A 57671-nucleotide genomic window follows, 5' to 3' on the forward strand; every position below is an offset into this window, starting at 1 on the left:
AATTCCACGTCGTAGACCCTGTCGTGGGTGGCAACACGGGCCTCTCCTGATGGGGTCACCCACCCGCGGAACATGCCGGGCGTATTATAGGGTGCGGCAATGCCACCTTCGGCATCGATGGCGACAAGACCCGCACCGATATCGTAGGGCGCCAGATCCTTGTGGACGAGGTTGCCGGCGGCGGTTTCCAGATCCTGCCCGAGATAGGCGACACGGGACGCGATCTCATGGCCGACGACGTAACGGATGAAAAATTCACCCTTGCCGGTGCCGGAAACGGCGCAGGCGCCGTCGCGTGCATAGGTGCCCGCCCCGATCACAGGGCTGTCACCCACCCGGCCGTCAGGCTTGTTGGTGTAGCCGCCGGTGGATGTCGCGGCTGCGAGATGCCCAGCCGCATCAAGTGCCACGGCACCGACGGTTCCGTGTTTTTCGTTTTCCGTCGCTTCCGTACCTGCGGTGGCATGGGCCTTCATGGCCGCCAGCGCCTCGACACGCTTTTGAGTGGTGAAATAGGATTGAGGCTCCGTGGCAAGCCCCTTCTCCTGCGCAAACCGGTCAGCCGCTTCACCGGTGAGATAGACTGCGCGTTCATCCTCCATCAGCGCCCGGGCCGCCTTCACCGGGTTGCGGATGGCGCGGGAGGCGCTGATTGCGCCTGCCGCAAGGGTCTTGCCATCCATGATCGACGCGTCGAGTTCATGAATGCCATTCTCGTTGAGTGCCGCCCCATGGCCTGCGTTGAAATGCGGGCTGTCCTCCATAACGACGACTGCCGCCTCAACCGCTTCCAGCGCAGTTCCGCCAGCCTTGAGCACACCATAACCGGCGCGCAGTGCCGCCGCCAGATCGTGGCGCGCCGCTTCCCATTCCTCCGGAGTCATGCTGTCTTCCGGCATAACCCCGCACCCACCGTGAATGGCCAGTGCGATCTTCGTCATATCCTCACTCCACTGTTGCCCCGCCGCAGGCAGGGCCTCTTACCATCAATGAAAGGCGATATCGCCGATAACACGCACGCGGACCCTGCGAGCGCCGCCAGGCAGATAGGCGATGGGAATATCCTCCACCTCAAGCGTCTTGAGGCTCGCGCGCTCCGCTCCCGAAGCGACCGCTGCGTTCTGCGCTTCGGTCTCGGCTTTCGCAAGGGCTTCGTCGCGGCTCAACCCGGAAAAGACCTGATCCACCTCACCGGACACCTGCGCCATCGCTGCGCCGAGCGCATTGGCAACGCCTGCATTTTCCACACGCAGCACCTCGGATGCGCCCGGCACCTGCTCCGGTATCAGGAATGCGCCGCCGCCGACCGCAACCAGCGGCACGTCTTCGGCTGATGTCTTCATCTGGTCGAAACTGTCGGCCACCATGTCGCGGATACGGCCGAGCGTCGCCTGCACGAATGCCGGATCGAGGCCCTTCACACGATCCCTGTCGCCCATCTCAATCAGGCCTGCCGCAACGGCGATATCCGATGCCGTCAGTGTCTCGCCGCCGAAAACGCGGGCTTCGGTCAGGATGCGATACCCAACCGAGCGCGGGCCGATCTTGCCTGTCTGCGGGTCGACAATGGTGCCGCCGCCCAGTGCTACAGGTAGAAGATCGGGCATGCGGAACAGGGTGCGGACCCCGCCAATATGGACGATATTATTTGCCTCACGCGGAAAACCACCGACAAGGCAACCAATATCGGAGGTGGTGCCGCCGACATCCACCACCATGGCATCGGAAAGCCCGGTGAGAAAAGCCGCACCACGCATGGAATTGGTCGGGCCGGAAGCGAAGCTGTGCACGGGGTTTGCGGCAGCTACGTCCGCAAGCGCCACGGTGCCGTCATTCTGTGTAAGATAAAACGGCGCCTTTACACCTGCTTCGCGCAGCGCATCCGAAAATGCCTGTACCGTGGTCCTGCCAAGGGTCTGCAAAGCGGCATTCAGAAGTGCAACGTTTTCGCGCTCCAGAAGCCCGATACGGCCCAGCGTATGGGAAAGCGTGATGCGTGCGTCGGGGATCACCGAACGGACAATCTCTGCCGCCCTCACCTCGCACTCCGTGGTCAGCGGCGAGAAGGTTGCCGAAATGGCGATCGAGGTAATGCCTGCATCGCGGATTTTCATCGCCGCTTCACGGATTTCATCCGGGATCATCGGCACCAGCGGACTGCCATCGTATTCATGGCCACCATGAACCATGAAGATCAGCGGATCGACGGCCTCGTAGAGATCCTTCGGCCAGTCGCACATGGGCGGCAGTGAAGAACCGGTCGGCAGCGCTATGCGGATGGCCGCAACTCGCTCCAGCCGGGCGCGCTCCACGACAGCATTGGTGAAATGGGTGGTGCCGATCATGACCGCACCGATCGGGCGATCTGCCGCGCCGACATGGCCAGACACGTGAGCGAGGGCCGCCTTCACGCCGGACAGGACATCCTGCGTGGTCGGAACCTTGATCGAGGCAACGATGGCGTCTCCATCGATCAGAACGGCATCCGTATTGGTGCCGCCAACGTCAATACCGATGCGTTTCATGGGAATACCGATCTGAAATCAATGTCATAACCGAAGGCACGCGGGCCAACGGCAGCAATGCCGGCAGGCGTCGTCAAGAGTTCCGGCGCCGGCAGGGCGATAACCGTGACACGCTGGCCATAGCGCACCGATTCCGTGCCGATGGCGCTGCCCGAAACAGTGTCGAGAAGGCAGATCAAATCCGGCGTCATGGCGACCGGCTGGCCGTCGCGGAAGGCGACCGCCCACTCGTTCTGGAAGGCAAGTTTCATGCGTGAGCCGCGATCGGCGTCGATGCCTTCAATGGTCGTACTGCCGCGCAGAAAGCCACCGGTGGTCTCGCGGGCGACATCCACCACCTTGCCGCGGAACAGCTGTTTGCCACCCTCATGGTTGAGAACCGCCTGAACCGGGTCATCATGGCGTGCACGCGCCTCCATCACCGCGCGCCCGAGTTCGGTCGCCTTTGTGACGGTGTAATGAATGCCCCATTCCTTCACTTCCTTGCCGGTGCGCGGCGCCTTGCAGGTGGCGGCGGTGGAACCAACTTCGGTGCAGACCTTGCGCGAGATGCGCTCCATCCATTTCCACGATGCAGCGCGCGTCACGATCACCTCATTGTCGCGTACATCGACGAGCGACAGCGGAAACATCGGCAGGTTGCCGATGGCGAATGAGGTCATCTGCGCTTCGGGATAAGCACGTCCCATGGCATCGGCATTGACGACGGGCCGGTCGAGCATGGCGGCGGCGAGGAAGGACGATAACGCATTCGAACCGCCGATTTCCACGCTCATGATCGCCCGGAAAGGCTTGCCGAGATAATCCTCCATGACCTCGACCGCGCGGGCAAGATGAACGGGGTCTCCCAGCCGTTCCTGACCAACAAGCGGTGCACCCATCTTGGAGACGACCGCAACCATGTCGTCATCAGCAAGCGCCATGGGGTCCATGACCTTCACCCGTCTGCCTTCGGCATAAAGACGGCGCAGATTGAGCGTCGAGATATAGGGATTGCCTCCACCGCCCGTTCCCAGAATCCAGGCGCCGGTGGCAAGAGGTTCGATGTCATCTTCGGAAAATTCCTGGATCATGCGTCATCCTCGGGCATGCCGCAGCCTTTCCGGCGCAAGCGATGCTCCTTCCCTTTATCGTTCCAAGTCTCATCGGCCCCGCCCTGCGGCGGGACCGCTTTTCATGGGACGGAGATCACTCCGCCTTGCAGTCCCAATGGAAGTTGGAGAAGTTCAGGTCCCAGCTCTGCATGGGAATGAACTCGTAACCCTGAAGGCACTTGTTCGCCGCATAACGGCGGTTCGGCGCAACCGCCCACACATCCGGTTGAAGACCGGCGATCTTGGTCTGCAGTTCCTTGTAGGTTGCGTTCTGTTCGCTGGTATCGGTCGTGGCACGGACCTTGTCGATCAGCCCGTCGATTTCCGCGTTCTGCAGCCATTCCATCGACATCCATGTGCCTGATGCCTTGGAGTGATACTGGTTGTAGAACATCGCATCCGGAGATGGATAGGTCGGCGAGATATTCACCTGCGTCGACGCAGGCGTCGTTTCAGGCTTGGAGGAAAGCTCGACGATACGGTTCCAAGGCTCTGGCTTGATATCGAGCGTAATACCGATTTGCTCGAGGCTGGATTGCAAAAGCAGCGCCACTTCCGCCTCGAAGGCCAGCGAAGCGACATAGCTGTTGACCAGCGTGATTTTCTGGCCGGCATATTTCGACTTCGCCAGTTCTTCCTTCGCCTTTTCCAGATCGTAGACGCCGGGCTGAATATCGCCGTTATGCGCGTCCTTGAAAGCGTCGGATAGCGGCCCCTGCATGTCGAAACCGGGATAAATCACTTCCTGGATCGTCTTGTAATCCGTCGCATAGGCAATGGCGCGACGAACGTGAACGTCGTCGGTCGGGTAAACCTTGGTGTTGAGCTTGATGACGAAACCGCCGGCGGTGCGGGTCTGGATGAGCTTGTAACCCTTCATCCGGCCGATGGATTCATAGGTGTCGTTGCCAAGGCCGTGCGAGGAAAGGCCAAGTTCGCCCTTTTCAGCCAGCGCCTTGACGGTAGCGTCGTCGCTCGTCTGGACGAAGCGTACTTCGTCGATCGGCTTGCCCTTGGTCCAGCCAAGGAAATAGTCCGCATTGCGGGCAATGACCATATCGGCAGAACGGTTGTAGCTGACGAGCTTGTATGGGCCGGAACCGGCGGAATGTTCGCCCACATAGGCCTCGCCCCACTTGTCTTCGGGCTTGGCATTGGCTTCGATCAACGTCTTGTTCAACGCCATCATCAGCGGCGTGGAGGCCATGAAGGGCGAAAACTGACGCTCGATCTTCATGACGAGCGTCGCATCATCAGGCGCGCTGACGTTTTCGGGCTTCAGCACGCCGACGATGAGGTTCGACGGCCCCTTGTTGATGCCGAGCAGGCGCTGCACCGACCAGACGAGATCGGCAGCCTTCACCGCCGTGCCATCCTGGAACTTCGCATCGTCGCGCAGATGGAAGGTATAGGTCAGGCCGTCTTCAGAAATATCCCAGGACTTTGCCAGATGCGGCACGATTTCGCCCTTGGCATTCACCGTGGTCAGGCCGTCATACATGTTCACGATGGCCATGTAGCCGGTATAGTCAGTCACTTTCGCCGGGTCGAGCGAGCTGAATATCTGCATCGTGTTGACCGCGACCGAAACCTTGTCCTCCGCAAAAGCAGCGGAAGAAACAAGCGGCAACGCGATTGCCGTGCCGAGCGCAAGCACGGCAAGGCGGGAAGGAATTCCTGGCATTTTCATTGTCGTTCTCCTCTTTATTGCGGGTCATTTGCCCCGCTTATGGTTAGGCAGCCTTGCCGACCGGGACGGGCAGCGGTGAGAAAGGAATGTCCGGGTAACCGAAAGCCGCCGGTCCAACGACTTCGAGCGCGCGGGCGCTGCGCAGCAGATCGTGGCAGGGGATCGCGACCACGGCCACGCGCTGGCCGTAACGCAGGACTTCGGTGGTGATCGGGTAACCGGTATCGACATCGAGCAAGACGATCAGATCAGGAACGGTCACTTCCACCTTGCCGTCACGGCGGAACAGCAGGAATTCGTTCTGGATCGCCACGCTCGCCATCTGGCCCGAGCAATCGTCGAAGCCGGAAAGCTCGACATCGCCCACGGCAAAACCGCCGCGCAGATGGCGTTTCAGATCGGTGATCTTGCCGTTGAAGATGCGCCGTCCGCCTTCAAGCGCGCAGACAGCCGCAATCGGGTCTTCCTGCTGCTTGCGGGCACGGATCACCGCCTCGCCGAGCGCGATCGCCTTGGTGTAGGTTTTCGGAATACCATACTGGTGCACGTAGTGCGCCTGCATCGGCGCGGTCGCCAGCATTGCGCCGCCGCCCTGAGAAACGACGCAGGCGCGGGCCATGCGCTCGTGCCAGACTTCGGAAACGGCGTGGCTGAAGATCACGGCATTGCCGTGCAGGTCGCACATCACCGATGGCGTCGAACTGTGGCCGTAGATGGAGAAGGTCGTCATCTGCATCTCTGGGAAAGCCCGGCCCATGCCGTCGCAATCGAGGATCGGCAGCCCACCAAGCGCCGCCGTCACCAGCGGGTTCATGGAGTTCGAGCCGCCGATTTCCTCGCAGACGATGGCATCTACCGGCGTGCGGATCAGCTCTTCCATGGCGCGCAGGCAACGCAGACCCTCACGGCCCTCGCGAATGCGCTCCACGCCGACAACGGGGGCGCCAATGCCGCCGATGGACATGCAAAGCGCGTCCGGCTCGATGGCGTCTGTCGCAAGGATCTTCATCTCGTAGCCGGCCTTCATGGCCTCGAGTGCAAGCAGCTTGCCCAGATAGGGATTGCCGCCGCCGCCGGTGCCGAGAATGCCCGCACCGATTTCCAGCGCGTCGAGATCTTCCCTCGTCAGCGTACGCAATGCCGCTTCGTCATATTTCAGCTTGCGCGTCTCAGCCATGATTGGCTCCCATTTCTCCAACGACTTTCACATGAATGCGGGTGGCATTGCCGGGCAGATAGGCAAGCGGCATATCCTCGCGCTCGATGACTTCCAGCGTTTCGGCCAGTGCGCCAGCCGCAATCGCCTTTTCGCGTGCCTCGGCCTCCGCCTCCGCAAGCGCGCTTTCACGCGTGCGCCCCTCGATCAACGAGAAGACGCGGTCCGTCTCGCCGCTGATCTGCGCGATCGCTGCACCCACGGCATTCGCCACCGCGAAATTCTCGGGGCGGATGACGTCCAGATCACCGATACGGTCAGGCATGAGAATGGAGCCGCCGCCAACGGCGATCACCGGCACCGGTGATGACGAGATGCGGCTGCGCTCCACACAGGACTCGAGCATGTCGTTGATCTTTTTGACTGCGGCATCCACCAGCCGCTTGTCCAGAGTGGAAACCAGAGCCTTCTCGCCCACGTCCGCCTTGCCGGAGGCGACAGCGATATCGGTTGCAGTCAGGGTCGTGCCGCCGAAGCAGAGCGCCTCACGGCGGACGCGGTAACCGACTGATTTCGGGCCAACGGTGAGGCCATGTTCGCCATTGACCACCAGCGAGCCGCCACCGAGACCGATCGAGAACACATCCGGCATGCGGAAATTGGTGCGCACGCCACCAATATCCACCGTCGTGGACGCCTGGCGCGGAAAGCCGTGCGACAGCGAGCCGACATCGGAGGTGGTGCCGCCGACATCCACGACCACGGCATCCTTGAGGCCGGTGAGGAAAGCAGCGCCGCGCATGGAATTCGTCGGGCCGGAGGCGAAGGTGAGCACAGGGAAGCCGCGCACCACATCCGCCGCCATCAGCGTGCCGTCGTTCTGGGTGATGTAGAACGGGCAGGTTATGCCCGCTGCCTTCAGCGCCTCGCCGAAAGCGGCAACGGTGCGGTCCGCAAGCGAAAGAAGGCTGGCATTCATGATCGCAGCACTTTCGCGGGCGAGCAGACCATGCCGTCCGATATCCTTGGACATAACCACCGGCAGGCCGGGGCAGCGCTCCTGCAGGATATCCTTCGCCCGCACTTCCATCGCATCATTGATGCCGCTGAAGACGCAGGTGACGGCCGCGGCCTTCAGGCCCTTTGCGCGGATATCGGCGGCAATGCGGACGATTTCGTCCTCATCGAGGGCTGAGATTTCGCGTCCGTCGAATTCATATCCGCCGCGGACCTGATAACCGTGGTTACCAACGATTTCCCGGAGGTCATCCGGCCAGTCGACCATCGGCGGCAGGCCGGCGCCGGACGGCAGGCCGATCCGGATGGCGGCGACCTCGTCCATATGCCGCCGCTCGATCACCGCATTGGTAAAATGCGTGGTGCCGATCATCACGGCACCGATGTGTGCCCTGTCGATGCCCGACGCCTCGATCACCTTTTCAAGGGCTTCGATGACACCGGACGTCACATCTTCGGTGGTGGAGGCTTTCACCCCCGCCAGAACAGTCTTTTCCTGTAACACAACGGCATCGGTATTTGTGCCGCCGACGTCAATTCCAACGCGATACACGTCAGGCTCCTCTTTTATCAATCGGTCGTTTTTACGAGGAAGCGCATACGCTCTTCCTCTGTCACGGTGGGTTTCAGGCGCTCTTCCTCGTCGGTAACGACGGGGATCGCCGCGATCAGCGCGCGGGTGTAGGGATGCTTCGGCTCGGCGAAAACCGAAGACGTCACCCCTTCCTCGACGATCTCGCCACGCAGCATGATGGCGATGCGCGAACAGAAATTGCGCATCAGCGAGAGGTCGTGCGAGATCATCAGATAGGTCAGGCCAAGCTCTTCCCGCAGCTGCAGCAGAAGGTCGATAACGGTCTTCTGCACGGAGACATCAAGCGCCGCCGTCGGCTCGTCGAGGATGAGGATCTTCGGTTCAGCCGCGAGTGCACGGGCAATGGCGACACGCTGCTTCTGTCCGCCGGAAAGTTCATGCGGATATTTACCGAGATAGGATTGCGGCAATCGCACCAGCCCCATCAGTTCCTGCATCCGGCGTTCGCGCGCCTCACCGTCCATACCGATGGATTTCAACGGTAGGGTAAGCGTCTGCCTGACCGTGCGCTTCGGATTAAGGGAAGTGCCCGGATTTTGATAGACGATCTGCGTCAGCCGCTTGCCACGCCCGGGAGATGGGGCGTCGATGACAAGATTGCCGGAGGTCGGGCGCGAAAGTCCCATGATCATCCGGGCGACCGAGGTTTTTCCAGAACCGGACTCGCCCGCAAGACCGAAAATTTCGCCGTCCTTCAGCGTCAGGTTCACGTCGCGCACGGCGTGGTAACCGTTGCGTCTGCCGTAAATCTTGTTCAGGCCCTCGATGGTAACGATCGGCGAGCGTGTGCTCTGCGCCAGATCGGCGACACGCGGACCGTAGAGCGGCGGCACCGCATCCAGTAGCGAACGCGTGTAGTCCGCAGCGGGAGCGTGCAGGATTTGCGTGCAGGGACCGGTCTCGACGATGTCGCCATGGTGCATAACCACGACCCGATCCGCCACCTTACGTACGACACCGAGATTATGGGTGATCATCAGCAGCGCCATATTTTCTTCGGCAACCAGCTGGTTGATGAGATTGAGAATTTCGTCCTGCGTGGTGACGTCGAGCGCCGTGCCGGGCTCATCCGCGATGAGGAGCTTCGGCTGATGCAGCAGCGCCAGCCCGATCAACACGCGCTGGCGCATGCCGCCCGAAAGCTCGGACGGATAGGCATTCATGACCCGCTCGGTATCGCCAAGCTGCACGCGGCGCAGAACCGCTGCGATACGGGTGCGGCGCTCTGTCTTGGACGAGTTGATGCCGTTGCGCTTGTCGGCAAAGCGCATGACATCATCGAGATGCGTGCCGATCTTGAAGACCGGATTGAAGGAAGACAGCGGGTCCTGCATGATCAGCGAAAACGCCGTTCCCTTCAGCGCCTCGCGTTCCCTTCGCGGCATGGCGAGCACATCCCGCCCGTCGATGACAATGGCGCCAGAGGCAATAGTGGCATTCTTCGGCAAAGTGCCGATGATAGCCTTGGCGGTGACCGATTTACCCGATCCGGTTTCGCCGATCAGCGCCACCCGCTCGCCGGCTGAGACTGTGAAGGCGACATCGCGCAGCACTTGGCGCGTGCGACCGTAGTTGGTGAAGGTGACGTTGAGGTTTTCGACTTTGAGAAGCGGTTCAGTCATGGCTTTAGCTTTCCACGTCGAACATGTCACGCAGGCCATCGCCCAGCAGATTGAAACCCAGCGTCACGTAAAGCACGGCCGCGCCGGGGCAGAGGACTTCCCACCAGAAATCCGGCATGAACTGGCGCCCATCGGCAACCATTGAGCCGAGATCGGGAGTTGGCGGTTTGACGCCGAAACCGAGGAAACTCAGCGTCGCGCCAAAGAGGATGACGAATGCCGCATCCAGCGTCGTCTTGACTGATATGACCGAGACGCAATTGGGCAGAATTTCGCGAAAGAGAATGTGCAGCGGACCCGCACCTGCAAGACGTGCCGCTTCGATATAGTCCTCGGATGCGATGGATTTCGACACCGAATAGATCAGCCGCGCATGCCAGGTCCACCATAGAAGCGTGATCGCGATCATGGCGTTCATCAAGGTGGGTTCCAGCAGGTTGGAGACCGCCAGCGCCATGACGAGGGGCGGCATGGCCAGCATCACATTCGTCAGGCCGCTGATGATTTTCTCGGTCCAGCCGCCGAAATAACCGGCGACCAGGCCAAGCACGGTGCCGACCGGGACCGAGATGCCGAGCACGCCGATGACGAGAAGAAGCGAGACCCTGAGCCCGAAGACAGTGCGGGAAAAGATGTCGCGTCCGGCCTTGTCGGTTCCGAACCAGTGCTCCAGATCCGGCGGCATGTGGCGGGCACGGAAATCGACGACCGCGCCGATATGTTTGGGATAGGGTGTAAGCCAGGGCGCAAAGATCGCCAGAACCAGCACCGACAACAGGATCAGCGAACCGATGACCGCTGCCGGATTGCGGCTGAAGCGGTACCACATCATGTAACCGGCGCTTAAGCCCCGATCGGTGGGTTCGACCATTTTCATATCAGCCATCAGCGAGCCTCCTTGCGGCGCAGGCGCGGGTCGATGATCGAGATCAGGACATCAACGATCAGGTTCGCAACGATGAAGAACAGGCCGGCCACCAGCACCACGGCAGTCACGGCATTGAGGTCTTTCTGAAGGATGGCGTTCAGCCCGTAGGATGCGAATCCGCCCCAGGCGAAGACCATTTCGATCACGAAGGCATTGCCGATCAGCGAGGCGAATTCGAGCCCCATGATCGTCAGCGGCGCGATGGAGGAAAGCTTCAGCAGATAACGGAAGATGATGACCCGCTCCGGCACGCCGAAGCTTTGCAGGGTGAGCACGTGATCCTTGCGCTGGTTCTCGATCATCGAGGAACGCGTTATGCGGGTGATCTGGCCGATACCGGCCATGGAGAGCGCAAAGGCCGGCAGCGCAAGGTGCTTCAGCGCATCCAGCACCACATCGAACCGTCCGGCAAGCGTACCGTCGATCAGGATGAAGCCCGTCGGGCCACCCTGCCAGCCAAGTGAATGATCGATCCTACCGATGATCGGCCACCCGGAGAGAAAGCGAGCGGCCAGCAGTTGCAGCGTGATGGCAAACAGAAAGCTCGGGATCGTCACGCCGGTGAGCGAGAGGATACGGCCGATATGGTCGAGCGGACGGTCGCGGTAATGCGCCGTGATGACGCCGAGCGGGATGGCGACGGCAAACATGAAGATGACTGAGACCAGAACCAGTTCGACGGTCGCAGGAACGGTCTGGGCCAGATCGGTGGTGACGGGGCGCTGGGAAACCAGCGAGAAGCCCAGGTCACCGTGCAGGGCGTTGCCGATATAGTCGAGGTATTGGGCGGCGAGCGGCTTATCGAGACCCATCTCGCCGCGCAGCGCATCAACTTGTTCCTGTGTTGCCGCAGGCCCGAGCGCCATGCGCGCGGGATCACCCGGCACCACACGGGCTAGAGCAAAAATCATGATGGACAGGGCGATCATGACCAGTACGAAAGCGCCGAGCCTGTTCAAAATCGCGACCAGCGGATGTTGCTGCATCGGTGGACCGTTCCTTGTGCATCAGTTTCCTGAGCACAAGTTTTCATCACATGTCCTTTTGAACAATCGCAGAAAGGTATAGTTTTTTGATAAATGAGTATAGGTTTTTGAATTCAAATCTCCTATCCCTGTCTGAATGACGCTTCTGCCGCGCACCACACTCTGCCGCCGTATCGCCAGCGAAACCGCAGGCGTGATCTTTCTGCGCGCGCCGGCGGGCGCCGGGAAAAGCGTTCTCATGGACTTGCTGGCACAAGAGCTGGGGACCGAGGTATGCCGGACGCACCAGCCCAGAAGTGATGAGGCGGCAAACGGCTGGCTGCTATGGGATGTGCCGGTCTTCGCACGCGCGGTCCGCATGCCCGCCCCTATTCTGGAAACCGTGCGTTTCGTGGTCATCGCCTGCCGTCCGGATCAACGTATCAGCGGGCTGGCGCGGCAAATATTGCATCGTGGTTCGCTGACGATCGGAGCAAATGAACTGGCCTTTGGCCAAGATGAGACTGCGGGCCTTCCAACAGAACAGAAGCGTCTGGCGCTCGATGATTATGCGGGGTGGCCGGCCTTTCTGTCTCTCGCTCGCCTCGCCGACGAAAAACTATGCGTCGACTATCTGCGGGAAAATTATCTGCCGCATCTGTCACCGGCCCAGACGGTCGCGCTTTCGCTCTGGCTCGAAAATCCCTCGGCAGAACCCGACGCTGAATGGGCAGAACTTCTGCCGCCCTTCCTGATCGCAAACCCGGAAAAACACGACACACTGATAAGGCTTCTGACCGTGGCAGCGGGAGAACGTCTCGCCACATTACAGGCTGGCAGGGCAGTGGTAGAGGTCGCTTCCGCATTCGAGAAGGAAGGGCGGGCGCTTGCGGCAATGGCCATGTTGCTTGACCGCGGTTATGAGACCCACGCCGCGCAAATCCTAGAACGCGCCCATGGGCGCGAACTGATCTACCGAAGCAGCGTCGACAGGTTTCGCGAGATCATCATGCGGTTTTCGCAGGACATGATCGCGGCGAATGAAACAGTCCTCTTCGCCGTCACCCGCGCATTGCTGAAACAGGGCGAATTGCAACGCGTGCGCCATCTGCTTGGCAAGAGCCTCGGTTCGGATTATCTCGATCCACTCAAGGTGCTTGCCCGCGGTTCGCGTTTTTCCTTTGCCGCCCGCACCTTCCGGCTGAACCTGATGATTGCCGAGGACCTGACCCCCAATGACGCTGTGATAACGCGCCTCGGGGAATTCATGGCCGATTACCCCATGGACGATCACGGCAAATGGGCGGCCTATTACAATGCGCTGCTGGAATTCGAAATCCGCCGCCGTAATTTTCGCGAGGCCGAGGCCGCCGCCGCCCGCGCGCTTATCTATCTGCGCAAGATGGGCGGGCAGCCGCTGCTCGAATTCTTCATCCATCTGCACCAGATCGTCCTGCGACTGATGAGCGGTGATGTGCTCTTGGCCCGTCGCGCGGCACAGGATGCGCGCACGAGGTTGGAACAGGTGCCACACGACGCCGCGCAGGAGTTCCGAATGCTGCGGCTGGCGGAAGCCTGCCTTGCCTATGAGGCGGGAAAACCGCGCGACCTGTTGCACTTCGTCGAGCATGAATTCGACCACTTCGCCGCCGCCGAGATATGGCCGAGCCTGATGCAGTTTGCCCTGCATTATGCCTCGCAGGTGCTGATCGATCATTTTCCGATGACCGTTCGTCCGGGCTTTCTCGACGGCCTGTGGATTCACCTTTCGGAAGGCCTGCAATTCCATGCGATGATGGAGATCAGAACGGCCATCGCCTACCAGAACGCCAACCGCTGGGCGGATGCGGCAGCGACGCTCTCGGCAATTCGCATGCCGATGGGTCGCAACTGGGTGGAGAGCGCGAATGAGGACCTTGCCCGGCTCACGCGGCGCGACGAAATCGCCTATGTGATGGCCTGGCTCCGCGACGCGGTACATCTTTTCACGCCGCGCGCCTATCTCGCCCGGCAGATGGATGCAATGATCGCCAACCCCAAGGTCACCAACCGCGAAAAGGTCGCGCTCAGAATATGGCAGAGCTATGCCGCACACCAGCGTCGTGACAGTGCCGGCGCCCGCGCCCATATCCTCAACGCACTTGAATCGGCGACGCGCCTTGGCTGCAACGGCGTCCTGTCGGAGGAGCGCATATTCCTGTCGCCGCTTCTGAACAATCGCCGTATCCGCGGTTTCATCGAAACCTCTTCCGATGTCCGGAACGCGCTGTCGATTTTCGCCGCCTCGGTCAACTCGCCGCAGGCACGCGCCCTGCATGGCGGGCTTTCACAGCGGGAAGCACAGATGCTGCAATTGCTGGCCAGCGGCATGTCTAACAAGAAGATCGCGCAGACCCTCAACATCTCGGAAGTGACGGTAAAATTCCATCTCGGAAACCTGTTCCGCAAGCTGGATTGCAAACGCCGCGCGGAAGCGATCCGCGCAGCGAAAGCGCTGGGCTGGCTTTGATCTCAAGTCGTGACTGCCGATCAGAAAAGCCCGCTCCCTGTCGCAAACCTATTCCTCCCGGAAGGCGCGGTTGATCTGGTCTGTCAGCGGCTTGGCGATATAGGACAGCGCTGTGCGCTCGCTGGTCTGGATGAACGCCTCGGCAGGCATGCCCGGCATCAGCGGCGCAGTGTTCAGCTTTTCCCGCTCGGCAACCGGTATGGAAATCCGCGCCAGATAATAGGAGAGGCCGGTCCTCTGATCGGTGGTGATATCGGCGGCGATGCGACTGACATGGCCTTCCAGTTCCGGCGTGACACGCTGGTTGAACGCGGTCATCCGCAGCATCGCTTTTTGCCCTACCTGCAACTGGTCTATATCCTTCGGCACGATCTGCACCTCGAGTGCCAGTTCGTCCCCATCAGGCACGATGAGCATGATCGGGTCGGCCGGCGTCACCACGCCGCCCACGGTATGCACCGCCATTTCATGCACCATGCCGGATTGCGGCGCGATGATATCGATGCGCTTCAGCTCGTCCTCGGCAGCGACTTTCCGCTCAACATATTCACCTGTCTGCGCCTGTATCTCGCGCAGTTCCCGGCCCACTTCGGTGCGCAGTTCCTGATCGATCTGCAGAATCTGCAGTTTCGTTTCGGTGATCCTGCCCGCCGTCTGCGCCTGATAGGCGATTTTTTCGCCACGTTCACCGCCAAATGTCGCGGCCTGGGTCTGCAGGCTGTTCAGCCGCTGCACGGACACGATGCCCTGCTCCCGCAAGGATTTCTGCGAGGTGATCTCAGCCTGCAAAACCGCAAGCCCGTTGTCGTAGGCGACTTCCTGTGCCCTCAACCCTTCGATTTCATGTTCGAACTGGGTGATACGCTCCACAAGCTGTGCTTTGCGCCCCTCGCGATAGGATTTGCGGAATTCGAACAGCCTGGTTTCGCTACGCATGGCGGAAGCGACATCGGGATCGTCCTTGCGCGCCACCAGAGTCTGTGGAAAAACGAGTTCCGGCAGATCGTCCCGTTCGGCCTCCAGCCTTGCCATGCGCGCGCTCAGCTCATCCAGCCGCTTGGTCACTATGGCGAGATTAGCGCGGGTCTGGGTGGCGTCGAGACGCATGACGACGTCGCCAGCCTTTACCCTGCCACCTTCGCTCACCAGAATTTCACCGACGACGCCACCCTTGGGGTGCTGTACCTTTTTGATATAGGAATCGACCACAAGATGACCGGACGCCACGACCGCGCCAGCAAGATTTGTCATCGCTGCCCATCCGCCGACGCCGGCCAGCAGTGCGACGCTTGCGGCAAGACCGGCAAGAAGATGTTTGCGGATGGAGCGGGACACCTGCGTGCGCTGGTCAATTTTTGACATCCGTGTCTCCTTCCTGCCTGTTCTCCTCGCCGCTCTCTTCCACCGCCACCGTCTTAGGTTGGGTATTCGCGACGACACGCAATGGTGAAACCGTGTGCGCGGATGCGGTGAAACCTTTCGCCGCTTGAGCATTCGGAGTGCGCAGCACTTTCGAGAGAACCTCGTCGCGCGGACCGAAGGCCTTCATCCGCCCCTCCTCCATCATCAGAATGAAATCGACGGCACCGATCGCGCTGGGCCGATGCGCGACGACGATGGCGATACCGTTGCGCGCCTTGACCGACGCGATCGCCCTGACGACGGCGGCCTCGCCCTCTGCATCGAGATTGGCATTCGGCTCGTCCAGCACGACGATGAAGGGATCGCCATAAAGCGCACGCGCGAGACCGATACGCTGGCGTTGTCCTGCCGAAAGCGCGGAACCGGCCTCACCTATATCGCTTTCATACCCCTTTTCGAAGCGCAGGATCAGTTCGTGCGCACCGGCGGCTTTCGCAGCGGCAATGATTGCGTCGGGGTCGGGATTGTCCTCGAAACGGGAAATGTTTTCGCCGATCGTGCCGTCGAAAAGCTCCACGCCCTGCGGCAGATAACCGATATGGCGGCCAAGGGCTTCGCGATCCCATTGATCGAAGCTCGCACCATCAAGCCGCACCTTGCCGGCGGCGGGCGTCCAGGCTCCGGTGAGAATGCGCGAAAGGGTGGATTTTCCCGAGCCGGACGGGCCGATGACACCGAGCGCATTCCCGGCGGTCATGACGAAACCAAGGCCCGCGACGGTCGGTTTTCTCTCTCCCGGCGGAATGATGGTGACGTTTTCGACTCTCAATTCTCTCTCAGGCTTCGGCAGTGCCATTGCGGTCGCCGTTACCGGCATCTGCGCAAAAAGCTCCCTCAGCCGCGCCCAGCTCTGGCGGGCGGCAACGAAGGACTTCCAGTTGGATATGGCAAGATCGACGGGCGCCAAAGCCCGACCCATCATGATCGAACTGGCGATCATCACGCCGCCTGAGGCCTCCTGCTGAATGACCAGCCATGCGCCGACCGCCAAAATGGCCGATTGCAGCACGATCCGCAGGGATTTTGCGATATTGCCGAGGCCGCCGGCCACGTCGCCCGCCTTGCGGTTGGCGGCGAGATAAGCCTCGTTGGAGATTTGCCAGCGTTTGCCAAGCCGGCCGCCGAGCCCCATGGCCTGCACGACTTCGGCGTTGCGGCGCGAGGCTTCCAGCTGCCGGTTGCGCGCCATGTTTTCGACCATGGTGTCGCGGATCGGCTTCTGAGAGAACATATTGGTCAAGATGGTCAGGGATATAAGCAGAACGGCACCGGCAAGAGCCGTCACGCCGATCCAGAAATGAAACAGAAAACATATGCCAAGGTAGAGCGGCATCCAAGGCAGATCGAAAAAGGCGGTGGGCCCCGTGCCGGACAGAAAACCGCGCACGTTGTCGAGATCGCGCAGCGGCTGTAGGCCGTCCCCCGGCATACGGTTGACGAGCGGCAGGCGCACCACCGCATCATGCACCTTGCCGGAATAGCGCATGTCGAAGTCCTCGCCGATACGGATCAGGACCCGGGCGCGGATGATGTCGAGCAGGCACTGGAAGCCATAGAGGCCGAGCGCAAGAATGGCGATCCCGACCAGTGTCGGCAGACTGCCGCTGGCCAGCACCCGGTCGTAAACCTGAAGCATGAACAGGGGCGACGTCAGCGCCAGGATGTTGACCACACCGCTGATGAGCGCCACACCGAAAAACGTGCTTTTAAGGGGCGAAACAACCGCCGCAGTGAGGGACTGCGGCGGTGTCTGCTGGTGGTTTTGAAAGCCCACAGCCTGATTTTCCTTTAAGCGGCAAGCGCCGATGCGCTGGCGAAAATGAAGTCCGATGCGTCGAGTACGCTTGCATCGACACCGACGAGTGTGATCGAAACTGACGCGCTGGAGTCAGATTCTACCACCGCATTACCGTTGAGGTTATACCAGAACAGGTCAGCGACCGAGGTCGAACCCCAACCAGATACGTCAAGCTTATCAGTACCATCCTGATAACCATAGGTGCCGGTTGGTCCTGCGGTTACGATATCGTTACCGCCCGAGAAGACAAAAGTATCAGCGCCGGCAAAACCGGTCAGCGTGTTCGAGGAGGCAGTATCCTCGATCACAGTGCCAGTGGCAGCGAAGTAGTCATAGAAACCGGCCAGCGAGCCGAAGCGCGCAAGCTGGTAAACGGCGAGGTCAAGCAGATCGCGCGCACCCGCAAGCGAATAGGAGCTATCAGGATCGATCAACAGTTCCTGCTGGCTGACGGCGATGCCGCTGGTGGACTGGCTGTAGCCGGCACCCAGAACGATACTGTCGACCGAACCCGTCAGGTTGCCCTGGGAGTATTGCAGAGCGCCGCTCATGACGATGCCCTTGCCGCCGTTGCTGCCATCGCCCCAAGCCTCATAGGTGGTGTTTGGATCGATGGTGGTCGTGGCGAGAGAGCTGGTCTGAGCGTCGTAGAACGCACCATAGGTCGAACCGAAACCGCTCGTCCAACCGTTGAGGTAACCGATCAGGTCGGAGGAGGACTGCGTCAGTTGAATTGTGGTAGCCATAGGTGTACTCCTTTGCTGGCCAATAGGGATACCTTGGTCATGTGACGAAGGCGTTTCATCTCCGGGACGGGCTGCAACCCCAGCCCGGAGAATTTCTTCCGCGCATCAGAACTTCACGTTCATCGTCGCGATAAAAGTGCGGCCCGGTGCGGTATAGGCACTGGCTGCCGGGATGTATTTGCGGTCGGTCAGGTTGTTGACCGCGAAACGAAGCGTCGCCTTTTCGTTGAAGGCATAGGAGCCGTATAGGTCTACCGTCGTGTAGGGATCGGTTACCTCCCGCAGATTTCCCTCCGTATCGAGCGTCCGCGATTGCGTCGGCGTGACATGGTTGAGCCGTGCGCCCAAAGAGAATTTTTCCTCGAAGAAACGCATGCCGCCATCGAGCGTCAGCTTCACCTTGGGTGCAACGTCACCCGGCCATGCGACGATCTCGCCGCTTGTCGTGGTCGTGCCGTTAGAGAAAACCTGGGTTTTGTCCGGCCAATCGGTCTTCAGCAGCGTCGCTGAGCCACCAAGCCAGAAGCTTCGCGCATCGTAATTGCCCTCGAATTCAAGCCCGCGCATATAGGTCGTGCCGTCGAGATTGATGAAGCTGGTATAGGTACGGTTCGCCACCTGATCCGTGACGAGATGACCGAGAGCGATATAATCCTTAACCTCACGGCGAAAGGCGGCCATTTTGATGCGCACGGAATCGTGGTCCAGTAGCACACCGTCGAAACTCATATTCGCGCCGATTTCATAGGTTGTGGCTTTTTCGGCTCTCAGAAATTGGTTCGGCGCATACTCGTAACCAACGGAATCCCCTGGACGCGCACCGGCGAAAAAAGCCTCAAGAGTTGTTGGCGGACGCAGGCTCTGGGAATAGCTCACATAGGGGCGGAACCAGTCGAACGGCTTGAGTTCTATCGTGGCGGAGGGCAGCCACGCACTGTAGGTACGGTCGATATCCATCTCATAGGCGGGATTCTCGACGACGGGATCGTATCGCGTAGCCGATGGCCCGGTTCCCGGCATACAGGTGGAAGAAACGGTGCTCCAGACCCGGCTAAGAAACCTCGCCTCGGTAATATTGGTGCCGGGATTCTGCGGAAGGAAAACAGCGTAATAATATTGAGATGCTGTGTAATTGTTTCCAATCGGATCACATGCAACGGTGATCGTCCGCAAATACGAAATTTCATCGTAATATGTCGAATTGCCCTTCAGACGCGACCAGTCGTACCGTATGCCGCCGCTTATCACTACCCAGTTCGCAGGCTCAAGTTCACCGTTCAAAAACAGGCTCGCCACATCACGCCGCCCGGGCGGGCTGAAAGCGGTATAGCTGCTGGCAAAGGCGGGATTGTTTGCAATGGCAGAACTCGTGGCAACCGATGAGGAAATGTCTCTGAAAGCTTCCGCGCCGTAGTTCAGGCTGAGCGCACCCACCTTCGTATCGAGGCGACTGGTGTTTTCGACACTGCCGCCGAAACTGCGCAGGCCCATATCAAGGTTCGTTTCAACAGCATATCCTTTGCGCGCCGACCGCAACTCGTGCGTCATATTGTCGTTCAGCCACAGCGACGACTTGAAGTCTATGAGTTCGCTTTCAGGATCCCAGTCCAGCTTGGCAACGATACTGTCGTTACGCACGCTCTCCCGGTCTATCTGTTCGGCAGCACCCTGCACGAAGTCATTCTGCTGGTGCATCCATGACAGAGAAGTCTTCACATCCCCGAAGTCACCTTCCCCCTTGAAAAAACTCGACCAGCCGTCCCGGCCGAGCAGGTCCTTCATCGTCAATGCCGTGCTTCGTGCCTCGCCTCTTGTGCCGATCTTGTATTCATCCATGATCGTACGGCTGTAACCGGCAACAAAGGAGAGGGGGCCATCCGGCTCTCGGACAGCAGCCAGAACCGAACCCTGAAAATCGTAACCATTGGTGCCGCGGGAAACATTCACCTCTCCGCCCTTGTTTGCACCCTCAGGGATGAGATCGACGGCGCTGACGGTGCGGAACTCGACCTTTCCGCCCAGCGAACCGGCATTGCCGGATGTGGCATTGGTCATTTTTTCCACTTCGACGGCGCGGATGAAGGCCACATCCACATAGGCCTGGCCGTTATTGGCAGAATAAATCGAGGCGCCACCGGTGCTGAAACCACGCTGCGCATTCTGCCGCGCACCATCGATGGAGACGACCACGCGGCCGCTTTCCTGCAAGCCACGTATATTGGGCGAAACGGTCGGGAAGCTGCCGTTGCCCTCACCGGCATAGACGCCGGAGACGCGGTTGAAGACATCGCGCGTGTTGCGCACGCCGGCGGACTGGATCGCCTCGCGACTGACGACGCTGACACTGGCGGGTGTTTCATAAACCCAGTCGGGCGTTCCCTGATAACCGGTGCCGGCAATGGAATTGCGTCCGGTTTTTCCCGTCACGGTAATTTCTTCCAGAACGGTGGTGCCTTCCGCCCCGGAAAGATCGGCAGCGGCCTGCCCCGAGCCTATGACGACGGTTCTGCCATTTCCGGCAAACCGGAAATTCACGCCCGTGCCTGCCAGAAGCCGGGACAGCGCATCCCGCACCGTAAAACTGCCGGTAACGGCATTGGTGCGCACATTGCCGGCGGACGGTGTGGCAAGCGTAACCTGCAGACCGGATTGCCGCCCGAAAACGCCGACAACGGAGGACAGCGGCTGGGCGGGAATATTAAAAGGCCGCGTTGCACCCTGCTCGCCACCGGAGCGCTGACCATTGGCGGCATTCGGTCCGCTCTGCGCAAAAGCCGGTACCGACATTGAAACGACCACCGCCGTTGTCGCCAAAAGCACCGTCATACGTGCCGGCTTTGCCGCGTTTTTCCCTGAACCGTTCATACGTATCTGGAGGCGCATACTGCTTTTGTCTTCCTGTCTTCGCTCCGGCTATATCTTGACCGGATTACTCAACAAAAAGACGATTGCCTCGGCAGTTTTTTTCAGGGTTTCGGAGAATTTTTTATAAACTACTGAAAATAAATACGATTTTTTGTTTTATTGCGCTTCAGAAACGGGTGATGATGCGGGCAGTATTGGCAATTGCATAAACCTTACCCTTATAGGGTTCCACCAATGCTTCCAGCGCACGGTCCGGATCGCGAAGATTGTAGAAGCCAGTCACACGCTGCTCTGCAAGCGTCTTGTCCGCCATCGTCAGCCATGCGGGATGATACCGCTGGATTTGCTCGACAACAGAACCGATCGTCGCATCCACAACGTAAAGCTCGCCGTTGCGCCAGCCACCAATATCCTCGACGGGAACGGTCTCTTTCCGGATTGTACCGGAGGCGTCGACAACCAGCATCTCACCCGGCACCAGCCGCGTTGGTGGCGCGTTGCGGAAGGAAGCTTCCACGGAACCATGCGCAAGCGCGACTTGCGTTACGCCATCCGTCATGTCGACATCGAAAGCCGTGCCGAGCACTTGGACGGTCAGGTTTTTCGCCTCCACGACAAAGGGACGGTCGCTATCCGGCACGACATCAAAAAAAGCTTCGCCCTTCAGCACCTTCACATTACGGCGGCCATTGGCAAAATCAGTGGTAAGCGCACTTGCCGCGGCAAGCTGCACCCTGCTGCCGTCTTCAAGGGTTATGGTGCGGCTCTCTGCGGTACTGGTCTGATATTCGGCCTTGATATGGACGAAAAGCGTGGGAACGAACAGCACCGCAAGACAGAGAGACACCGCTGCCACCGCCATGCCGGCATAATGTCGCAAGGACCAGCGCCGTCGCGATGCCTGTTTTCCGGCAACGCCAGGAAGGTGCGGCGCGTCTTCCCAGAGGCTCTTTAAACCCGGCTCAACCAGACCGAGATTCCGCCAAGTCTTGCATGTCCGCTCCCAGGCCAGACGATTTGCCGGCGAAGCAGCCAACCATCGATCAAATTCCGCCTTCAGCCGCGGTTCCGCCGAACCCGTCTGCAGGCGTATCAGCCAGTCGGCAGCCTCTTCCGCCTTCCCGGTCGGCAATGTTATTTTTTTATCGGGATCAATTGTCATTGAGCCGGTCAGTTCCTTTGACTGGGCGGAGGAGATGCCTCGTCTTCCGTGTTGCTTTAAAGACGTTTGAGGGAGAACTTTTTTTCACAAGATGAAACAATAAAGGCTGTTTTACTGCATTTCTTTGGTAATGGCGGCAATACTACTCTTAATCAGACGGTGGGCGCTAGCCACGGATACGCCGAGGTGACGGGCGATCTCTTCCATATTGTAGCCGCCAAATCTATGCATTTCCAATGCCACACGCGCCTGAACCGGCAGAGAGGCCAAAATAATCTGCATCTGCCGGACCTCGTCGCAGAACAGGGCATGCTCTTCTGGTGTGCCGTGACCCTGCGGTATGCCCCAGAACGGGGTATCGTCGGGCCGCTCCCGCAGGTCCTGCCGGTTGCGGCGGCGACTATCGAGGGCGAGGTTGCGGACGATGCGGAAAAGATAGGATTTGAGGTTGGAAGGATTGCCGGAACCTTCGGGAACGAATTTCAGGAATGCCTCCTGAACCACGTCCTCCGCGTCCGCCCGCGACCCTAAAATAAGCGCGGCGTATTTGATCAGGTCAACCCTGTGCGCGACGTAAGCGTTATAACGCTTGTCATCTTCCCGTATGCCCATGTCTCAACCGAGAGAAATTTCAAGGATAAACGAAACTGCAAGCCCCCAAACGACAAAGCAGTTTTCCCGTCTAAACCTCTAGCACCCAAACTCTCGACCGAACAGCTATTTCATGACTATTATTATCAAGAATTTGTGCGGTCGCGGGTCCTGCAACAGCCAGAGACTCGCAGACCCGGCGGCAGGCGCAGCCGGGTCCTGTGATAGCGTCAGATAGCGCCGTCGACTATTACCATCGGCCTGCCCTGCGAACAGGGTTCGATGCGCGCATCGATGCGGTAGATATCGCGCAGCATGGCCGGGGTTATCACCGTCTCGGTGCTGCCGCTCACCACCATTTCGCCGCGCGCGATCACCATCGTATTCTCGCAATAACGAAGCGCATGATTGAGGTCGTGCAGGGCGATCAGCACGATCATGCCAGTCTTCTGGGCAAGGTCGGTCACAAACCCCAGAACCTCGACCTGCCGGTGGAGGTCGAGAGCAGATGTCGGCTCGTCCATCAACAGCACCTCCGGCTTGCGGGCCAGCGCCTGCGCCAGGGACACAAGCTGCCGCTGACCGCCAGACAATTCGCCGAGCCCCCGGAAGGCGAGATCGTGGATTTTCAGCGCCTTGAGAATGGCGTCGATCTCAAACAGCTCATCGTCGTGAACACGCCAGCCGCCGCCCTGCTTGGCGGACAGAAGCACGGATTCGTAAACCGTCAGCACGGCGTTGGCGCCGGTGTCCTGCGGCATGTAGCAGATGGCCCGGTTGCCGCGTGCCGTATCTGACAACTCGACAAGCCCGGGACCGGAGATCAGGCTGGCGATGCGCTTGAAAAGCGTGGACTTGCCGGCAGCGTTCGGGCCAATGACCGCCGTGACACTGCCGCTTTCCAGCGTATCGATGCCGACCTTGGAGAGAACAGTCGTGCGGCCGTAGGCAGCGCCGACATCCTTCAATGCGAGCGCTACCATGCGCGTCTCCTGTTGCCGAAAATGAGCGCGAAAAAGAACGGTACGCCAACCAGCGCCGTGATGACGCCGATTGGCAGAATTGCGCCGGGAATGAGTATCTTGCTGATAACAGAGGTTGCCGACAACAGCAGCGCACCGCAGATCACCGAGCCCGGCAGGAAGAAGCGCTGATCTTCGCCCACCACCATGCGGGCTATGTGCGGGCCGACAAGCCCGACGAAACCGATGGTGCCAACAAAAGAAACCGGAATCGCGGCCAGAAGGCTGACCGTCAGCATGGTCTGCAGCCGCAGCCGACGCACATTGATGCCCATGCTGGCTGCCTTGTCGTCACCCAGCCGAAGCGCCGTCAGCGCCCATGCGTTGCGCATGAACATCGGCACCGTAACGAGAAGAATACCACCGGTGATATAGACCTTTTCCCACGTGGCCTTGGTCAGGCTGCCCATGGTCCAGAAAACGACGGCGGCGAGCGCCTGTTCGGAAGCCAGATATTCAAGCAGCGACAATGCGGCATTGAAGGTGAACACCAGCGCGATGCCGAGAAGGACGATAGTCTCCACGGTTACGCCGCGCATCGTTGAGGCAAAATGGATGAACAGGGCGGCAATCATCGCCATGATGAAGGCGTTGATCGGCACCATGTACTGGACGGCGCCGGGAAAGATCGCCACGCCGCCAACAAGGGCCAGCGCGGCGCCGAAACTGGCAGCGGCCGAAATGCCGAGCGTAAACGGGCTGGCGAGAGGATTGGACAGGATGGTCTGCATCTGTGCGCCCGCAACCGAAAGCGACGCGCCGACGGTGACCGCCATCAGCGCAATCGGCATGCGGATATCCCATATCACCACCCGAAGCTGGTTTGCAGCAGCAGCCGGATCGGCAATCGTCGCCAGAACTTCTGATATCGTGTAGCGCGCCGGACCAAGGGCCATGTCGGCAGCCATACTGAAACAAAGGGCTATGAAAAGCCCGAAGAGAATAACGATCCTTCGTGCGGCAAGGGCGCGATATTGATCGCGCCCACTCACGCCAACGGCGCTTTCATTCAACGAACTCATTCATTCGAACCTTTTTCGAGGGATGCGAAGTAGCCCGGCTTGTAGGTGACGGGCAGGAATTTCCGGTGAAATTCCTCAAAATTCTTCTCGGGATCGAGATCGGCGAAGAGCTCGGGATGGAACCACTTGGCGAATTGCTGAATCGGAAAGAACTCGTAGGGCGCGCCGTAGAACTGGTGCCAGACGGCATGGACATTACCTTGTTTGACAGCCTTCAGTTCCGGAAACGGCGTGCGCCTCATCAGGTTTGCCAGTCTTTTCCGGGAAAGAGCCATGTCGGCTCCGCGTCCAACGGGAACGAACTGGTTGATATCGGATTCAGCTGCCCAGTTTGAGCCGGTGACGATGACATGATCCGGATCGGCAACGACGAGCTGCTCGGGATTGAGATCGCCGAACGTCGTCTTGATGATGCCGTCGGCAATATTATGGCCGCCAGCGAGATCGACCATCGCGCCGAAATTGACCGGGCCGAAGGTGCGGCAGCAATTGTCCTCACCGGAAATGCCGGGCGCGCGCTCGATGAAGACGCCGGGACGCTTCAGGTCCTTGACGCTGGCGAGCCGGTCGGTCACGCGGGCGATTTCTGCACGGCGATAGGCGATGAATTCCTTTGCACGCTCTTGCGCGCCAAACATTTTCCCGAGAATTTCAATCGAGGCTTCGCTGTTCTTTTCGGGATCGATGCGAAAATCGAGATAGACGATCTTGATTCCGGCGGCGGCGGCCTTCTCTTCGAAACCACTTTCCTTGGCGGATTTTTCCGCTTCCAGATTGAGGGTGATTACATCAGGCGAAAGGGTAATGGCCGTTTCCAGACTGAAATCGCCCTGCGGCACATAACCGAAGCGCGGCAGTTTTTCGATCTGCGGAAAGCGCTCGACATAGGCAGCGTAGCTGTCAGGGTCCTTCTTGAGGAGATCGTCACGCCAGCCGACAATGGTGTCGAAGGTCTGGTCGCCCTTGAGCGCCGCGATGACGTGGATCTGGCGCGCCTCACCGACGATGACACGTTTGACCGGCAGGTCCAGCTCGACCTTGCGTCCGGTGACATCGGTGATTTCTCCGGCATAAGCCGGTAAAGCGAGAAGAGACAAAGCCAGCACCGCAAGATGCCTGAGAGCGTTAAGCCGCATGAGAAGTCCTCTTAGTTCCAAAAGAAAATGATGAAGCCGCATGGCTGCGGCTTCATCCATCGATCGGACGGCGCTCCCCTTCACCGTCCCTGTCTTATTTCGTGTCCTTCAGCGACACAAAGTAACCGGGCTTGTAGTCGAGCGGCAGGAAGCGGGCATGCAGCTCCTTGAAGGTCGCCTCGGGGTCGAGATCCTTAAAGAGGTCCGGGTGCAGCCACTTGGCGATTTCCTGAATGGCCACGAACTGATACGGGTTGTTGTAGAACTGGTGCCAGATGGCGTGGACATTGCCGTTCTTGACCGCCTGTACCCCGGTGAAAGCCGGGCGCTTGGTCAGGTTTTCAAGCTTGCGGTGGGCTTCCTTCATATCCGCGCCATAACCGACACCGACCCAGTTGCCGCCGGGAACATAACCGTTCCAGTTGCCACCCGTGATGATGATCTGTTCCGGATTGGAGGCGATGATCTGTTCCGGATTGACGTTGCCGAACGTGCCGGGAATGATGTCCTTGGCCATGTTGATGCCGCCGGCGAGTTCGACCATCTTGCCGAAATTCTCGTTGCCGAAGGACATGCAGCAATCGTCGGAATAACCGCCGGCGCGTTCGACGAACACGACGGGCTTCTTCGGATTGGCCTTTTCGAGCGTATCGGTGACCTTGGCGATGGAGTCGGCGCGGAACTTGATGAAGTCCTCGGCGATCTTTTCCTTGCCGGTCAGCTGGCCCATCAGACGCATGCTCGGCTCGGTGTTTTCCATCGGCTTTTCGCGGAAGTCGACGTAAACGAGCGGGATGCCGACCTTTTCGAGCTTCTCGATGTAACCGGCCTCCTGCGTGGCGGTCTTCGCGTCGATGTTCATCAGGATCACGTCTGGCTTCAGCGAAATGGCCTGCTCGATGTCGAAGGTGCCGTCTTTCATGCCGCCAAAGGTCGGCAGCTTGGCAATATCAGGGTACTTGGCGAGATAGGCCGCATAGGTTTCCGGGTCGGCTTTCGCCAGGTCGTCGCGCCAGCCGACAACGTGCTGGAAAGGGTTTTCCTTGTCGAGCGCCGCCAGGAAATAGATCTGACGGCCTTCGCCGAGGATCACATGCGAAACGGGCACATTGACTTCCACGTCGCGGCCGGTCACATCCTTGACGGTGACCTTTTCGGCCAATGCAGGCCACGCTGCGGATACGAGAAGGCCAAGGGCAAGTGCCGCGGATTTGGCTGAGATGCGCATCGGATATTGCTCTCCAGTGTTGACTGGCGCGGCTGTATTATTTTCTGACTATACTAGTCAAGTTTTATGTTTTAGAGCCATTCTGAACTGACCGGTATGTGAGCTGAAGACCGATGATCGACACTATCCACTATGGCAAAAACGACAGCCTGAGAGACGAAATCAAAACCTATTGGTCCGGCCGCGCCGCGACTTTCGACCTTTCCCCGGGTCATGAGATTTTCTCCGAAGAAGAGCGCAAGGCCTGGCACGCGCTGGTTTTGAAGCATCTGGGCCAGGGAGAAGGCCGCAAGGCGCTGGATCTGGCTAGCGGCACCGGCGTTATCTCGCACCTGATGGACGATCTCGGTTTTCAGGTCACCGGCATGGATTGGTCGGAAACCATGCTGGAGCTTGCAAGGGCGAAAGCGAAAACCCGCGGGCGCAATATCCGCTTTTTTGTCGGCGACGCCGAAAACACGATGGAGCCGGACGAAAGCGCCGACGTCATCATCACCCGCCATCTGGTCTGGACGCTGGTGGACCCGAAGGCGAGCTTTGCCGAATGGTTCCGTGTCTTGAAACCCGGCGGACGCCTGCTGATCGTCGATGGCGATTTCGTCAACACCGGCTGGCGCGAAAGACTGGTCAGGAAGCTGGCGGCGGGTCTGGAAAGCATCGGCCTTGTGAAGCCGGACCAGCCGCATAAGCCGGCGGATCCGGAAAACACCTTCAACAGCATTCTATCGCGGGTCTATTTTTCACAGGGTGCAAGAGCTGGTGACGTTGCAGCGCTGTTGCGTGAAACCGGCTTCGAGCCCGTTGCCATCGATCAGGAACTTCAGGCCATTCATCGTGCCCAGGCAAAAAATTTCAGTCTGCTGAAAGGCATCTTGCGGGGATTGCAGCACCGTTATGCAATATGCGCCGTGAAGCCGCACACGTCCGGCAAGGCATAGGGCGACCAAAGGCCCCAAGCTGCCGCCCAGCTCACCGTCACCCCGGATGTGATCCGGGGTCCAGTGCGACCAAGTCCTTGATCGCGTAATAATAGTTTCTCACGGTGAAGACGCGCCTTGGCTGGATGCCGGATCTAGTCCGGCATGACGCATGAAAACGCGACGCAGGGACCTCATTTTTCCGCCCGCTCGAATAGCTCCTCAATGCGCGGCTTCGCCCGGCCTGGGACCTCTACCGTCCTGTAGCTCTGCGGCAAAACCGCGTCCCCCACCTTGATCAGCATAACCATGCCCATGCCGTAATGCGGCGAGCATTTGATGCCGTAAAAGCCTGGCTTTTCGAAACCGGTCTCGAATTCGTCGTTGATCCGGCTTTTGAAACCTTCAATATCTTCGGGAACCATACCATCGATCGTCGCGGCATTATGGCTCTTGTGGCTCGGCACGAAGCGCACGCGGTCGCCGGGAGCGATCTCCAGAAAATCGGGCTCGAACACCATGGAGCCCTTTTCGCCACGGTTCAGCATCTTTATCTCGAAGGTCTCGGCTCCGGCTTGAATGGAAAACCCTGTGGCCACAACCATGGCAAGTCCCGCGGAAACGCAAAGCTGCCGCGCGCCAAAGCGGAGATTTACAAGTCTTTTCAATTTCATCATCGTGCCGTTGCTTTCCTTGCGTGATCGGCCGCACCGTGGGCCGGCAGAAAACGAATATGTGAAAATCCGCTTTCATCCGTGGTGACGACGGATTGCACCCCGAACACATCGGCGATGGTCGAAGAGGTGAGGACCTCGCGCGGTGGGCCGACAGCGATCATTTCACCGCGATGCATGATGGCGACGCGGTCGCAGAACATGGCGGCGTGATTGAGATCATGCAGCGCCGCCACAACCGTCAGTCCCTGCCTGCGCACCAGATCGAGCAGGCCGATCTGGTGGCCGATATCGAGATGGTTGGTCGGCTCGTCCAGCAGCAGAATATGCGGCCCCTGCGCCAATGCGCGGGCAATGTGCAGGCGCTGGCGTTCGCCGCCGGAAAGGTGATGCCAGTTTCGCTCGGCCTTGTCCGCCATATCGACATTTCCGAGCGCCGCATCGACGATGGCATCGTCCTTTGGCGACCATGCGGAAAGCGGGCCGAGATAGGGCGTGCGCCCCAGTTCCACGGCCTGTCGCGCGCTGATGCGCTCGGTGGTTTCGGCCTGCTGCTCCACAAAGGCCAGCCTTCGGGCAAGTTCGCGCCGCCCGAATGTGGCAAGCCGTTCCTCACCAAGCATGACATGACCCCGACGCGGCATGCGAATGCCGGCCAGCATGGAAAGCAACGTGCTTTTGCCCGAACCGTTCGGCCCGATGATACCCAGAAACTCGCCCGTGGCGACCTCCAGCGAAACACCGCGCACGATGTCGAGATTGCCGGCATGGAAATGCAGATCGTGGGCGGATAATTTCATGACCGGCCTCTCTTCTGCCCGAGAATAAAGGCGAAGGCGGGCGCGCCGACCAGCGCAGTGATCACGCCGATCGGCAGCACCTGCCCCGGAATGACGGTGCGCGAGAGAATATCTGCGATGATCATGAAAATTGCACCGGTCAGCGCCGTCACCGGCAGCAACATGCCGTGGCGAACGCCAACGAAGATGCGCGCCGCATGCGGGATGACGAGACCGACGAAGCCGATGGAACCGACCAGCGACACCATGACTGCCGTCATGACCGCCGAAACCGAGATCAGCACCGCATAGACCCGGCGCACCGGAATACCGAGCGAAGCTGCTGCCTGACCGCCGAAAGCGAAAGCATCAAGCGCGCGTGCGTACCAGAGGCACACCCCAAGACCCGCAATACTGACCGGCAAAGCCAGCCAGACATCCGGCCAGCGCACGCCCGAAAGATTGCCCAGCAGCCAGAACATGATGCCGCGCGCCTGTTCGGCATTGGCGGATTTGGTGACGATGAACGACGTCATGGCGTTGAACAGTTGCGAACCGGCGACCCCCGCCAGGATGATGGCGCTGTTGCCGTGCCCTGCCCGCACCGCCAGAAGGCTGACAAGCGAAAAAGCCACAAAAGCCCCGATCAGGGCGCCGGCCGGCATCGTCAGGAACCCCGCCCCGAAGCCCAGAAGCGCGACGGCCACGGCCCCGGTTGAGGCGCCTGCGGAAATACCGAGGATATAGGGATCGGCGAGCGGGTTGCGCAGGAGTGATTGAAGCACCGCACCGGCCAGCGCCAGCGAGGCGCCACAGCACGCGGCAACGACGGCGCGGCTGAGGCGGTAACTCCAGACGATGCCCTCATCCAGCGGCTCCAGCGGATAACCCGCATGGAAGACACGATTGGCAATGGTCTTTGCCACCACGTCGAACGGAATGGCAGTCTCGCCGATGGCCGCACCGGCCATCAGCGCGACGAGCAGCAGGGCGAGTGCGGCAAAAGCCAGACCCGCCCTGCCAAGATTGACGGAAAGACCGTTCACTTGGCGAGACCGGCTGTGGAAATCGCCTCGGCCAGCGTTTCAATGCCTTCGATCGTGCGGATGGTCGGGTTCATCGCCTGCGCGTCCATTTCGAAGACATGGGCCGCCTTGACGGCGGGCATGATGCTGGCAACCGGATCGGTAGCGAGGAACTTGAGCTTGACGGCGACGTCATCGGCGGGGAAACGCCGGCGGTCCATCTTGCCGGCAACGATCACGGACGGATTGGCCTTGGCGATGGTTTCCCAGCCAACAGTCGGCCATTCCTCATCGCTTTCGATAACGTTCTTCAGCCCGAGCGCGGACATGATGTAACCCGGCGCACCATTGCGGCCCGCCACGTAAGGATCGATATCCAGCTCAGCGCTGGAGAACCAGAAGACTGCTGAAATCTTGCCATTCGCCGAAGCGATCTTGGCGCGGGCGGCTTCCTCACGCTTTTTCAGGTCGGCAACGACTTCCTCGCCGCGATCCTGCACGTTGAAAATTTTCGCAAGGTCGCGGACCTCCTGGTAGATCAGGTCCATGGTGAAAACGGACTTGCGCACGCCGTCGCCGCCGCCGGAATTGTCCTTGCCCATGCAATCGGCAGGGGAGGTATAAACGGGAATACCGAGTTCGGCGAATTGCTCCGGTGTTCCGACAACGCCTTCGGGACCGATCTGCCACTGGAACTGCGTCGTCACGAGGTCCGGCCTCTTGCCAACCACCGCCTCGAAGCTCGGATCATTGTCGGCAAGCCGCTCCACCTTGGCATTGGCGTCTTCGTAACCCTTCAGAACCGGGCCGATCCACAGCGCCGTGCCTACCACCTTGTCGGCCACGCCGAGCAGATAGAGAACCTCGGTCGTGCTCTGGCCGACCGATACTGTGCGGGCGGGCGCCTGCTTGAAGGTGATTTCGTGGCCGCAGCTATTGATCGTCAGCGGATAGGTGGTTTCGGCAGCCTGAGCGGCACCGGCGGGCAAGGCCGCTAATGCGACAGCCAGAAGACCGGCGGAAACCGGCAGGCGTTTGAAATTAAACATATGTTCTCCAGTCTAAATAAAGTGGCGTGATCCGCAGGCCGCGCGTCAAAACGCGTAGTGACAGAGCGACAACAAGTGTGGAGATGGAGAACGGGACTCTAAATACGTTTCCGCGGACGGAAAGGTCATAATCAGCTCCTCTTCCGGGCATCCCCGCCCGTAACGATGGTCAATATTATGACGGCAGGTCTCCTGGCTCGCGAATATGCGCCGTTCATCTGCCTTCCCGCACCTTGAAGGGTGCAGTGGCATGACGCTTTTCAGGCGTCACGAGGATGAACGGCAATCCGCTTACAGTTGCGGGGGCAGCCACGGCATTGGGCGATAGAAATCACCCGCACCATGTTCCCTATTAATCCCTTTGCCCTTCGGCTTCAGGAACCGTCACTTTCTGACATAAGGGGCAAGCGCCGGGGCGTCAATTGCGATAGTGCTGCAGCTCAGCACAAAGACGGACCCGCCAACGCGAAAATTTTTGTAGCGCCGGAAGGCGCTGGTTGCGGCGCGTCTTTGGACATGGTGGTAAGGGTTTCAATCACCACCAGCCCGGATTGCGCAATAAAATCAATAAAGAGATTGTTGTCGCTGATGGTGTCGAGACGCACCAGCTCATCGTCCAGATCGGTAAAATGCCGCCTTACGAGTGCAATCGCATCCATGTCCGCACCCGCAACGACCGGACCGATAATGTGGCCCCGCCCCGCCGCACGGCGCAGCGCAAAAGCGGTAAGACGGTCCGCCTCAAACACACCGTAACCCGCATTCTGCGTCAAAAGTCGCTGCAAAACGTTCCGGCGCGAAACGCCAAAAGCCGCCCGGTCTAGTTCCACCACATCAGTCAGATGACCTACGGATAACGGCTCTGTTCGTTGTTTTCTGCCGGGCGGCGGTATCTCGAAAAGGCAATTCGCCCTTCCCCGGAACAGATATACTTTTTCCGTATCACCGGCAAAACCCAACCTTGAAAACAACCGCCGCGACGCTCCCGTCGCGTTCAACCGCAGGGAGACAGTGGGGAATTTCGCGACAAGTTTCTGCACCAGCCATGGTGCTACGCCCTGCCCCTGCAAACGGGGGGAAACAATGACCATGCCAAGCGTCGCAAACCCCTGATCATAGGGAAAGAGCATCGCGGTTGCGACAACACGGTCGATCTCATCGAGCGCGGCGAGACCCACGCCGCATTGCCGCAGAAAACACCATTCATTCGCGTGATATCGCCATCCGACGGCCATGGAGAGTGCATGCAGATGATCGGCATCCACGTCCGCGATATCCACGGTCCGCAGCTCGAAACTATCGACTTTGAGCAGGTCCATAACCAACGGCCCTCATCCCCTACGGCTCACAACCTTCATCCGGTCCCGGCCTAGCCCACGACATCCGACGGTAGCCGGTTACGCCAGCACGAATTTTCTGAAAGCACTGGAAGGTCACAACAATCTACCGAAATCATTCGCATTTCAGCAGATAAACGTCGCAGTCCATTCTAAGCTTTCGGGATGACAATCCGGTCAGCGGAGACGACCATTGAACGCAATCGAAATCCTTGAGCGTCTCGTCGGTTTCCCGTCGGTCGTTGGAACCGCCAATGGCGATATTGCCGGCTGGATCGCCGATTATCTTGAAAGCCACGGCGCGAAAGTATCGCTGCTTGCGGGACCGGAGGGCGACCGCGCCAATCTCTTCGCCACCTTCGGCCCGGCCGATCGCGCTGGATATGTTTTGTCCGGCCATATGGATGTCGTACCCGCCAGCGAGCCGGAATGGTCTTCCGATCCCTTTACGCTACGGGCGGAAAATGATCGTCTCTACGGGCGCGGAACCACCGACATGAAGGGTTTTCTGGCCACGGTTCTCGCCGCGGCACCTGCATTTTCGCGCATGGCGCTGAAACGTCCCGTGCATATCGCCTTTTCCTACGACGAGGAGGCGGGTTGCCGTGGCGTTCCGCATCTTCTCGCCAGATTGCCTGAACTGTGCGCCGCACCGGCCGGCGCAATTATCGGCGAACCGAGCAATATGCGGGCGGTTCGTGCACACAAGGGCAAAGCAGCAGCTCGCATTACCATCCGTGGCCGTTCCGGCCATTCGTCCCGGCCTGATCAGGGGGTGAATGCCATTCATCTGATGACCGGCATCATGGCAAAGGCCGTGGAGACGGCACATGAGCTGACGAAAGGCCCCTTTGAAGCGACTTTCGAGCCACCCTACTCCTCGCTGCAGATCGGCACGATGAAGGGCGGCCAGGCGATCAACATCATCCCCGATTTCTCGGCCATCGAGTTGGAAGCGCGGGCGATTTCCGGCACATCGCCGCTTGAACTGCTCGGGCCGGTTCGCGCAAGCGTCGAGGCTCTTGCAGCAAAGGGTGTCGATATCGAATGGACGCCTATGAGCGATTATCCGGCGCTTTCGCTTGCAGCCAATGCTCCGCTTGTTCTGCTTCTGGAGGAATTGACCGGCACCCCCTGTCTCGCCGCCGTCAGCTACGGCACCGAGGCGGGGCTGTTCCAGGCGGCGGGCATCGACGCCATCATCTGCGGACCAGGGGATATCGGCCGCGCCCACAAGCCGGACGAGTTCATAACGACGGGCGAACTATCGGCCTGCCAGTCGATGCTGGAAACACTCGCAAGCCGCTGTACGGCTTGAACCTTCGGGAAGCATAGATTTCAGATGACGTTTCTCTTCAATTCCGACGCCAAGCGCGGCGAGATTTTCCGGCAGGCTCTAGCTGCAGAACTGCCTGATCTGCCGTTTTCGATGGATGCATCAACTGTCGATCCCGACGCAGTCCGTTACCTCATCACCTGGACGGTACCACAGGACATTGCCCGGTATCGCAATCTCGAAGTCCTGTTTTCGATTGGCGCGGGTGTCGACCAGTTTCACATCGAGGCGATCCCTGAGACGGTAAAGGTCGTACGCATGGTGGATGAGGGCATCATCCGCATGATGCAGGAATATATCTGCCTCGGCGTACTTTCCCTCCACCGCAACCTGCCAGTCTATTTAAACCAGCAGCGCCAGCAACTGTGGAATGCCCTGCCCCAGCGTCAGGCGGAAGAGTGCCGGGTGGGCGTTCTCGGCCTCGGCATGCTGGGCGTTGCGGCGCTGGAGCGGCTGAAACCTTTCGGCTTTCCGCTTTCCGGCTGGAGCCGCTCACAGCGTCAGATCGATGGCGTCACCTGCCATCATGGCGACGACGGCCTCAAATCCATTCTCTCCACCAGCGATATTCTCGTCTGCCTGCTGCCTCTCACCGAAGAGACCACGGGGCTTCTGAACTCCGAGCGTCTGGAGATGCTTCCCGAAGGGGCTGCTCTGGTTCACGCCGGGCGCGGCAAACAGCTCGATCATGACGCTTTGCTCGATGCACTCAACAGCGACAGGCTTTCAGGTGCGGTGATTGACGTTACCGATCCGGAGCCCCTGCCCAAAGACCACCGCTTCTGGACCCATCCGAAAATTCTCCTGACGCCGCATATTGCCAGCGTCACCCAGCCCCATTCCGCTGCCCGCACCGTCGTCGAAAATATCAAACGATACGAATCCGGTCTCGAACCGCTCGGCCTCGTTGACCGTAGCCGCGGATATTGATCCTACCGTTCCAAGAAAGGACACCCATGTCTCTCCTCAAGACCATCGACACCAATCCCGCCTTTGAACCGAAAGCCTCCAAGGCCCTGCCCGAACGCCTCATCGCCGGCGACCCGTCCTTCAAAACCTGGCCGCTAGATGAAGCCCGTGATGGCACCGTGCATACCGGCATCTGGGAAGCGACCCCCGGCGAAAGCCGCTCGATCAAGGGCGAGACATTCGAGTTCTGCCACATTCTCGAAGGCGTCATCGAGATCACACCGGAGGGCGGCGCGCCGCTGCGTTACACGGCGGGCGACAGCTTCGTCATGAAGCCCGGTTTCGTTGGCGTCTGGAAGACAATCGAAACCGTGCGCAAGATCTATGTGACCGTGAACGGATGATTTGCCGAACAGCATGCCTGGCATCCCGGCTGATGGAGAGGCATTTTTGAGAAAAGCGATGGCTGGCAATCCGCAGATGGATGCCAGCCATGGTTTACATGGGTATCCTGCCCGGATGCCTTTCGACCGGATTTACGGCCCTCGATCGGACCCGCCGCAAAGTTTTCGGCGCGGTCTTCATGCCCGCCGAAGATTGCGCTGTGGGCCACCAGCAAAACAGGATTTTCGTTCACCGCCCCCGCCGCAGTCGGTCGATGCTGCTTGCCATCAGGGAGTAGCTTTGGCGCATATCCACAGAGGATCATCCATGACGCTCAGCTTCGATCCAGACAGCCTGTCCCTGCCGATCGGCCATTTCATCGGCGACCGGCTGATCCCGGCTAAAAACGGCATCGACATGCATCGTCCTTCGGACGGCATCGAATATGCCGGTTGCCCGAAGGCGGATGCGGCACTTGTCGATGAGGCGGTGCAAACCGCCAAAGCGGCACTGAAGAGCAGTAACTGGGGCGGCGTGCGCCCGCGTGAGCGCACCAGTGTACTGCAACGCTGGGCAGACCTGATCGAGCAGGAAGCCGAGACGCTGGCGAAAATCGAGGCGCTCTCCTCAACCCGGCCCGTGGGCCATCTGATTGCCGGCGATATCGCCGTCACTGCCGAACAGATTCGCTTCTTTGCCGAATTTGCGGACAAGGAGGGCGGTGATCTCGTGCCGACCGACGATACAAGCGTCGGCATGATCATGACCGAGCCCTATGGCGTCGTGGGCGCCATTACGCCCTGGAATTTTCCGGTGTCCATGGCGGGCTGGAAGCTTGGCCCGGCACTCGCAGCCGGCAATGCCGTAGTGCTGAAACCATCGGAAATGACGCCCTTCTCCAGCATTTTCATGGCGCAACTGGCCATCAAGGCAGGGCTGCCCGCCGGGCTCATCAACATCGTGCTGGGTGACGGGCCTGTGACAGGCAATGCCATCACCGGCCATCCCGAAATTTCCAAGGTCAGCTTCACCGGATCGACGGCAGCAGGTTCGGCCATCATGGCAAATATCGCGCGTACCGGCGTCAAGCCCATGACGCTGGAACTGGGCGGCAAAAGTCCGCAGCTGGTTTTTGCAGACGCCGATATCGAAAAAGCCGCCGCCGCGATCGCCGGCAACATTCTGTCCAATGCCGGGCAGGCCTGCGTTGCCGGCTCGCGCATCATCGTTGAAGAGAGTGTCGCAGAAGCGCTTTCCGCCGCAATCATCGCCCGCATGAAGACGGTGAAGCCCGGCCCGACCTGGGACGAAGCAACACAGTATTCGCCGATCATCTCCGAAGTGCAGCGCCAGCGCATTGACGGCATCGTGCAGGCGGCTGTCGCCCATGGCGGCGAATGCCTGACGGGCGGCGCGATCATGGACGGTCCGGGTTATTTCTACCAGCCGACCTTGATCGCAAATGTCGACCAGACCTCCCCTGCTGTCACAGAAGAGATATTCGGGCCAGTGCTGACCCTGCAAACCTTCAAGACGGAAGAAGAGGCGCTGGCGCTCGCCGATCATCCTACCTACGGTCTTGCCGCGGGTCTTTTCAGCCGCGATATCTCGCGCGTCATGCGCCTGTCTCGCGCCATCCAGGCAGGAACGATCTGGGTCAACCGTTATGGCCGCTCCCGCGACCATATCCTGCCGACCGGCGGTTACAAACGTTCCGGCATCGGCAAGGATCTCGGACGGGAGGCCTATCTCGCCAACCGCAAGAGCAAAAGCGTCCTGATCGGACTGTAACAGGGGAAACATCTTGAAAACGCATCGCATCGCACTCATTCCCGGAGACGGCATCGGCAAAAGCGTGACTGATGCCGCCTGGCAGGTTCTCAACACCGCAGCAAAAAGCTCCGGTTTTGCGCTTGAAGGCACCGAATTCCCCTGGTCCTGCGCCTTCTACAAGGAGACCGGCGCGATGATGCCGAAGGATGGCATCGAGACCCTGCGCGGCTTCGACGCCATTCTGCTGGGCGCGGTCGGCTGGCCAGCGGAGGTGCCGGATTCGGTGTCGTTGCACGGCCTGCTTCTGCCGATCCGCAAGGCTTTTGTGCAATACGCCAATATCCGGCCGCACCGGCTTCTGCCCGGCGTGCAGGGACCGTTGAAAGCGGATGGATTCGACATTCTCTGCATCCGCGAAAATACCGAAGGTGAATATTCCGGTGCCGGCGGACGCGTGCATCAGGGCACCGAAGACGAGGTCGCTGTCGAAACCTCCATCTTCACCCGCAAGGGCGTGGAACGCATCCTGCGCTTCGGCTTCGAGCAGGCGCAAAAGCGTCGCGGCAAGTTGGCTTCCGTCACCAAATCCAACGCCCAGAAATATTCGATGGTGTTCTGGGACGAGGTGACGCAAAAGCTCGCCGCCGAATATCCGGATGTTGAAGTTTCCAGCTACCATATCGACGCCATGGCGGCGCGCATGGTGATGGCGCCGGAAAGCCTTGATGTCGTTGTCGCCTCAAACCTCTTCGGCGATATCCTGACTGATCTTGGTGCGGCCATTCAGGGCGGCCTCGGTTTTGCCGCCTCCGCCAATATCAATCCCAACCGCACGGCACCCTCCATGTTCGAGCCGGTGCACGGTTCGGCCCCTGACATCGCCCATCTCGGCATTGCCAACCCCATCGCCGCCATCTGGTCCGGCGCCATGATGCTGGAGCATCTGGGTGAGGCGGATGCGGCCAGGCGGGTCATGGCGGCGCTGGAAAAGGCGACCGGCCAGGGCATTGGCACCGTGCCGGGCAAGGACAACACAGACGTAATAACTGCCGCAGTTCTTGCGGCTCTCGACTGATTTCGGAGACAGATAATGCAGGGCTTGAAGGACAAGGAACTCTTTCGCCAAACGGGTTTGATCGGCGGGGAATGGAAAGCGGCCGCATCAGGCAAGACGGTCGACGTGATCGACCCGGCGACGCAGGCGGTGATCGGCACCGTGCCGGATATGGGCAGCGTGGAAACCCGCGCGGCCATCGAAGCCGCCAACGCTGCCTTCGTGCCGTGGAAGAAGAAAACGCACGCGGAGCGCGCGGCGCTTCTGGAAAAATGGTTCGCGTTGATGATCGAACACATCGACGATCTCGGCCTGATGTTGACCATCGAACAGGGCAAGCCACTTGAAGAGGCCAAGGGCGAAATCCGTTACGGAGCATCCTTCGTCAAGTGGTTTGCGGAAGAGGGCCGACGCATCAGCGGCGGCACCATTCCCTCTCCGACGCCGGATCGCCGTATCGTGGTGCTGAAGGAGCCGGTCGGTGTCTGCGGCATCATCACACCGTGGAATTTCCCGAACGCCATGATCACCCGCAAGGTCGCACCTGCATTGGCGGCTGGCTGCACCGTGGTCATCAAGCCCTCGGAATTCACGCCCTATTCGGCCCTAGCGCTCGGCGTTCTCGCCGAACGTGCAGGCATCCCGGCTGGCGTCATCAACATCGTCACCGGCATGCCGACGGAGATCGGCAACGAGATCATGGCCAATGAGACGGTGCGGAAAATTTCCTTCACGGGCTCTACCCGTGTCGGTTCGCTGCTGATGCGCGGTGCGGCCGACAGTGTAAAACGACTGTCGCTGGAACTCGGCGGCAATGCCCCTTTCATCGTATTCGACGATGCAGATCTCGATCTCGCCATCGAAGGCGCGCTCGTTTCGAAATTCCGCAATGGCGGTCAGACCTGCGTCTGCGCCAACCGCATTCTCGTTCAGGCGAGCGTTTACGATGCGTTTGCGAAAAAACTGGCTGATCGCGTCGATGCCATGCGTGTCGGACCCGGAACGGAGCTAGGTGTTTCCATCGGTCCGATGATCAACGAGCCGGCAATCGCCAAAATCCGCGCGCATATCGATGACGCCGTTTCCAAGGGCGCCGAGATCATTACCAAGCCTCATGATCTGCCTGAAGGTTCGCAATATACCGCACCGGTGGTGCTGACGGGCGCAACAACCGCCATGCGGCTGGCGAGCGAAGAGACCTTCGGGCCAGTCGCCCCGCTCTTCCGCTTCGAGACGGAAGAGGAGGCGATTGCGATCGCCAACGGCACGCCCTTCGGCCTTGCCGCCTACTTCTACACTGAAAGCCTCAAACGCGCCTGGCGCGTGGGCGAGGCGCTGGAGTTCGGCATGGTCGGCCTCAATACCGGCGCGATCTCCACCGAAGTCGCCCCCTTCGGCGGCGTCAAGCAATCCGGCCTCGGCCGCGAAGGCGCACAGGTCGGCATCGAGGAATATCTGGAAATGAAGACGTTCCACATCGGTGGACTTGCCTGAAGACTGTTTCTTTCTCCCCGCCTAAAGGGCCGCTCTGCGGCCCTTCTTTTTTGGTGCGAAATTGAAAAGCAGCACTCCCAGGGGTGGAAGAAAAATCCGGAGGCATGAATTGGTTTGGCAAAGCCACGGCATTCACGTGTCGTAACCCCCGACCAGATCCAGGGTCCAGCGCGATCACGTCATTGATCGTAAGAGACTATTCACAGTGCAGGCGCGCAGTGGCTGAATGCCAGATCAAGTCCGGCATGATGAAGAAATGAACTAACGCGCTACTGAATCTTATCCAGCATCTTGTAGTAAAGCCCTACCAAGGGAAGAAACCAGGGCTTGCCGAAATGGCCAGGCACCGCCGGCCAGTCCATCCCCTTCAGCGGGTTGTTGTCCGGGCGGCCCAGAATGGCGTCAGCCATGATCATGCCCAGATGGGTGGAAAGCTGGGCGCCGTGGCCGGAATAGCCCATGGCGTACCAGACGCCGTCATGGAAACCGGCGCGGGGATAACGGTCCTTGGTCATATCAACCAGTCCGCCCCAGCAATAATCGATTGGCACATGCGCAAGCTGCGGGAATATGCGGTGAAGGCTATCCATCAGGATCGCGCCACTTTTGGCATCCGAACGCTGGTCCGATGTCGTGGAAAAGCGCGCGCGGCCGCCGAAGATCAACCGGTTGTCCGGTGCGAGGCGGAAATAATTGCCGATATTCATGGTGTTGACGTAGGTGCGGTTACCCGGAACGGACGCCTTGATCTCGGCATCCGTCAACGGCCGCGTGGCGATGATGAAACTGCCGACCGCGATGATGCGGCGGCGGAAATAGCCGAAGCCGGAGGGCGTGTAGGCGCCGGTTGCCACAAGAACATTATCCGCGGTGACCTTGCCGCGCGCCGTTTCCAGCGTGTGTGTCTTGCCGTTCTGAGTTTGTTTCGTCACCGCCGCATTTTCGAAGATGACCGCGCCATGGCGGCTGGCGGCCTGCGCAAGGCCGGCCACATAGCGGCCCATATGCATCATGGCGCTCTTCTTGGACAGCATGGCGCCATAAAAGGGAGAGCCGATTTCCGCCTTGAGATCGTCAACCGACAGAAGAGCCGTATCGGGATCCACCTCGGCATGAACAGCCTCGAAATTCTTCGCCAGACTTTCGAAATGCTGCGGTTTCGAAGCCATTTTCAGCTTGCCGGCGCGGCGGAAATTACAGTCGATCCCTTCCTCGGCGATAAGGCTTTCCAGCGTGTCGATCGAGGCATCCAGCGCCTTGTAGAGCGCGATGGCGCGCTCCTTACCGAGTTCCGCCTTGGCGGAGAGGTAGGAGTGGGCCAGCCCGTTGTTGAGGTGGCCGCCATTGCGCCCGGAAGCACCCCAGCCGACGCGCTGTCCTTCAAGAACAACCACGCGCGCGCCCGCTTTTGCCAGCTGGCGCGCAGCACCCAGACCCGTGAAGCCGCCACCAATGACGGCCACATCGTAATGGCCCTCGACAGGACCTTGCGCCGCCCCCGCAAACAGGGGCGCCGTGTCGTGCCAATAGGAGACGAGCTTCATGATCCGGTCCTTCCTTACAGTCCAACGACGCCCGCGAGACCGGAAATATCGGAGATCTCCGTATAACCGTAATAGGGGTTTGCCGGTTCGTGACCGCGGTTGACCCAGACCTTGTTCTTGATGCCGAGATCGTGCGCGGACATCAGGTCGTAGCGGAAGGAGGACGAGACGTGCAGAATATCTTCCGGGCCGCAGCCGAGCATGTCGAACAAATATTCGAAAGCCTTGAAATGCGGCTTGTAGGCCTGCGCCTGTTCGGCAGTATAGACAGCATGGAACGGCGCGCCAAGCTTTTCCACATTCGACATGATCTGCGAATTCATGGCGTTAGACAGAATGACCAGCGGAATTTCCTTGGCAACCTTCGCCAGACCGGCCGGAACGTCCGCATGCGGACCCCATGTCGGAACGCGCTCATACACCATTACCGCATCTTCGTCCTTGAAGGCCACACCGTTGCGCTTGCAGGTGCGCGACAGGGCGTTATGGACGACTTCGGCGTAAGGCTTCCAGTCATGCATGACCTCGTCCAGGCGATAGGCAGAGAAGTCCTTGATGAATTGCTGCATCTCGGCCTCGCCCAGACGATCACCATAGAGATCGCGGGCAGCTTCTGCCATCTGGAAATGAATCAGCGTACCGTGGCAATCGAAAGTGATGTATTTCGGGCGGAAGATGGTCATGTCGTCGTCGTCCTTGCTTGGGGATGGGTGGTGGCTGCAATAACAAGATCATAGAGGCCTTTGCCCGGTCGACGCACTGCAATTGCCATTCGCGAAAGCAGATTGTTGCGTATGCGGCCGCCAGTTTGGCAGAGAGTTGCGTGCGACAAAACCGGAAGCCGCCGCCCACCCCCGTTCTGCGGATGGAAGCAGATGATGTGCGGCATAAGATGCGGCGGCGGGTAAAAGCAACAGTGAAACATATCGAACCTTGCCATTCGTCGGGACAATGTTCTTTTGCCGCCGGTCTATCAATGAACATGAAGAATAAAACGGAGTTGGGCCATGCAAGCCAGCCTCATCGATATCCAGAAATTTGAGCCGCAACACCTCGACGCCGCCGTCGAGCTTTCCCGCCAGGCCGGATGGCCACACCGCCGGGAAGACTGGGCGCTCGTCCTTTCACTGAGCAAGGGTTTCGTCGCTATCGAAAACGGTCGCGTCGTCGGAACCGCAATGGCCACGCTTCTGGGAGACACCTGCGCCACCGTCAACATGGTGATCGTGGACGAGGCCATGCGCGGCCGTGGTCTCGGACGCAAGCTGATGCAGGCGGTCGTCGATGCTGCGGAAAATCGCGAGTGCCGTCTGACCGCCACCGCTGAAGGCCTCCCACTCTATGAGAAGATGGGGTTCGTCGCATGCGGCGAGGTGCGTCAGCACCAGGGAATTCCTACGGCCGCCGATAAGCCCGCTAACGTGGCATGGGCAGAAACGATTGTACCGGCCGAGCTTGCCGCACTCGACGCGCAGGCATTCGGTGCGGATCGTACAGCACTCTTTACCGAGCTTGCGGATAGGGCACGGTTTGCGGTGGTTCAACAGCATGGCGCCATCATGGGTTTTGCAGGCCTTCGCGCCTTTGGCCGTGGTGAAGTCATCGGCCCGATTGTCGCGGAAACTGCTGAAATCGCGAAGGATTTGATTGCCTTCGTCGTTTCCGAGCGCCCCGGCGCATTCCTGCGCGTAGACACCACCACCGAGACGGGACTCGGTCCCTGGCTTGCCGAATACGGTCTTGCCCATGTCGGTGGCGGCATCGCCATGCGCCGGCCGAAGGCGGAAACCTCTGCCGACAAAAAACTGAAAACATTCGCGTTGACCAGCCAGGCGCTGGGCTGAATCCGGAGAGACCCATGTTAAGCAATTCACTGATCGAGCTCGACCGCGCCCATCTGGTGCACCCTGTCTCTTCCTTCCGCGGCCATGAAAAGCTTGGCGTTCGCGTGCTGAAATCGGCAAAGGGTGCCACGATTACCGACATGACCGGCCACCAGCTGATCGACGGTTTTGCCGGCCTCTGGTGCGTCAATGCAGGCTATGGCCATGACAGCATCGTGGAAGCGGCGGCAAAGCAGATGCGTGAACTGCCCTATGCCACTGCCTATTTCGACATTGGCAGCGAACCCGCCATCCGCCTCGCCTCCGAACTCGCCGACCGCGCGCCCGGCGATCTCAACCACGTCTATTTCACGCTTGGCGGATCCGACGCGGTGGACAGCACCATCCGCTTCATCCGCTATTACTGGCACGCCAAAGGCCAGCCGCAGCGCGACCAGTTCATTTCCATCGAACAGGGTTATCACGGCTCCACCACCGCCGGTTCAGGCCTGACTGCGCTGCCTGCCTTCCATGCAGGTTTCGGCGTGCCTTACGATTGGCAGCACAAAATTCCGTCTCACTATGCCTATCGCAATCCGGTCGGCAGCGACCCCGCCGCCATCATCGCCTCTTCCCTGCAAATCCTGAAGGACAAGATCGAGGCTATCGGCCCGGAGCGGGTCGCCGCCTTTTATGCCGAGCCCATTCAGGGCTCCGGTGGCGTTCTGGTGCCGCCGCCTGGCTGGATCAAGGCCATGCGAGAACTCTGCCGTTCCTACGGCATTCTCTTCGTTGCCGACGAAGTCATCACCGGCTTCGGCCGCACGGGACCACTGTTTGCCTGTGCCGACGAAGATATCGTGCCGGACTTCATCACAGCCGCCAAGGGTCTGACTTCGGGCTATGTGCCGATGGGCGCCGTCTTCATGGCCGACCATGTTTATGATACAATAGCCGACTTCGCCGGCGATGCCGCGGTCGGGCACGGTTATACCTATTCCGCCCATCCCGTCAGTGCCGCCGTTGGTCTCGAAGTGCTGAAACTTTACGAGGGCGGGCTGCTGGAAAACGGCCGGCGCGCCGGTCAGCGGCTGATGGCCGGGCTGGAAGGATTGAGAAGCCATCCGCTGGTTGGCGATGTACGTGGCCGGGGCATGCTTGCCGCTATCGAACTCGTGACCGACAAAGAGAAGAAAACCCCGCTGCCGGCTGCGGCGGCCCCTGCACGCAAGGTTTTTGACCGCGCCTGGGAAAACGGCCTCATCGTGCGCGCCTTCGCCAACGGCATCCTCGGCTATGCGCCGCCGCTGTGTTGCACCGATGACGAGATCGACGCCATTATAGAGCGGACGCGGAAAACCCTCGACCAGACGCTCGAGGACCCGGCAGTGCGGGCCGCCATGGCCTGAGGCGAACGGTGGATGGCGTTACGGCACCTTCTCGAAATGTCGCAACGCCGCACATATTCGCAATATTCTGCCGAAGACCCGATCCTTTTCGGAGAATCCGGCGCGCTGGAACTGCCAAACTATCAACAGAAAAAGCACTAAACGCCATAAAAAAGGGCGTTAGCAAGAATGGGAACGGGACAAGGATCCCGTCCGGGAACAGAATAAAATGCCGCAGCCTTCCCAAGGGCTCTGCGCGGCAAAGCGGAGACCGACATTGCCCAAGAAACTGAGCGACTTCAAATATATGAGCTTCGACGTGGTGGGAACTCTCATCGATTTCGAAGGTGGCATGAAATCGACCCTGATCCAGATCGGCGCTGAAAACGGCGTTGAGGTCGACGGTGAAAAGGCGCTCGGCCTTTACCGCGCGGCGCGTTACTCCGACGCCACCGATCTGTTTCCGGACGATCTCGTCCGCGTCTACCTGATCATCGCTCCGGAACTCGGTTTGCCGGCGGAGCGCGCTCTGGGTGAGCGCCTGCGCGACGCAGCAAAAAACTGGAAAGGCTTTGAAGACAGTCGTGCCGCGATGGCCGAGCTTGCAAAAACGCATCGTCTCATTGCCATGACCAACGCCCAGCGCTGGGCCTTCGAGTATTTCTCGAAGGAACTCGGTAGTCCCTTTTACGCCGCTTTCACAGCGGATGATACCGGCACGGAAAAGCCGGATCCCGCATTCTTCGAGAAGGTTTTCGCCTTCGTTGAAAGCGAAGGCGCATCGAAGGACGACATTCTGCACGTTGCGCAGAGCCAGTACCACGATATCGGCATTTCACGGAAACTCGGGATGACCAATTGCTGGATAGAGCGCCGCCACGCCCAGAAGGGATATGGCGGCACCATCGAGCCGGAGAACTTTACCGAACCGGACTACCACTTCACCTCGATGGCCGGCCTTGCCGAGGCCACGAGACACTCGGGCCGCTGAACCGCCTGTGGCATGACGCGCACTGGGGCGTGGATACCGAAAATTACTGCAGATGCCATTTCAACAAATCATACAAAAGGGGAAGACCATGAGTGACAGGATTACAAATTGGACCCGCTCTGACGATGCCGCCGTTGAACAGGCTATCCGTCGCGGCGCGACGCGGCGAGAGCTGCTTCACATGATGCTGGCCGGCGGCGTAGCACTTTCCGCCGGTTCGGCCATTCTCGGCCGCGCCTCGCAGGCGCTGGCGGCCACTCCCGTTTCCGGCGGCACGCTGAAGGCGGCCGGCTGGTCCTCCTCCACGGCCGACACGCTCGATCCCGCAAAAGCCTCGCTTTCGACGGATTACGTTCGTTGCTGCGCGCTCTATAACCGGCTGAGCTTCCTCGATGTTTCCGGCACGCCCCAGATGGAGCTGGCCGAATCCATCGAAACGAAGGACGCCAAGACCTGGACCGTGAAGCTGCGTTCCGGCGTCACCTTCCATGACGGCAAGGCACTGACCGCCGATGACGTGGTCTATTCGCTGAAGCGTCACCTTGACCCGGCCGTCGGTTCGAAGGTCGCCAAGATCGCCGCCCAGATGACCGGCTTCAAGGCGATCGACAAGAGCACCGTCGAGATCACGCTGGCAAACGCGAATGCAGACCTGCCGGCCATCCTGGCATTGCATCACTTCATGATCGTTGCCGATGGCGCGACCGATTTCTCCAAGGGGAACGGCACCGGTGCCTTCAAGCTGGAGAAATTCGAACCCGGCGTCCGCTCGATCATGTCGAAAAACACCAATTACTGGAAACAGGGTGGTCCGCACGTCGATAGCTTCGAATTTTTCGCGATTGCCGAAGACAATGCCCGCGTTAACGCCCTCATTTCGGGCGATATCCACCTCGCAGCGGCTATCAATCCGCGTTCGCTGCGCCTGCTCGACAAGCAGGAAGGCATCGTTCTGTCAAAGGGAACGTCCGGCAACTACACCAACCTCAATATGCGGCTGGACCAGACGCCCGGCAACAATGCCGATTTCATCGCCGGCATGAAGTCGATCGTCAACCGCGAGCAGATCGTCAAGGCGGCTCTGCGTGGCCTCGGTGAAGTCGGTAACGACCAGCCAGTGCCGCCCATGAGTCCCTACCACAATCCGGACCTCAAGCCGAAGGCCTTCGATCCTGATAAGGCGAAGTTCCACTTTGAAAAAGCGGGTCTTATCGGTCAGTCCATCCCGGTCATCACCTCGGATGCTGCAAACTCTGCCGTGGACATGGCGATGATCATCCAGGCGTCGGCCGCAGAAATCGGTGTAAAGCTGGATGTGCAGCGCGTTCCCTCGGACGGTTACTGGAGCAATTACTGGCTCAAGGCGCCTATTCACTTCGGCAACATCAACCCGCGCCCAACCCCGGATATTCTGTTCTCGCTGCTTTACGCCTCCGACGCGCCGTGGAACGAAAGCCAGTACAAGTCGCCGAAGTTCGACAAGATGATGCTCGAAGCACGCGGTATGCTGGACATGGACAAGCGCAAGCAGATCTACTTCGAAATGGAAAAGATGATCGCCGACGAAGCCGGCACCATCATTCCCGCCTATATCACCAATGTCGACGCCATCACCTCCAAGCTGAAGGGTCTGGAAGCCAATCCGCTCGGCGGCATGATGGGTTACGCGTTTGCTGAATACGTCTGGCTCGAGGCCTGATAGACCAAGGGGCCGGGCGCCGACGCGCCCGGCAACCTTTCCGCCGGTGCGGGAAGCCTCCACAGCTGGAGCGACACTTTGAAAAACAAGCGGTTTTCGCCTGATATCTCGCTACAGCTATATAATTTGGATCATGATGATTTCAGGTCGATCGGGCCTGAAATCATCATGATCCAGGCAGGTCGCAGGAGCATGTAAATGAACAGCCGGATACTCTCCCTTATCGCCAGGCGGCTGGTCGTCATGCTGACGACGCTGCTTATCGTATCGTTTATCGTCTTTTCCGCCACCAGCCTGCTGCCCGGCGACACGGCAACGATCCTTCTTGGCCAGTCGGCAACGCCGGAGGCCGTGGCCGGTCTGCGCACCGCCATGCATCTCGACGACCCGGCCCTTCTGCGTTTTGTCCGCTGGCTTTTTGGCCTGCTGCACGGCGAACTCGGCACGTCCTACGCCAACAATATGGCGATCGCCGACCTCATAGGCCCACGTTTCGTCAACTCCATGAAGCTTGCCGGCATCACCACTGTTATCGCCGTGCCGCTGGCCCTGACGCTCGGCATCAGCTCCGCCATGCTGCGTGGAACGCTTTATGATCGCGCCGTCACCATCCTGACCATCGGTGTCATTTCGGTGCCGGAATTCATGATCGCGACGCTCGCGGTTCTGCTGTTCGCCGTATATCTGAAGTGGCTGCCAGCCCTGTCGCTGGTCAGCGAGGTGCATACCGTGTTCGATGTGCTGCGGGTTTACGCCATGCCGGTCATCACGCTCACCTTCGTCGTGTCGGCACAGATGATCCGCATGAGCCGCGCCGCCGTCATCGAGACGCTCGATACGCCCTATGTGGAAATGGCGCTCCTGAAGGGCGCACCGCGCATGCGCATCGTCCTGCGCCACGCACTTCCCAATGCGCTTGGCCCCATCGTCAATGCGGTTGCTTTGTCGCTTTCCTATCTCGTCGGCGGCGTCATCATCGTTGAGACTATCTTCAATTATCCAGGCATCGCCAAGCTGATGGTTGATGGCGTCGCGACCCGCGACCTGCCTCTGATCCAGAGCTGCGCAATGATTTTCTGCGTCGGTTATCTCCTCCTCATCACAACCGCCGATATCATCGCCATCATGTCCAATCCGAGGCTGCGCTGATGACCGACAATATCAAAACAACTTCGGGGACCTCGCGCTTGGGTTACAAAATCAATGTCGTCGGCGTTTTCGGCTTTCTCGTCATTTTTCTCTGGGCCATGGTTGCGATCTTTGCGCCCTATCTCATCCCGCATCCCGTCGGTGAAATCGTCGATCTGGATTATTTCGGTCCGATGACCTCCGATCTCTGGCTCGGCTCCGACTATCTCGGCCGCGACGTGTTTTCCCGCATTCTCATGGGCGCGCGTTTCACGGTCGGCATTTCACTTGCGGCCGTCACGATCGCCTGCGTGTCGGGCGTCGTTCTCGGCATGAGCGCTGCCGTGGTCGGCGGCTGGTTCGATGCGGCCCTCAGCCGTTTTCTCGATGCGGTGAACTCCATTCCAAGCAAGCTTTTCGGACTTGTGGTTGTCGCTGCCGTTGGCTCCTCCATTCCTGTGCTGATCGTCACCCTGTCGGTTATCTATACGCCCGGCGCCTATCGCTTTGCCCGGGCGCTCGCCGTCAATGTCAACACCATGGATTTCGTCACCGTGGCCCGCGTGCGCGGCGAGAGCCTCTTGCACCTTATCAGCTCCGAAATCCTGCCCAACATCATCCGTCCCGTGCTGGCCGATCTCGGCGTGCGCTTTGTGTTCATCGTGCTGCTTCTGTCGGGCCTTTCCTTTCTCGGTCTTGGCCTGCAGCCGCCGAATGCAGACTGGGGTGCGCTGGTGCGTGAAAACATCGGCGGCCTGCCCTTTGCCGCGCCAGCCGTGATCTTTCCGTCGTTGGCGATTGCCAGCCTGACGATCAGCGTCAATCTGCTGATCGACAATCTGCCGCAGAAAATCCGCGACAGGAGCGAATAATGACAAATCTTGTTGAAATCCGTGGACTTAAAGTCGAGGCGACCACCGATTCCGGCCGCCGCATCCAAATCATCAGGGGTGTAGACATCGATATCGCCGATGGCGAGATCGTCGCATTGATCGGCGAAAGCGGCTCCGGCAAGACCACCATTGCACTGACATTGATGGGATATGCCCGCCCAGGCTGCCGTATTTCCGGCGGCAGCGTCACGGTGGCAGGCCGCGACATGGTACAGCTTTCCGAAATGGAACGGGCAAAGATCCGCGGTACGAAAATCTCCTACGTCCCTCAAAGCGCCGCAGCCGCCTTCAATCCGGCGCAAAAGATCATCGACCAGGTCATAGAGGTCACCCGCATCCACGATCTGATGCCGCCGCAGGAGGCGCGCCAAAGAGCGGTGGAACTGTTCAAGGCATTGTCGCTGCCCAATCCCGAAACCATCGGCGACCGTTATCCGCACCAGGTTTCCGGCGGCCAGCTTCAGCGTCTCTCCGCAGCCATGGCGCTGATCGGCAACCCGGACCTGGTCATTTTCGACGAACCGACTACGGCACTCGACGTAACGACACAGATCGAGGTTCTCCGCGCCTTCAAATCAGCGATGCGCAAGGGCGGTATCGGCGGCGTTTATGTTTCGCACGATCTCGCAGTCGTCGCCCAGATTGCCGACCGGATCGTGGTGCTGAAAGGCGGCGAGATACAGGAAACCGGCACGACCACGGATATTCTCGAGAATGCCCAGCATCCTTATACGCGGGAGTTGCTCACCGCTTTTAACGACAAGGTACGCACCGTAGCGCCGCTAAAACAAATTGACGCGAAGCCGCTGCTGGATATCGAGAAGCTGATCGCCGGATATGGAACGAAAGGCGATGACCATATGCCGCTGGTGCGTGCGGTCGATTCCGTTAGCCTTGCAGTCTATCCCGGACGCAATCTCGGCATCATCGGCGAATCCGGTTGCGGAAAATCGACGCTGGCGCGCGCCATTGCCGGCATTCTGCCCGCCGCCAGCGGTCATGTCATCTTCGAAGGTCGGCAGCTGGATGCCGATGCCCGCCGACGCACCAGCAATCAGTTGCGCCGCATGCAGATCGTCTTCCAATATGCCGATACGGCGCTCAACCCGGCCAAATCCATCGAGGATATTCTTGGCCGGCCGCTGACCTTTTATCACGGCATGAGAGGCAAGGCGCGCGACGCCCGGATCGACCAGTTGCTGGATATGGTGAAGCTGCCGCGCTCGGTTCGCCACCGCCATCCTTCCGGCCTATCGGGCGGACAGAAGCAACGCGTCAACTTCGCCCGCGCACTCGCAGCAGAACCATCGCTCATCATTTGCGATGAAATTACCTCGGCGCTTGATACGGTCGTCGCAGCCGCGATCATCGACCTGCTCGGCGAACTCCAGCGAGAGCTGAACCTCTCCTACATCTTCATCAGCCACGATCTCTCTGTGGTGGAAACCATCTGCGACGAAATCGTCGTGATGTATGGCGGGCAGAAAGTGGAGCATCTGGCAACGGAAGCGATCAAGTCGCCGACCCATCCCTATTCGAAGCTCCTGTTCTCCTCGGTACCGAAGCTCGACCCGAAATGGCTCGACAATCTTCAGCAGGATGCAGAGTTGGTGCGAGCGTTTTCCAAGAGGTGACAACATCATTTTCGTCATCCTCGGGCTCGTCCCCAGGATGACGTTGAGTACGAAGCGACGCGTCTCGACATTCTGGCGCCCCTGCAAAGGGACGTCTTCCACCTCAAAGCGGAAACAGGCTGGTCAGCGGCATATGCGATTTGATGATCGGAGATTTCAGCACAACGAAGCTGAAATATTTGTCGATACCGACATCCATGTCCGTCAGCCGCTCCATGATCGACTGATATTCGACGATGCCGGAGGTGACGAATTTCAGGAGGTAATCGTAACCGCCTGAAACGAGGTGGCATTCTACCACTTGATCGATCTTTTCGATAACGCCGAGAAAACGGGCGAAGTCGATCTGGCGGTGGTTCTTGAGCGTGATCTCGGTGAATACCGTCAGCGTCTGGCCGAGCTTGTTGATGTTGATCTGTGCCGAATAACCTTCGATATAGCCCTCGGCCTGAAGCTTCTTGACGCGCATCAGGCAGGGGCTTGGCGAGAGATTGACAAGCTCCGCCAGCTCGACATTGGTGATGCGACCATTTTTCTGGAGTTCGTAAAGGATCTTGATGTCGATCCGGTCAAGTTTCATCACGTGCGGAACCCCTTTTATATTTTTTCGTGCGCGCGGCATAAAATTCTGACGCGGCCATGGAAATCTTATCACATGAGCGTGCCCTGTCGACGCGGGGATGTTTTTTTCATCCAGCATAAAGAGTTGCAGACATGGCTACGAACAGCAGGAGATTCCGGCAATCGGCGCAGTCTGGCAGCGTTTACCCGGCGACCAAGGTAAATTAAGACGAATACAAGGAGCCCCACCATGCCTGCGCCGCTGCAACAGATCACGACATCACCGGAACTGCCGAAATCGGCGGACGCCGTCATTATTGGCGGCGGTATCGTCGGCGTGTTCGCAGCCTATTACCTCGCCCGGCGTGGCCTGAAAGTGGCTCTTGTCGAAAAAGGTCTTGTTGGCGCGGAGCAATCCAGCCGCAACTGGGGTTGGTGCCGGCAGCAGAACCGCGACGCCCGCGAATTGCCGATTTCAACGCAGAGCCTGACGCTCTGGGAACGGTTTGCCGCAGAAAGCGGCGAAGACACCGGTTTTCGCCGCTGCGGATTGTTCTACCTGAGCGACAACGAAGCTGAAATTGCCGGCTGGGCGCGCTGGCGCGACTTTGCCATCACCGCAGGCGTGACGACGCATATGTTGAGCGCGGATGAGGCGAGCAACCGCGGACGCGCAACTGGAAAACGCTGGAAGGGTGGCGTCTTTTCGCCAACGGACGGCACCGCCGATCCCTCGATGGCGGCGCCGGCCGTCGCGCGTGCCCTCATGAAGCTGGGCGGAACGGTGCACCAGAATTGCGCCGCGCGCGGTCTGGAGACGGAAGGTGGTCGCGTTAGCGCCGTCGTTACCGAAAAAGGCACGATCCGCACCAAAACCGCCATCATGTCCGGCGGCGCCTGGGCCTCGTCCTTCTGCCGCCAGCTTGGAATTCGTTTTCCGCAGGCCGCTGTCCGCTCCTCAATTCTGTCCGTCACGGCAGGTGCAGAAGGACTGCCGGATGCGCTGCATACAAAAGCCGTTTCTGTAACACGCCGGAGCAACGGCGGTTACACGCTCGCCATCAGCGGCCTCGGTCGCATCGACCCGACCGCGCAGCAAATGCGGTTTGCACGCGAATTCGTTCCGATGTTCCTCAAGCGCTGGCGCAGCCTGCGACCGGGTGGATTGGAGGGGATTCGCGGTGGGCACGAAACGCTGAAACACTGGCGGCTCGATGCGCCGACGCCGATGGAACGGGTTCGTATTCTCGATCCGAAACCGAATGCCGCCGCCATCCGTGAGACCCACAAAAGGGCGCTGGAACTTCTGCCTGCACTCCGCAAAACCCAGATATCCGCTGCCTGGGCCGGCTTCATCGACAGCACGCCGGATGGTGTGCCCGCCATCGGCGAGACCAGCGAATTGCCCGGCTTCATCCTCGCCGCCGGTTTCAGCGGCCACGGTTTCGGCATCGGCCCCGGCGCTGGCCACCTGATCGCCGATATCGTGACGGGTTCAACCCCGATCGTTGACCCCGCCCCGTATCATCCCAGCCGTTTCCTTGACTCGTCATGGGGCAAGGTCGCGGATTTCTGATTGTTCTGCGCAGGCCAACAGACGAATCAAAACAGCACCCGCAGGCATGACCTGCGGGTGCTGCCGTCCACCGCATTTATTCGACCGGTCAGCTTTTCGGCAGGCCGGGTGGGTTGGTTCTCGATTCCGGCAAGGCCTCTTCCGAAAGCTGCCAGCGTTCCAGTATCTTCGCGTAAGCGCCGCTCTTGATCAGATCGTTGGTGGCGAGCGTCAGCGCATCGGCCAGTCCCGAACCCTTGCGGGTGGTGATGGCGACATCCGAACGTTCCGGCCAGCCGGCGGAGAGTGTTCCGACACGCTTGATGGTCTTGTCACGCGCGGCGATGAAGACCAGCTGCGCATGCGGCTGGACGATCACATCGGCCCGCCCGGCAGAAAGCGCGACAAGCCGGGTGGCCTCGTCGTCATAATATTGCAGCTCGAGCGGTTTTAAACCGGCGGCTACATTCTCGTCATTCCATTTCAGCAGAATACGCTCCTGATTGGTTCCAGCGCCGACGATGATCTTCAGGCCCGCCGCATCCTTCGGCTCATTTATGGCGGTGATGCCGCTGTCGGACTTCACGAAAAAGCCGTGCAGGCCCTGACGATAGGTGGAGAAGTCGAACTTCTCCTTGCGCTGCTCGGTCACCCCGACATTGGAGATGACAGCATCGTATTTGCCGGAGGCAAGCCCCAGCGGCCAGTCGGCCCAGGCGACAGCAACCAGCTCAAGCTCAAGGCCGAGACTATCAGCCACCGCAAGCGCATAGTCCGGATCGGCACCCACCACGGTCTTGGCGTCCGTCGCATAGGTCGCGAGCGGTGGTCCGCCAGGTGCAACCGCGACCGTGAGTTTGCCCGGGGTGATGAATTTGAAATCTTTCGGGATGGCGGCGATCGCTGCGGGGTCTTTTTCTACCCTGATCCGGCCAGGCTGGTCTGGCGAAAGATCGAAGACATCAGTTGCGAAAGCCGACCCGAAAGCGGCGATAGAGAGAAAAACGCCGAACGTGACTGTGGCAAGACGAGAGGTGAGTGCCATTCTGGCTCCCCGATAAAATGAATTGCAGGACGGAGGTAGCGCGGACGGGAGGAGGCCCGCGCTACCGGCTGAGTGATGTCCCACCTTCAACTCAGCTTTGTGGAAACTCAGCTTTCTGGCAGCAAACCAGCACTCAGCTCTTGGGCAGACCGGGCGGATTGGTGCGGGATTCGGTGATGGCTTCCGAACCGAGGTTCCAGCGGGCGAGAACCTTGCCGTAATTGCCGTTCTTGATCTGGGCGTTCAGTGCCGCCGTGATGGCTGCGGCAATTCCGGCATCCTTTTTGGAGGCAACAGCGATTTCCGCCGCTTCCGGCCAGCCGCCGGAGAAGGTACCAACGAGCTTGGTCTTCTTCTGGCTTGCTGCCTGGAAGGCTGACGTCGCGTTGGGGCCGAGATAGGCGTCCGCGCGGCCGGATTGCAGGGCGACATCGAGCACGGCCTGATCGTCGTAATATTGCACATCGGTGTCGGCCAGACCCTTGGCCTTGTTGTCCTTGATCCATTTCAGCAGGATCTGCTCCTGATTGGTGGCAGCGCCGACGATAACCTTCAACCCGGCAACATCCTCGGGCTTACTGATGCTCGTCACCTTGCTGTTGCTGCCCACGTAAAAGCCGAGCAGGTCGTTGCGGTAGCTGGAGAAGTCGAATTTTTCCTTACGGGCTTCCGTCACCGTGATGTTGGAGGTGACGGCATCATATTTGCCGGAGGTGAGGCCCAGCGGCCAATCGGCCCAGGCGATGGGAACTAGCTGAAGTTCAAGGCCAAGACTGTCAGCAACCAGCTGGGCGATATCCGGCTCCACGCCAATAGGCGTTTTTGTATCGCTGGCATAATCGACCAGCGGCAGCCGGAAAGGCACGGTCGCGACCGTCAACTTTCCATCCGCGACGAACTTGTGGCCAGCGGGCAGAAGCTTGATCGCTTCTTCCACCTTCTCGGCGCGCACTCGCCCCTTCTGCTCCGGCGACAGGTCGATTTCCTGCGCATGCGCAGCCGGTATCAGCGCGGTGGTAGCGGTGAAAAGACCGCCTGCAAGGAACGACAATAATTTCGATGAAAAAGCCATGCGAGTGTTTCCTTTGTTGTTTTGATTAGAGAACTTTTGCGAGGAATTCGGCGGTGCGGGGATGTTCCGGGCTGTTGAACACCTGGTCCGGCGTGCCTGTTTCGATGATGCGGCCCTGTTCCATGAAGACGACCCTGTCGGAGACTTCACGGGCAAAACCGATTTCATGGGTAACGATGATGAGCGTGACGCCGGAGCGGGAAAGCTCCTTGATGACATCAAGCACTTCGTTGACGAGTTCAGGATCGAGCGCGGATGTCGGCTCATCGAACAGCAACACCTTCGGCCGCAACGCCAGCGCCCGGGCGATCGCCACGCGTTGCTGCTGACCGCCGGAAAGCTGACGGGGATAAGCGCCAGCTTTTTCGGCAAGGCCGACGCGAGCCAGAAGATCGCGCGCCTCGGTCTGCGCCTGCTCTTTCGATATGCCACGAACGGCTATGGGTGCTTCGATGATGTTTTCAAGCGCGGTCAGATGCGGGAACAGGTTGAAGCTCTGAAACACCATGCCCACTTCGGCGCGGCGCTTGAGGATTTCCCGTTCCTTCAGCTCATAAAGCGTATCGCCCTTTTGACGATAACCGACCAGTTCACCGTCTATGGCGATAAATCCGTCATCGACGCGCTCGAGATGGTTGATGGAGCGCAGCAATGTGGACTTGCCGGAGCCGGATTGGCCGAGAATGGTGGTGACACTGCCTGCCGGAATGGAAAGGCTGATATCATCAAGCACCTTCAGCGACCCGAAGGATTTCGAAACGCCATGAATATTGACCGACCCGCCACGATTTCCGAGCTGAAAGCTCACGGCACGGGCAGGCACCGAACGCTCGGGCCTTACGGCTGTCGTGGCCACCGTTTCCACGGCTTCAGGCAAGGGTTTGCGCGGCAGGAAGGTGCGGTAAATCGTGGCGAACAGCGATGGCGGCGGGTTGCGCAGTGCACCGCGTGAAAAATGCCGCTCGATATGGTGCTGCACGATCGAAAGCGCCGTCAGTATCACCAGATACCAGACGGTCGCGACCATCAGCAGCGGGATCACTTCCAGATTGCGGCGATAGATGATCTGGATCGTGTAGAACAGCTCCGGCAGGGCAAGGATATAGACCTGCGAAGTCCCCTTGGCGAGGCCAATGATGTCGTTGAAGGCGGTGGGCAAGATGGAGCGCATCGCCTGCGGCAGAACGATGCGGGACGCCTGCCGCCGCCGGGGAAGGCCGAGTGCTGCGGCAGCCTCAAGCTGCCCCTGATCAACCGAGAGAATGCCGCCACGGACGATTTCGGATGCGAAGGCGGCCTGATTGAGCGTCAGCCCTAGAACGGCGGCCGCAAACGGCGTCATCAGCTGCGTGGTATTCCAGCTGAAGAAGTTGATGCCGGTATAGGGCACACCGATCGTCACGGTCTCATAGAGATAACCGAGGTTGTTGAGGATCAGCAAAAGCACGATCAGCGGGATGGATCGAAAAATCCAGATATAGGTCCAGGATACGGCAACCAGCAGCGGCGAGCGTGAAACGCGCGCAAGCGCCAGCAGCGTTCCCAGCGCGAAGCCGAGCACCGCACCGAGCGCGGTCAGCAGCAGCGTCCGTCCTAAGCCGACCAACACCGGTTCAGCGAAAAACCATTCCGCAAAGACATCCCAGCCCCAGCGCGGATTGCCGAAAACGGAATGCAGAACGGCCGCAATGATGAGTACTGAGAAGACCGTTCCCACCGTCCGCAAGGGGTAGCGGGCCGGCACGATGCGGAAATGGGAATACCCACCCTTGATCGGTTCACCCTTCTGGTCGTTCAATGCAACATGCGGAAAATCAGAGGCTATCGTCATCGGAAAAAGCCTTTCACGGGTGGGCCGGGGAAGAATGCGGCCGGGCCGCCGGTATCGACGCGCTTTCCGCAACGGAGGCGGAGGCGCTATCGGCAAGCCATTTTTCGAAAGGCAGCGACCTGATCGTTTCAGGATCGGCCGACGTATCGAACAACGCGCGATAACCGTTGGTGAGATATAGGCCGACCGCTTCCGGCTGGCGGAAGCCCGTGGTCAGATAGACACGGGCGTAACCCTGCCGGATCGCCTGCCGCTCCAGCTCCTGAAGCACTATTTTGGCAAGCCCCTGCCGGCGGTGGGCCGAATGGGTCCAGACCCGCTTGAACTCGGCGGTTTCCTCGTCGTAGCGCATGAAGGCACCGCCGGCGATCGCCTTGCCGCCACGCAAGAGCAGCAGGAAATTGCCCGACGGCGGGCTGAAAGCCTCCGGCGGATATTTGTTAAGTTCCGCCTTGGCGCCTTCCGCGTTGAAATATGTGCCGTAGCGGCTGTCATATTCGAACAGCAACTCCTCCAGAAGCGGGGTTGCGAGCGGATCCTTGACCGATGTGTAGAGAAAACTGTCGCTCATCTCGTTGTCCTAAACTCGTTGCATCAGGAGAGGTATGCTTCGGCCAGACGCACCCAGAAGCGTGCCGCAGGCGCAATGATCGCATCGTTGAAATCGTAGTGAGGGCTGTGCA

At 59.6% G+C, this 57671-nt stretch carries 48 protein-coding genes and 1 riboswitch (2 of these 49 cut by a window edge); of the genes, 16 read left to right on the top strand and 32 right to left on the bottom strand.

Annotation, left to right across the window (positions count from 1 at the left end; translation table 11 throughout):
- The 9 genes from G6L97_RS16375 to G6L97_RS16415 form a co-directional block, all read right to left on the bottom strand.
- A protein-coding gene (locus tag G6L97_RS16375; protein ID WP_013761619.1) for an isoaspartyl peptidase/L-asparaginase family protein crosses the window boundary here: on the bottom strand, positions 1 to 941 show its 5' portion. The gene continues 4 nt to the left of window position 1, outside the view; 941 of the gene's 945 nt are visible here — the first part of the coding sequence; the start codon lies at positions 939 to 941; the stop codon falls past the left edge of the window.
- Positions 942 to 986: 45 nt separating this feature from the next.
- Complete coding sequence (locus G6L97_RS16380) at positions 987 to 2525, bottom strand: hydantoinase/oxoprolinase N-terminal domain-containing protein (protein ID WP_174003453.1); 1539 nt, start codon at positions 2523 to 2525, stop codon at positions 987 to 989.
- Complete coding sequence (locus G6L97_RS16385) at positions 2522 to 3598, bottom strand: DUF917 domain-containing protein (RefSeq protein WP_013761621.1); 1077 nt, start codon at positions 3596 to 3598, stop codon at positions 2522 to 2524. The genes G6L97_RS16380 and G6L97_RS16385 overlap by 4 nt, the downstream gene beginning before the upstream one ends.
- Before the next feature lie 115 nt (positions 3599 to 3713).
- A complete protein-coding gene (locus G6L97_RS16390; protein ID WP_076845565.1) occupies positions 3714 to 5309 on the bottom strand; it encodes an ABC transporter substrate-binding protein in 1596 nt (531 codons plus the stop codon).
- A gap of 43 nt (positions 5310 to 5352) precedes the next feature.
- On the bottom strand, positions 5353 to 6486 hold the full coding sequence (locus G6L97_RS16395; RefSeq protein ID WP_003511016.1) for a DUF917 domain-containing protein: 1134 nt from the start codon (positions 6484 to 6486) through the stop codon (positions 5353 to 5355).
- Entirely contained in the window at positions 6479 to 8035 is a 1557-nt protein-coding gene (locus G6L97_RS16400; protein ID WP_025595602.1) for a hydantoinase/oxoprolinase N-terminal domain-containing protein, read from the bottom strand. Before G6L97_RS16400 ends, G6L97_RS16395 begins: the two co-directional genes overlap by 8 nt.
- A gap of 17 nt (positions 8036 to 8052) precedes the next feature.
- Positions 8053 to 9699, bottom strand: a complete 1647-nt coding sequence (locus tag G6L97_RS16405; protein WP_112401899.1) for an ATP-binding cassette domain-containing protein — start codon at positions 9697 to 9699, stop codon at positions 8053 to 8055.
- A 4-nt stretch (positions 9700 to 9703) separates the two neighbouring features.
- On the bottom strand, positions 9704 to 10585 hold the full coding sequence (locus G6L97_RS16410; protein ID WP_025595598.1) for an ABC transporter permease: 882 nt from the start codon (positions 10583 to 10585) through the stop codon (positions 9704 to 9706).
- Positions 10585 to 11613: an ABC transporter permease gene (locus tag G6L97_RS16415; protein ID WP_003511023.1), complete on the bottom strand. Its 1029-nt coding sequence runs from the start codon at positions 11611 to 11613 to the stop codon at positions 10585 to 10587. The genes G6L97_RS16410 and G6L97_RS16415 overlap by 1 nt, the downstream gene beginning before the upstream one ends.
- A 136-nt stretch (positions 11614 to 11749) precedes the next feature.
- Between G6L97_RS16415 and G6L97_RS16420 the strand changes: the two genes are divergently transcribed.
- Positions 11750 to 14101: a helix-turn-helix transcriptional regulator gene (locus G6L97_RS16420; RefSeq protein ID WP_162695661.1), complete on the top strand. Its 2352-nt coding sequence runs from the start codon at positions 11750 to 11752 to the stop codon at positions 14099 to 14101.
- A 48-nt stretch (positions 14102 to 14149) separates the two neighbouring features.
- Here G6L97_RS16420 and G6L97_RS16425 read toward each other — a convergent pair whose 3' ends face one another.
- The 10 genes from G6L97_RS16425 to G6L97_RS16470 form a co-directional block, all read right to left on the bottom strand.
- Complete coding sequence (locus G6L97_RS16425) at positions 14150 to 15463, bottom strand: HlyD family type I secretion periplasmic adaptor subunit (RefSeq protein ID WP_174003455.1); 1314 nt, start codon at positions 15461 to 15463, stop codon at positions 14150 to 14152.
- A complete protein-coding gene (locus G6L97_RS16430) occupies positions 15450 to 17297 on the bottom strand; it encodes a type I secretion system permease/ATPase (RefSeq protein ID WP_076845562.1) in 1848 nt (615 codons plus the stop codon). The genes G6L97_RS16425 and G6L97_RS16430 overlap by 14 nt, the downstream gene beginning before the upstream one ends.
- Positions 17298 to 17311: 14 nt before the next feature.
- A complete protein-coding gene (locus G6L97_RS16435) occupies positions 17312 to 18067 on the bottom strand; it encodes a calcium-binding protein (protein ID WP_076845561.1) in 756 nt (251 codons plus the stop codon).
- 105 nt (positions 18068 to 18172) lie between these two features.
- The gene (locus G6L97_RS16440) at positions 18173 to 20950 is read right to left on the bottom strand and encodes a TonB-dependent receptor (RefSeq protein WP_076845560.1); all 2778 of its coding nucleotides are present in this window, start codon (positions 20948 to 20950) and stop codon (positions 18173 to 18175) included.
- Between the two features lie 148 nt (positions 20951 to 21098).
- Positions 21099 to 22094: a FecR family protein gene (locus G6L97_RS16445; RefSeq protein WP_076845559.1), complete on the bottom strand. Its 996-nt coding sequence runs from the start codon at positions 22092 to 22094 to the stop codon at positions 21099 to 21101.
- 111 nt (positions 22095 to 22205) lie between these two features.
- Positions 22206 to 22706 carry an RNA polymerase sigma factor gene (locus G6L97_RS16450; RefSeq protein WP_076845558.1) on the bottom strand — a complete coding sequence of 167 codons (501 nt, stop codon included), beginning with the start codon at positions 22704 to 22706 and terminating at the stop codon, positions 22206 to 22208.
- A gap of 209 nt (positions 22707 to 22915) precedes the next feature.
- Positions 22916 to 23668: an ABC transporter ATP-binding protein gene (locus G6L97_RS16455; protein WP_003511038.1), complete on the bottom strand. Its 753-nt coding sequence runs from the start codon at positions 23666 to 23668 to the stop codon at positions 22916 to 22918.
- The gene (locus G6L97_RS16460; RefSeq protein WP_013761635.1) at positions 23662 to 24729 is read right to left on the bottom strand and encodes a FecCD family ABC transporter permease; all 1068 of its coding nucleotides are present in this window, start codon (positions 24727 to 24729) and stop codon (positions 23662 to 23664) included. The genes G6L97_RS16455 and G6L97_RS16460 overlap by 7 nt, the downstream gene beginning before the upstream one ends.
- Positions 24726 to 25865: an ABC transporter substrate-binding protein gene (locus G6L97_RS16465; protein WP_076845603.1), complete on the bottom strand. Its 1140-nt coding sequence runs from the start codon at positions 25863 to 25865 to the stop codon at positions 24726 to 24728. Before G6L97_RS16465 ends, G6L97_RS16460 begins: the two co-directional genes overlap by 4 nt.
- Positions 25866 to 25959: 94 nt before the next feature.
- On the bottom strand, positions 25960 to 27093 hold the full coding sequence (locus G6L97_RS16470; protein WP_003511043.1) for an ABC transporter substrate-binding protein: 1134 nt from the start codon (positions 27091 to 27093) through the stop codon (positions 25960 to 25962).
- Between the two features lie 113 nt (positions 27094 to 27206).
- Here G6L97_RS16470 and G6L97_RS16475 point away from each other — a divergent pair, with 113 nt between their 5' ends.
- Positions 27207 to 28031 (top strand): class I SAM-dependent methyltransferase, encoded by an 825-nt coding sequence (locus G6L97_RS16475; protein WP_076845557.1) that lies wholly within the window; start codon positions 27207 to 27209, stop codon positions 28029 to 28031.
- Between the two features lie 173 nt (positions 28032 to 28204).
- Here G6L97_RS16475 and G6L97_RS16480 read toward each other — a convergent pair whose 3' ends face one another.
- From G6L97_RS16480 to G6L97_RS16500, 5 genes are all read right to left on the bottom strand, one after another.
- Entirely contained in the window at positions 28205 to 28687 is a 483-nt protein-coding gene (locus G6L97_RS16480; protein ID WP_076845556.1) for a pseudoazurin, read from the bottom strand.
- Positions 28684 to 29484 carry an ABC transporter ATP-binding protein gene (locus tag G6L97_RS16485; RefSeq protein ID WP_174003458.1) on the bottom strand — a complete coding sequence of 267 codons (801 nt, stop codon included), beginning with the start codon at positions 29482 to 29484 and terminating at the stop codon, positions 28684 to 28686. Before G6L97_RS16485 ends, G6L97_RS16480 begins: the two co-directional genes overlap by 4 nt.
- Entirely contained in the window at positions 29481 to 30509 is a 1029-nt protein-coding gene (locus G6L97_RS16490) for a FecCD family ABC transporter permease (RefSeq protein WP_003511052.1), read from the bottom strand. The genes G6L97_RS16485 and G6L97_RS16490 overlap by 4 nt, the downstream gene beginning before the upstream one ends.
- Positions 30506 to 31537, bottom strand: a complete 1032-nt coding sequence (locus G6L97_RS16495; RefSeq protein WP_174003461.1) for an ABC transporter substrate-binding protein — start codon at positions 31535 to 31537, stop codon at positions 30506 to 30508. The genes G6L97_RS16490 and G6L97_RS16495 overlap by 4 nt, the downstream gene beginning before the upstream one ends.
- Before the next feature lie 165 nt (positions 31538 to 31702).
- Positions 31703 to 31938, bottom strand: a riboswitch (cobalamin riboswitch).
- 39 nt (positions 31939 to 31977) lie between these two features.
- A complete protein-coding gene (locus G6L97_RS16500; protein ID WP_174003464.1) occupies positions 31978 to 32856 on the bottom strand; it encodes a GNAT family N-acetyltransferase in 879 nt (292 codons plus the stop codon).
- 211 nt (positions 32857 to 33067) lie between these two features.
- Here G6L97_RS16500 and argE point away from each other — a divergent pair, with 211 nt between their 5' ends.
- The 6 genes from argE to G6L97_RS16530 all read left to right on the top strand — a co-directional run bounded on the left by argE (position 33068) and on the right by G6L97_RS16530 (position 39824).
- The gene (argE, locus tag G6L97_RS16505) at positions 33068 to 34192 is read left to right on the top strand and encodes an acetylornithine deacetylase (RefSeq protein ID WP_076845551.1); all 1125 of its coding nucleotides are present in this window, start codon (positions 33068 to 33070) and stop codon (positions 34190 to 34192) included.
- Between the two features lie 24 nt (positions 34193 to 34216).
- Positions 34217 to 35140, top strand: coding sequence for a 2-hydroxyacid dehydrogenase (locus G6L97_RS16510; RefSeq protein WP_076845550.1), 924 nt, complete (start codon positions 34217 to 34219; stop codon positions 35138 to 35140).
- 26 nt (positions 35141 to 35166) lie between these two features.
- Positions 35167 to 35523, top strand: a complete 357-nt coding sequence (locus G6L97_RS16515; RefSeq protein ID WP_013761644.1) for a cupin domain-containing protein — start codon at positions 35167 to 35169, stop codon at positions 35521 to 35523.
- Between the two features lie 307 nt (positions 35524 to 35830).
- Positions 35831 to 37294, top strand: a complete 1464-nt coding sequence (locus G6L97_RS16520; RefSeq protein WP_076845549.1) for an aldehyde dehydrogenase family protein — start codon at positions 35831 to 35833, stop codon at positions 37292 to 37294.
- A 13-nt stretch (positions 37295 to 37307) separates the two neighbouring features.
- Positions 37308 to 38351 carry a tartrate dehydrogenase gene (locus tag G6L97_RS16525; protein WP_065704236.1) on the top strand — a complete coding sequence of 348 codons (1044 nt, stop codon included), beginning with the start codon at positions 37308 to 37310 and terminating at the stop codon, positions 38349 to 38351.
- A 15-nt stretch (positions 38352 to 38366) separates the two neighbouring features.
- Positions 38367 to 39824: an NAD-dependent succinate-semialdehyde dehydrogenase gene (locus tag G6L97_RS16530; protein WP_065704238.1), complete on the top strand. Its 1458-nt coding sequence runs from the start codon at positions 38367 to 38369 to the stop codon at positions 39822 to 39824.
- A 269-nt stretch (positions 39825 to 40093) separates the two neighbouring features.
- Here the strand turns inward: G6L97_RS16530 and G6L97_RS16535 are convergent, their stop codons facing one another.
- Both G6L97_RS16535 and G6L97_RS16540 read right to left on the bottom strand, forming a co-directional pair.
- Positions 40094 to 41368 carry an NAD(P)/FAD-dependent oxidoreductase gene (locus tag G6L97_RS16535; protein WP_065659587.1) on the bottom strand — a complete coding sequence of 425 codons (1275 nt, stop codon included), beginning with the start codon at positions 41366 to 41368 and terminating at the stop codon, positions 40094 to 40096.
- Positions 41369 to 41382: 14 nt separating this feature from the next.
- Positions 41383 to 42051 carry a haloacid dehalogenase type II gene (locus G6L97_RS16540; RefSeq protein WP_174003467.1) on the bottom strand — a complete coding sequence of 223 codons (669 nt, stop codon included), beginning with the start codon at positions 42049 to 42051 and terminating at the stop codon, positions 41383 to 41385.
- A gap of 324 nt (positions 42052 to 42375) precedes the next feature.
- Here G6L97_RS16540 and G6L97_RS16545 point away from each other — a divergent pair, with 324 nt between their 5' ends.
- The 7 genes from G6L97_RS16545 to G6L97_RS16575 all read left to right on the top strand — a co-directional run bounded on the left by G6L97_RS16545 (position 42376) and on the right by G6L97_RS16575 (position 50924).
- Positions 42376 to 43212, top strand: coding sequence for a GNAT family N-acetyltransferase (locus G6L97_RS16545; RefSeq protein WP_065662552.1), 837 nt, complete (start codon positions 42376 to 42378; stop codon positions 43210 to 43212).
- A 14-nt stretch (positions 43213 to 43226) separates the two neighbouring features.
- Positions 43227 to 44600, top strand: a complete 1374-nt coding sequence (locus tag G6L97_RS16550) for an aspartate aminotransferase family protein (RefSeq protein WP_003511070.1) — start codon at positions 43227 to 43229, stop codon at positions 44598 to 44600.
- A gap of 256 nt (positions 44601 to 44856) precedes the next feature.
- A complete protein-coding gene (locus tag G6L97_RS16555; RefSeq protein ID WP_112178389.1) occupies positions 44857 to 45570 on the top strand; it encodes an HAD-IA family hydrolase in 714 nt (237 codons plus the stop codon).
- A gap of 88 nt (positions 45571 to 45658) precedes the next feature.
- Entirely contained in the window at positions 45659 to 47269 is a 1611-nt protein-coding gene (locus tag G6L97_RS16560; RefSeq protein ID WP_013761652.1) for an ABC transporter substrate-binding protein, read from the top strand.
- 198 nt (positions 47270 to 47467) lie between these two features.
- The gene (locus G6L97_RS16565) at positions 47468 to 48418 is read left to right on the top strand and encodes an ABC transporter permease (protein WP_003511075.1); all 951 of its coding nucleotides are present in this window, start codon (positions 47468 to 47470) and stop codon (positions 48416 to 48418) included.
- Positions 48418 to 49269, top strand: coding sequence for an ABC transporter permease (locus G6L97_RS16570; protein WP_013761653.1), 852 nt, complete (start codon positions 48418 to 48420; stop codon positions 49267 to 49269). The genes G6L97_RS16565 and G6L97_RS16570 overlap by 1 nt, the downstream gene beginning before the upstream one ends.
- Entirely contained in the window at positions 49269 to 50924 is a 1656-nt protein-coding gene (locus G6L97_RS16575) for an ABC transporter ATP-binding protein (protein ID WP_065704244.1), read from the top strand. Before G6L97_RS16570 ends, G6L97_RS16575 begins: the two co-directional genes overlap by 1 nt.
- Before the next feature lie 103 nt (positions 50925 to 51027).
- Here G6L97_RS16575 and G6L97_RS16580 read toward each other — a convergent pair whose 3' ends face one another.
- The gene (locus G6L97_RS16580) at positions 51028 to 51504 is read right to left on the bottom strand and encodes an Lrp/AsnC family transcriptional regulator (RefSeq protein ID WP_013761655.1); all 477 of its coding nucleotides are present in this window, start codon (positions 51502 to 51504) and stop codon (positions 51028 to 51030) included.
- Positions 51505 to 51735: 231 nt separating this feature from the next.
- Here G6L97_RS16580 and G6L97_RS16585 point away from each other — a divergent pair, with 231 nt between their 5' ends.
- Positions 51736 to 53061 (top strand): NAD(P)/FAD-dependent oxidoreductase, encoded by a 1326-nt coding sequence (locus G6L97_RS16585; protein ID WP_060642327.1) that lies wholly within the window; start codon positions 51736 to 51738, stop codon positions 53059 to 53061.
- 88 nt (positions 53062 to 53149) lie between these two features.
- Here the strand turns inward: G6L97_RS16585 and G6L97_RS16590 are convergent, their stop codons facing one another.
- The 5 genes from G6L97_RS16590 to G6L97_RS16610 all read right to left on the bottom strand — a co-directional run.
- On the bottom strand, positions 53150 to 54085 hold the full coding sequence (locus G6L97_RS16590; protein ID WP_035199520.1) for an ABC transporter substrate-binding protein: 936 nt from the start codon (positions 54083 to 54085) through the stop codon (positions 53150 to 53152).
- 133 nt (positions 54086 to 54218) lie between these two features.
- On the bottom strand, positions 54219 to 55157 hold the full coding sequence (locus G6L97_RS16595) for an ABC transporter substrate-binding protein (protein ID WP_013761658.1): 939 nt from the start codon (positions 55155 to 55157) through the stop codon (positions 54219 to 54221).
- Between the two features lie 25 nt (positions 55158 to 55182).
- Positions 55183 to 56988, bottom strand: coding sequence for an amino acid ABC transporter permease/ATP-binding protein (locus G6L97_RS16600; protein WP_080671286.1), 1806 nt, complete (start codon positions 56986 to 56988; stop codon positions 55183 to 55185).
- Between the two features lie 13 nt (positions 56989 to 57001).
- Positions 57002 to 57559, bottom strand: a complete 558-nt coding sequence (locus G6L97_RS16605; RefSeq protein ID WP_065704246.1) for a GNAT family N-acetyltransferase — start codon at positions 57557 to 57559, stop codon at positions 57002 to 57004.
- Between the two features lie 23 nt (positions 57560 to 57582).
- On the bottom strand, positions 57583 to 57671 hold the end of the coding sequence (locus G6L97_RS16610; protein WP_065704250.1) for a M20 aminoacylase family protein. The gene runs 1099 nt beyond the window's last position; the window shows 89 of its 1188 coding nt (coding positions 1100–1188); its start codon lies off the right edge, out of view; the stop codon is at positions 57583 to 57585.

Origin of the sequence: Agrobacterium tumefaciens (assembly GCF_013318015.2) — a bacterium.
Lineage (GTDB): Bacteria > Pseudomonadota > Alphaproteobacteria > Rhizobiales > Rhizobiaceae > Agrobacterium > Agrobacterium tumefaciens.

Bases quoted from the DNA above. Each gene is read 5' to 3' on its own strand.
- G6L97_RS16380 (WP_174003453.1), bottom strand. From the start codon at position 2,525: ATGAAACGCATCGGTATTGACGTTGGCGGCACCAATACGGATGCCGTT.
- G6L97_RS16385 (WP_013761621.1), bottom strand. From the start codon at position 3,598: ATGATCCAGGAATTTTCCGAAGATGACATCGAACCTCTTGCCACCGGC.
- G6L97_RS16390 (WP_076845565.1), bottom strand. From the start codon at position 5,309: ATGAAAATGCCAGGAATTCCTTCCCGCCTTGCCGTGCTTGCGCTCGGC.
- G6L97_RS16395 (WP_003511016.1), bottom strand. From the start codon at position 6,486: ATGGCTGAGACGCGCAAGCTGAAATATGACGAAGCGGCATTGCGTACG.
- G6L97_RS16405 (WP_112401899.1), bottom strand. From the start codon at position 9,699: ATGACTGAACCGCTTCTCAAAGTCGAAAACCTCAACGTCACCTTCACC.
- G6L97_RS16410 (WP_025595598.1), bottom strand. From the start codon at position 10,585: ATGGCTGATATGAAAATGGTCGAACCCACCGATCGGGGCTTAAGCGCC.
- G6L97_RS16415 (WP_003511023.1), bottom strand. From the start codon at position 11,613: ATGCAGCAACATCCGCTGGTCGCGATTTTGAACAGGCTCGGCGCTTTC.
- G6L97_RS16420 (WP_162695661.1), top strand. From the start codon at position 11,750: ATGACGCTTCTGCCGCGCACCACACTCTGCCGCCGTATCGCCAGCGAA.
- G6L97_RS16425 (WP_174003455.1), bottom strand. From the start codon at position 15,463: ATGTCAAAAATTGACCAGCGCACGCAGGTGTCCCGCTCCATCCGCAAA.
- G6L97_RS16435 (WP_076845561.1), bottom strand. From the start codon at position 18,067: ATGGCTACCACAATTCAACTGACGCAGTCCTCCTCCGACCTGATCGGT.
- G6L97_RS16440 (WP_076845560.1), bottom strand. From the start codon at position 20,950: ATGCGCCTCCAGATACGTATGAACGGTTCAGGGAAAAACGCGGCAAAG.
- G6L97_RS16445 (WP_076845559.1), bottom strand. From the start codon at position 22,094: ATGACAATTGATCCCGATAAAAAAATAACATTGCCGACCGGGAAGGCG.
- G6L97_RS16450 (WP_076845558.1), bottom strand. From the start codon at position 22,706: ATGGGCATACGGGAAGATGACAAGCGTTATAACGCTTACGTCGCGCAC.
- G6L97_RS16455 (WP_003511038.1), bottom strand. From the start codon at position 23,668: ATGGTAGCGCTCGCATTGAAGGATGTCGGCGCTGCCTACGGCCGCACG.
- G6L97_RS16460 (WP_013761635.1), bottom strand. From the start codon at position 24,729: ATGAGTTCGTTGAATGAAAGCGCCGTTGGCGTGAGTGGGCGCGATCAA.
- G6L97_RS16465 (WP_076845603.1), bottom strand. From the start codon at position 25,865: ATGCGGCTTAACGCTCTCAGGCATCTTGCGGTGCTGGCTTTGTCTCTT.
- G6L97_RS16470 (WP_003511043.1), bottom strand. From the start codon at position 27,093: ATGCGCATCTCAGCCAAATCCGCGGCACTTGCCCTTGGCCTTCTCGTA.
- G6L97_RS16475 (WP_076845557.1), top strand. From the start codon at position 27,207: ATGATCGACACTATCCACTATGGCAAAAACGACAGCCTGAGAGACGAA.
- G6L97_RS16480 (WP_076845556.1), bottom strand. From the start codon at position 28,687: ATGATGAAATTGAAAAGACTTGTAAATCTCCGCTTTGGCGCGCGGCAG.
- G6L97_RS16485 (WP_174003458.1), bottom strand. From the start codon at position 29,484: ATGAAATTATCCGCCCACGATCTGCATTTCCATGCCGGCAATCTCGAC.
- G6L97_RS16495 (WP_174003461.1), bottom strand. From the start codon at position 31,537: ATGTTTAATTTCAAACGCCTGCCGGTTTCCGCCGGTCTTCTGGCTGTC.
- G6L97_RS16500 (WP_174003464.1), bottom strand. From the start codon at position 32,856: ATGGACCTGCTCAAAGTCGATAGTTTCGAGCTGCGGACCGTGGATATC.
- G6L97_RS16510 (WP_076845550.1), top strand. From the start codon at position 34,217: ATGACGTTTCTCTTCAATTCCGACGCCAAGCGCGGCGAGATTTTCCGG.
- G6L97_RS16515 (WP_013761644.1), top strand. From the start codon at position 35,167: ATGTCTCTCCTCAAGACCATCGACACCAATCCCGCCTTTGAACCGAAA.
- G6L97_RS16520 (WP_076845549.1), top strand. From the start codon at position 35,831: ATGACGCTCAGCTTCGATCCAGACAGCCTGTCCCTGCCGATCGGCCAT.
- G6L97_RS16530 (WP_065704238.1), top strand. From the start codon at position 38,367: ATGCAGGGCTTGAAGGACAAGGAACTCTTTCGCCAAACGGGTTTGATC.
- G6L97_RS16535 (WP_065659587.1), bottom strand. From the start codon at position 41,368: ATGAAGCTCGTCTCCTATTGGCACGACACGGCGCCCCTGTTTGCGGGG.
- G6L97_RS16540 (WP_174003467.1), bottom strand. From the start codon at position 42,051: ATGACCATCTTCCGCCCGAAATACATCACTTTCGATTGCCACGGTACG.
- G6L97_RS16545 (WP_065662552.1), top strand. From the start codon at position 42,376: ATGCAAGCCAGCCTCATCGATATCCAGAAATTTGAGCCGCAACACCTC.
- G6L97_RS16550 (WP_003511070.1), top strand. From the start codon at position 43,227: ATGTTAAGCAATTCACTGATCGAGCTCGACCGCGCCCATCTGGTGCAC.
- G6L97_RS16560 (WP_013761652.1), top strand. From the start codon at position 45,659: ATGAGTGACAGGATTACAAATTGGACCCGCTCTGACGATGCCGCCGTT.
- G6L97_RS16565 (WP_003511075.1), top strand. From the start codon at position 47,468: ATGAACAGCCGGATACTCTCCCTTATCGCCAGGCGGCTGGTCGTCATG.
- G6L97_RS16570 (WP_013761653.1), top strand. From the start codon at position 48,418: ATGACCGACAATATCAAAACAACTTCGGGGACCTCGCGCTTGGGTTAC.
- G6L97_RS16575 (WP_065704244.1), top strand. From the start codon at position 49,269: ATGACAAATCTTGTTGAAATCCGTGGACTTAAAGTCGAGGCGACCACC.
- G6L97_RS16580 (WP_013761655.1), bottom strand. From the start codon at position 51,504: ATGAAACTTGACCGGATCGACATCAAGATCCTTTACGAACTCCAGAAA.
- G6L97_RS16585 (WP_060642327.1), top strand. From the start codon at position 51,736: ATGCCTGCGCCGCTGCAACAGATCACGACATCACCGGAACTGCCGAAA.
- G6L97_RS16590 (WP_035199520.1), bottom strand. From the start codon at position 54,085: ATGGCACTCACCTCTCGTCTTGCCACAGTCACGTTCGGCGTTTTTCTC.
- G6L97_RS16595 (WP_013761658.1), bottom strand. From the start codon at position 55,157: ATGGCTTTTTCATCGAAATTATTGTCGTTCCTTGCAGGCGGTCTTTTC.
- G6L97_RS16600 (WP_080671286.1), bottom strand. From the start codon at position 56,988: ATGACGATAGCCTCTGATTTTCCGCATGTTGCATTGAACGACCAGAAG.
- G6L97_RS16605 (WP_065704246.1), bottom strand. From the start codon at position 57,559: ATGAGCGACAGTTTTCTCTACACATCGGTCAAGGATCCGCTCGCAACC.